Annotated in this window: 45 protein-coding genes (2 of these 45 cut by a window edge); 24 read left to right on the top strand and 21 right to left on the bottom strand. The window is 42.0% G+C overall.

From position 1 onward, the window contains the following. The 3 genes from CXF80_RS03460 to gloA form a co-directional block, all read right to left on the bottom strand. Positions 1-172 carry the 5' end (the start) of a DMT family transporter gene (locus CXF80_RS03460; protein WP_101031261.1) on the bottom strand. 689 nt of this gene lie to the left of the window's left edge, so the window shows 172 of its 861 coding nt (coding positions 1-172); its start codon is at positions 170-172; its stop codon lies off the left edge, out of view. A gap of 176 nt (positions 173-348) precedes the next feature. Next, positions 349-1,446 (bottom strand): alkene reductase, encoded by a 1,098-nt coding sequence (locus CXF80_RS03465; RefSeq protein ID WP_101031263.1) that lies wholly within the window; start codon positions 1,444-1,446, stop codon positions 349-351. 13 nt (positions 1,447-1,459) lie between these two features. Continuing rightward, positions 1,460-1,846 (bottom strand): lactoylglutathione lyase, encoded by a 387-nt coding sequence (gloA, locus tag CXF80_RS03470; RefSeq protein ID WP_101031265.1) that lies wholly within the window; start codon positions 1,844-1,846, stop codon positions 1,460-1,462. Between the two features lie 513 nt (positions 1,847-2,359). Between gloA and CXF80_RS03475 the strand changes: the two genes are divergently transcribed. The 4 genes from CXF80_RS03475 to CXF80_RS03490 all read left to right on the top strand — a co-directional run bounded on the left by CXF80_RS03475 (position 2,360) and on the right by CXF80_RS03490 (position 6,219). Next, positions 2,360-2,770 (top strand): cytochrome c3 family protein, encoded by a 411-nt coding sequence (locus CXF80_RS03475; RefSeq protein WP_101031267.1) that lies wholly within the window; start codon positions 2,360-2,362, stop codon positions 2,768-2,770. 20 nt (positions 2,771-2,790) lie between these two features. Beyond that, the gene (locus tag CXF80_RS03480; RefSeq protein WP_101031269.1) at positions 2,791-4,029 is read left to right on the top strand and encodes an NADH:flavin oxidoreductase; all 1,239 of its coding nucleotides are present in this window, start codon (positions 2,791-2,793) and stop codon (positions 4,027-4,029) included. A gap of 96 nt (positions 4,030-4,125) precedes the next feature. Then, positions 4,126-5,226: a hypothetical protein gene (locus CXF80_RS03485; RefSeq protein WP_101031271.1), complete on the top strand. Its 1,101-nt coding sequence runs from the start codon at positions 4,126-4,128 to the stop codon at positions 5,224-5,226. Between the two features lie 75 nt (positions 5,227-5,301). Further along, the gene (locus tag CXF80_RS03490; RefSeq protein WP_101031273.1) at positions 5,302-6,219 is read left to right on the top strand and encodes a LysR family transcriptional regulator; all 918 of its coding nucleotides are present in this window, start codon (positions 5,302-5,304) and stop codon (positions 6,217-6,219) included. Between the two features lie 441 nt (positions 6,220-6,660). Here CXF80_RS03490 and CXF80_RS03495 read toward each other — a convergent pair whose 3' ends face one another. Together CXF80_RS03495 and CXF80_RS03500 are read right to left on the bottom strand one after the other, a co-directional pair. After that, positions 6,661-7,368 (bottom strand): SDR family oxidoreductase, encoded by a 708-nt coding sequence (locus tag CXF80_RS03495; protein ID WP_101031275.1) that lies wholly within the window; start codon positions 7,366-7,368, stop codon positions 6,661-6,663. 344 nt (positions 7,369-7,712) lie between these two features. Then, a complete protein-coding gene (locus tag CXF80_RS03500) occupies positions 7,713-8,165 on the bottom strand; it encodes a DUF302 domain-containing protein (protein ID WP_101031277.1) in 453 nt (150 codons plus the stop codon). Positions 8,166-8,920: 755 nt separating this feature from the next. Here CXF80_RS03500 and CXF80_RS03505 point away from each other — a divergent pair. Then, positions 8,921-9,835: an LPD1 domain-containing protein gene (locus tag CXF80_RS03505; RefSeq protein WP_101034664.1), complete on the top strand. Its 915-nt coding sequence runs from the start codon at positions 8,921-8,923 to the stop codon at positions 9,833-9,835. A 292-nt stretch (positions 9,836-10,127) separates the two neighbouring features. Here CXF80_RS03505 and CXF80_RS03510 read toward each other — a convergent pair whose 3' ends face one another. The 5 genes from CXF80_RS03510 to CXF80_RS03530 form a co-directional block, all read right to left on the bottom strand. Then, a complete protein-coding gene (locus CXF80_RS03510; protein ID WP_101031279.1) occupies positions 10,128-11,732 on the bottom strand; it encodes an oleate hydratase in 1,605 nt (534 codons plus the stop codon). A gap of 867 nt (positions 11,733-12,599) precedes the next feature. Further along, positions 12,600-13,901 carry a Xaa-Pro dipeptidase gene (locus tag CXF80_RS03515; protein ID WP_232772032.1) on the bottom strand — a complete coding sequence of 434 codons (1,302 nt, stop codon included), beginning with the start codon at positions 13,899-13,901 and terminating at the stop codon, positions 12,600-12,602. 314 nt (positions 13,902-14,215) lie between these two features. Continuing rightward, a complete protein-coding gene (locus tag CXF80_RS03520) occupies positions 14,216-17,110 on the bottom strand; it encodes a DEAD/DEAH box helicase family protein (RefSeq protein ID WP_101031281.1) in 2,895 nt (964 codons plus the stop codon). Between the two features lie 10 nt (positions 17,111-17,120). Then, a complete protein-coding gene (locus CXF80_RS03525; protein ID WP_101031283.1) occupies positions 17,121-17,708 on the bottom strand; it encodes a class I SAM-dependent DNA methyltransferase in 588 nt (195 codons plus the stop codon). Positions 17,709-17,821: 113 nt separating this feature from the next. Then, the gene (locus CXF80_RS03530) at positions 17,822-18,424 is read right to left on the bottom strand and encodes a hypothetical protein (RefSeq protein ID WP_101031285.1); all 603 of its coding nucleotides are present in this window, start codon (positions 18,422-18,424) and stop codon (positions 17,822-17,824) included. Between the two features lie 1,100 nt (positions 18,425-19,524). Here CXF80_RS03530 and CXF80_RS20390 point away from each other — a divergent pair. Further along, positions 19,525-22,686 (top strand): PAS domain S-box protein, encoded by a 3,162-nt coding sequence (locus tag CXF80_RS20390; protein WP_101031287.1) that lies wholly within the window; start codon positions 19,525-19,527, stop codon positions 22,684-22,686. A 550-nt stretch (positions 22,687-23,236) separates the two neighbouring features. Here the strand turns inward: CXF80_RS20390 and CXF80_RS03540 are convergent. Next, the gene (locus tag CXF80_RS03540) at positions 23,237-24,940 is read right to left on the bottom strand and encodes a methyl-accepting chemotaxis protein (RefSeq protein ID WP_101031289.1); all 1,704 of its coding nucleotides are present in this window, start codon (positions 24,938-24,940) and stop codon (positions 23,237-23,239) included. An 823-nt stretch (positions 24,941-25,763) separates the two neighbouring features. Here CXF80_RS03540 and grcA point away from each other — a divergent pair. Continuing rightward, positions 25,764-26,138 (top strand): autonomous glycyl radical cofactor GrcA, encoded by a 375-nt coding sequence (gene grcA / locus CXF80_RS03545; RefSeq protein WP_101031291.1) that lies wholly within the window; start codon positions 25,764-25,766, stop codon positions 26,136-26,138. Between the two features lie 204 nt (positions 26,139-26,342). Here the strand turns inward: grcA and CXF80_RS03550 are convergent, their stop codons facing one another. Then, on the bottom strand, positions 26,343-26,888 hold the full coding sequence (locus CXF80_RS03550; protein ID WP_101031293.1) for a sugar O-acetyltransferase: 546 nt from the start codon (positions 26,886-26,888) through the stop codon (positions 26,343-26,345). A gap of 495 nt (positions 26,889-27,383) precedes the next feature. Further along, positions 27,384-29,210 (bottom strand): HD domain-containing phosphohydrolase, encoded by a 1,827-nt coding sequence (locus CXF80_RS03555; RefSeq protein ID WP_157822173.1) that lies wholly within the window; start codon positions 29,208-29,210, stop codon positions 27,384-27,386. A 435-nt stretch (positions 29,211-29,645) separates the two neighbouring features. On the opposite strand from CXF80_RS03555, the gene CXF80_RS03560 reads away from it, so the two are divergent. From CXF80_RS03560 to CXF80_RS03580, 5 genes are all read left to right on the top strand, one after another. Continuing rightward, positions 29,646-30,134 carry a hypothetical protein gene (locus CXF80_RS03560; protein ID WP_101031298.1) on the top strand — a complete coding sequence of 163 codons (489 nt, stop codon included), beginning with the start codon at positions 29,646-29,648 and terminating at the stop codon, positions 30,132-30,134. After that, positions 30,127-30,873 (top strand): EAL domain-containing protein, encoded by a 747-nt coding sequence (locus tag CXF80_RS03565; RefSeq protein ID WP_101031300.1) that lies wholly within the window; start codon positions 30,127-30,129, stop codon positions 30,871-30,873. Before CXF80_RS03560 ends, CXF80_RS03565 begins: the two co-directional genes overlap by 8 nt. A 27-nt stretch (positions 30,874-30,900) precedes the next feature. Further along, the gene (locus tag CXF80_RS03570; RefSeq protein ID WP_101031302.1) at positions 30,901-32,079 is read left to right on the top strand and encodes a methyl-accepting chemotaxis protein; all 1,179 of its coding nucleotides are present in this window, start codon (positions 30,901-30,903) and stop codon (positions 32,077-32,079) included. Positions 32,080-32,121: 42 nt separating this feature from the next. Further along, positions 32,122-32,565 (top strand): Rrf2 family transcriptional regulator, encoded by a 444-nt coding sequence (locus CXF80_RS03575; RefSeq protein WP_101031304.1) that lies wholly within the window; start codon positions 32,122-32,124, stop codon positions 32,563-32,565. A 61-nt stretch (positions 32,566-32,626) separates the two neighbouring features. Beyond that, on the top strand, positions 32,627-33,529 hold the full coding sequence (locus CXF80_RS03580) for a sensor domain-containing diguanylate cyclase (RefSeq protein WP_198554726.1): 903 nt from the start codon (positions 32,627-32,629) through the stop codon (positions 33,527-33,529). Positions 33,530-33,748: 219 nt separating this feature from the next. Here CXF80_RS03580 and CXF80_RS03585 read toward each other — a convergent pair whose 3' ends face one another. From CXF80_RS03585 to CXF80_RS03615, 7 genes are all read right to left on the bottom strand, one after another. Then, positions 33,749-34,066, bottom strand: coding sequence for an HPF/RaiA family ribosome-associated protein (locus tag CXF80_RS03585; protein ID WP_101031308.1), 318 nt, complete (start codon positions 34,064-34,066; stop codon positions 33,749-33,751). A gap of 550 nt (positions 34,067-34,616) precedes the next feature. Then, entirely contained in the window at positions 34,617-34,970 is a 354-nt protein-coding gene (locus CXF80_RS03590; protein ID WP_101031310.1) for a YkgJ family cysteine cluster protein, read from the bottom strand. A 151-nt stretch (positions 34,971-35,121) separates the two neighbouring features. Continuing rightward, the gene (locus CXF80_RS03595) at positions 35,122-37,362 is read right to left on the bottom strand and encodes a peptidase U32 family protein (RefSeq protein WP_101031312.1); all 2,241 of its coding nucleotides are present in this window, start codon (positions 37,360-37,362) and stop codon (positions 35,122-35,124) included. 214 nt (positions 37,363-37,576) lie between these two features. Then, entirely contained in the window at positions 37,577-39,178 is a 1,602-nt protein-coding gene (locus CXF80_RS03600) for an ABC-F family ATPase (RefSeq protein WP_101031314.1), read from the bottom strand. 352 nt (positions 39,179-39,530) lie between these two features. Continuing rightward, positions 39,531-40,934 (bottom strand): ethanolamine permease, encoded by a 1,404-nt coding sequence (gene eat / locus CXF80_RS03605; RefSeq protein ID WP_101031316.1) that lies wholly within the window; start codon positions 40,932-40,934, stop codon positions 39,531-39,533. A 130-nt stretch (positions 40,935-41,064) separates the two neighbouring features. After that, on the bottom strand, positions 41,065-41,958 hold the full coding sequence (gene eutC / locus CXF80_RS03610) for an ethanolamine ammonia-lyase subunit EutC (protein WP_101031318.1): 894 nt from the start codon (positions 41,956-41,958) through the stop codon (positions 41,065-41,067). After that, positions 41,958-43,361, bottom strand: coding sequence for an ethanolamine ammonia-lyase subunit EutB (locus tag CXF80_RS03615; RefSeq protein ID WP_101031320.1), 1,404 nt, complete (start codon positions 43,359-43,361; stop codon positions 41,958-41,960). Before CXF80_RS03615 ends, eutC begins: the two co-directional genes overlap by 1 nt. A 222-nt stretch (positions 43,362-43,583) precedes the next feature. On the opposite strand from CXF80_RS03615, the gene CXF80_RS03620 reads away from it, so the two are divergent. Both CXF80_RS03620 and CXF80_RS03625 read left to right on the top strand, forming a co-directional pair. Continuing rightward, positions 43,584-44,531, top strand: coding sequence for a helix-turn-helix domain-containing protein (locus tag CXF80_RS03620; protein ID WP_101031322.1), 948 nt, complete (start codon positions 43,584-43,586; stop codon positions 44,529-44,531). A 104-nt stretch (positions 44,532-44,635) separates the two neighbouring features. Then, positions 44,636-45,532, top strand: coding sequence for a dienelactone hydrolase family protein (locus CXF80_RS03625; protein ID WP_101034666.1), 897 nt, complete (start codon positions 44,636-44,638; stop codon positions 45,530-45,532). A gap of 144 nt (positions 45,533-45,676) precedes the next feature. Here CXF80_RS03625 and CXF80_RS03630 read toward each other — a convergent pair whose 3' ends face one another. Next, positions 45,677-46,591, bottom strand: coding sequence for a LysR family transcriptional regulator (locus tag CXF80_RS03630; RefSeq protein ID WP_101031324.1), 915 nt, complete (start codon positions 46,589-46,591; stop codon positions 45,677-45,679). 296 nt (positions 46,592-46,887) lie between these two features. Between CXF80_RS03630 and CXF80_RS03635 the strand changes: the two genes are divergently transcribed. From CXF80_RS03635 to CXF80_RS03680, 10 genes are all read left to right on the top strand, one after another. After that, complete coding sequence (locus tag CXF80_RS03635) at positions 46,888-47,622, top strand: histidine phosphatase family protein (RefSeq protein WP_101031326.1); 735 nt, start codon at positions 46,888-46,890, stop codon at positions 47,620-47,622. A gap of 103 nt (positions 47,623-47,725) precedes the next feature. Continuing rightward, the gene (locus tag CXF80_RS03640) at positions 47,726-48,496 is read left to right on the top strand and encodes an SDR family oxidoreductase (RefSeq protein WP_101031328.1); all 771 of its coding nucleotides are present in this window, start codon (positions 47,726-47,728) and stop codon (positions 48,494-48,496) included. A 120-nt stretch (positions 48,497-48,616) separates the two neighbouring features. After that, a complete protein-coding gene (locus CXF80_RS03645; protein ID WP_101031330.1) occupies positions 48,617-49,741 on the top strand; it encodes an NADH:flavin oxidoreductase in 1,125 nt (374 codons plus the stop codon). 88 nt (positions 49,742-49,829) lie between these two features. After that, the gene (locus CXF80_RS03650) at positions 49,830-51,041 is read left to right on the top strand and encodes an acyl-CoA dehydrogenase family protein (protein WP_101031332.1); all 1,212 of its coding nucleotides are present in this window, start codon (positions 49,830-49,832) and stop codon (positions 51,039-51,041) included. A 124-nt stretch (positions 51,042-51,165) separates the two neighbouring features. Next, a complete protein-coding gene (locus tag CXF80_RS03655) occupies positions 51,166-52,206 on the top strand; it encodes a phosphotransferase family protein (RefSeq protein ID WP_101031334.1) in 1,041 nt (346 codons plus the stop codon). A gap of 87 nt (positions 52,207-52,293) precedes the next feature. Then, on the top strand, positions 52,294-53,055 hold the full coding sequence (locus CXF80_RS03660) for an SDR family NAD(P)-dependent oxidoreductase (protein ID WP_101031336.1): 762 nt from the start codon (positions 52,294-52,296) through the stop codon (positions 53,053-53,055). Between the two features lie 92 nt (positions 53,056-53,147). Next, the gene (locus CXF80_RS03665) at positions 53,148-54,953 is read left to right on the top strand and encodes an acyl-CoA dehydrogenase (protein ID WP_101031338.1); all 1,806 of its coding nucleotides are present in this window, start codon (positions 53,148-53,150) and stop codon (positions 54,951-54,953) included. Positions 54,954-55,262: 309 nt separating this feature from the next. Continuing rightward, positions 55,263-55,724: a MaoC family dehydratase gene (locus tag CXF80_RS03670; protein WP_101031340.1), complete on the top strand. Its 462-nt coding sequence runs from the start codon at positions 55,263-55,265 to the stop codon at positions 55,722-55,724. 162 nt (positions 55,725-55,886) lie between these two features. After that, positions 55,887-56,819 carry an SDR family NAD(P)-dependent oxidoreductase gene (locus CXF80_RS03675; RefSeq protein WP_101031341.1) on the top strand — a complete coding sequence of 311 codons (933 nt, stop codon included), beginning with the start codon at positions 55,887-55,889 and terminating at the stop codon, positions 56,817-56,819. Positions 56,820-56,927: 108 nt separating this feature from the next. Then, positions 56,928-57,671, top strand: the 5' portion of a protein-coding gene (locus CXF80_RS03680; RefSeq protein ID WP_101031343.1) for an acetyl-CoA C-acyltransferase. The gene runs 438 nt beyond the window's last position; only the first 744 of its 1,182 coding nucleotides appear in the window; it begins with the start codon at positions 56,928-56,930; its stop codon lies off the right edge, out of view.

Raw genomic sequence — 57,671 nt, forward strand, 5'->3', positions numbered from 1 at the left:
TCTGCTGATAACAAAATGGCAATAAAATGAGACTCGCCATTAAGAAGCGAGCAGCAATAAACACCTCTCCAGGCATCTCTAAAATAACAAGTTTGGAGGATATCCATCCCACAGCAGCAAGCATAGTGGCCAGTAATAAGGATAGTTTGCCGCGCAATGCTTCTGTTTTCATTAAACGGTTAGTTCCAGCTGAGGGATGGGAAAAGGGTCAAGGCTCTTGGTCAGTCGCAATGATACGAGAAAACCAAAAGAGATGTCGTGAGTGATAGACTGCAAATAGGCATGAAGCGATACCAACCTAAGGTTAGAATCGCTCACCGGTTAACCTTAACTTGAGCTGAGGTTATATTAGCTTGGGCTGTATTCGGGGTAATCAGTATACCCGCGTTCACCACCACCAAATAATGTCTCTGGGTTGTGAGACGCTAATGGATAGTTATGCTTAATACGGTTTACCAGATCTGGATTGGAGACAAATGGTCGGCCAAAACCAATCATATCTGCTACACCAGCATCAATGGCCTGAGATCCATTTTCGCCGTTGTAACGTCCCGCATAAATAAGCACACCTTTATAAACGTCGCGAATCGTATCTTTAAATACTGTTGGCGTCTCTGGGGCATCATCCCAATCTACTTCAGCCACATGGATATAGACCACATTAAGGCTATTAAGTAATACAGCCGCGGCAATGTAGGTGTCTATCGGTGTTGCATCAACAGTACCATTTAGCGATGTGAATGGCGCAAGACGAACGCCAACACGATCAGCGCCAATGGCCTGCGTCATTGCGGCAACCACTTCGCCAAGAAAACGCAAACGGTTTTCAATACTGCCGCCATATTCATCGGTACGATTATTCGCTTCAGAATCGATAAACTGGTTAATCAAGTAACCGTTAGCGGCGTGCAGTTCTATGCCATCAAAACCGGCTTCAATCGCATTTAACGCTGCTTGACGATACTCGCCAATCACATGCTCAATGTCAGCTTTGCTCATTTCTCGTGGTATGACAACATCAACAAAACCGGGTTCGTTACCGTTATCAACAAACACTTTTACATTTTCTGCCTTTAGTGCGGAAGACGAAATAGGTTGTTGACCACCGATATTATCAGGGTGAGACACTCGACCAACATGCCAAAGCTGGGCGAAGATAGTGCCATTTTGTGCATGAACCGCTTTAGTGACCTTCTGCCATCCAGCAATTTGTTCTGCAGAATAAATACCTGGCGTCCATGCGTAGCCTTGGCCCATTACTGATATTTGGGTGCCTTCTGTAACAATAAGACCTGCTGATGCTCGTTGAGCATAATATTCAGCCATCATCTCATTGGGGACATTACCCGGTTGGGTTGAGCGCGAGCGCGTCATTGGCGGCATAACAATACGATTGTTTAAAGAGAGTTTACCGAGCTGTATTGGTTGAAATAGTGCATTGTTCATTCTGTATTCCTCTTTACTTGCTAATTTGGATAAGTTCAATTTGGTATCCATCAGGATCGACGATAAAGGCGATGTGGGTTGAGCCACCTTTTACCGGTCCTGGTTCACGGGTTACTTTGCCACCGCGTGCTTTAATGTCATTACAGGCACTATAAATATCCTCTACACCCAGCGCAATATGACCAAAAGCATTACCATGGTCATACTCATTGGTATCCCAGTTATAGGTTAATTCAATTGTGGTGCTGTCTGCTTGAGTGCCATAACCCACAAAAACTAAGGTGTAGCGGTAGTCTTTGTTTTCGGTTCTTTCTAGCACTTTCATACCCAGCACATTGATATAAAACTCAATTGATTTTTCTAGGTCAATGACCCTTAACATAGTGTGTAAAAATTTCATAAATCTCTCTTTAGACCGTCTATTTTGACCGTCACGTTAAAACGCATCACTGATCTCGAAAGGAACAGTATACGTTGTGCGTATTGATGATGAGTTATTGCCGATGGGAACAATATACGCTAAAACAATGAGAACATTAAATTATGATAGTTTATCATTTTAATAATATTTTGTTATTAATTGGCTTCGAACAATGAAATATCAAATGCTTTGCTACAAAAATTTCAAAAATAGTTTTGCCTCAAAAATGATATAAAAACAGAAAACCAACAATGTGATCACCCTCATAGTACAAGTGCAAACTGCCTTTAACATCACTAATAACCTCGAAAAAAACGCTCATTTTTGCGCATTTCCCCACGATAATACACAGTCCCATTAATTAGTTTTTATTAATTAAAACAGGATAGTAGCTTGTTTTTTATTTCTGCAAAAGAGTATTGCGCCAGTTGCGTTGAAGCATCAATGAAGCCGTGATGAAATATTTTGGTCAAATAAACATTGGGAAGCATTATGAAAACCAGATTAACCATTGCTGCGATATTACTTGCAGCTATTTCGATGCCCGTCTTATCGGAGACGGTAAAACAAGAAGTACCGCAAGCCATTCTACCTATGCACGAAACATCCAAGCCGATTACGTTTGATCACTTGCGTCACGCACAAGTGGAATGTACTCAATGCCATCACCAAAACGAACAACGCGCAATGAGCTTTACCTCCTACAAATGTGCAAGCTGTCACTCTACCGCGAAGAAAGACAAGTCTGAAGATAACGCTTACTTCAACATCATTCATGGTCGTAAAGCACTGCCAGGTGATCTTGGAACTCGCTGTATGTCTTGTCATATCAAAGAGCAAAAGACCAGAAGTAAAGACAAGCCTAGCTTAACTGGATGCACAAATTCCGGCTGCCATAAATAATAATTTGAATTGAGGTAATTATGAGTATCGACCGTCGTACATTAATAAAATTTATGGGCATTGCTGCTGCAAGCGCATCAACCACAGTCGCATTTGGTAGTAATGCAAGCAGTGCAGCTCCCGTGTCTACACGCAAACTATTTGAAGAAGTTAAACTAGGCACATTAACCCTAAAAAACAGACTTATCCGTTCTGCTACGTCTCAGTATCGCGCCACTGTCGATGGTGATCCTACTGAAGATTTGATGCGCGTCCATCGCGAACTCGCTCAAGGTGGAGTCAGTCTTATCATCACCGGTCTGACTTACATAATGAAGGACGATCAATATGGCCAAGCGGGTACGGGCTTATATGATGACTCTCAGATCGATTTATATCAAAAAGTGGTCAAAAATGCCCACGATCATGGCGCTAAAATAGCCGTACAGTTAGCAATGGTTGGCCCACAGAGTGACTATCGTATTGACCACCGCGTAGTCTATGGCGCATCTAAAGTGCCACACCCTATTTATGGCACAGTGCCAAATAAAGTCATGACTAAAGATGACATTAAATTTGCCATTCAATCATTTATCGATGCCGCTCTCAGAGCTAAAAAAGCGGGTTTCGATGCCATTGAATTGCACTTTGCTCACAATTATTTGGTTAGCCAATTCCTCTTCCCTTATTACAACGATCGAACCGATGAATACGGTGGCCCAATAGAAAATCGTGCTCGGTTTGCGTTTGAAATTTTAGAAGCCGTTCGTGGCGCTGTCGGTGCTGACTACCCAATTATTGCCAAGGTTCATGGCCGTGATTACTTGGGCAGTCAAGCGGGTGGTAATACTCAAGATGAAAACCTATTTGTCATTAAAGGCTTAGTTAAGCGTGGTATTACGGCATTGGATATCAGTGGCGGTAATAAAGTGCGCGGAATGGGGGAGTTTCATCCTGAGCTTCAGGACGAGAAAGACCAATCCTATTTTGCCGATGATGCTAAATATATCAGCGAACATGTTGATGTTCCAATGATGGTGACTGGGGGCAATCGCTCACCACATCTAATGGAAAAAATTCTCGCAGAAGTTAGCAATATTGAAGCATTTGGTTTTGGTCGAACCATGTTATCTGAGCCTAATCTAGCCAACAACTGGAAACAAGATCCAAACCACAAGCCACGCTGTTTGTCGTGTAACTGGTGTATCGCCAACTATGGCACTCAAAAATCGCAATGTGTTCTCAATGTATCGCGCGCCTATATCCCTGCCGGGCATTAACTATTTAACCAATTTATTGAGTTGGTTTACCTAATTGACCGCATAAAAACTAATAACTCAGTGCGGTCATCAACATTATTGATGGAAATATTAACGATGAACAAAACAAAAATATTTATCCTACTTGCTACCGCAACAATGTTAAGCAGCCCGGCTATCGCTGAAGATAATTATGATATTGGCGGCATGGTGCGCGCAAATTACGTCTATGTGGACTATGACGATGCATCTCAAGATAAACTCGGTGATATGAAATTTGAGGTTGCTGCAATTTCGTTTAACGGCGAAAAAGACGATTTTGGTGTCTCTATGGAATATCGCTTGAGAGCTGATTTTGATGCGATTAAACATGGTTTTGCTTACTACAGCCCTAATGAAAGCACCACGATTAGAGCGGGTATCGCCAAGGTTCCATTTGGTAATATAGGATATATTTCTAATAGTTATTGGCTAAGTTTACAGTATTACGTAGGCTTTGAGGATGACTACGACGCAGGTTTTTCTGTTCAGTACGATGGCGATGGTTACCGCACCGATATGGCTTTCTTCAAAGGAGCTGAAAACTCTGCATCATTAACCAATCGGTTTGCAGCCGATCTTTACACTGGTAATATTAATGGTACCGAGTACACCGCAGAGGAGTCAAATCAAGTTAACTTGCGTCAATCCTTCTTTGTTGACACTTTTGGTATAAAATCTACTATTGGTGCATCGGTTGAGTATGGTCAAATGTACGACAATGCTACCGGTAATAATGACAATCGTTATGCATATGCCGTTCATTATGACGGTACAATGGATGCGTGGAATGTGCAGGCTCAGTACCTGAAATACCAATTTGATACCGCCACATCGGATCAAAATGCCGTGGCAATGAGCGTATGCGGTGGTGCTTATGAGATTGCATCAGAAGCCTCTGCAGTCACCGTCAATGTATCCAGAAAGCTTACCTCTGCTTGGGGTGATTTAAAAATCTACAACGACTTTAACGTATTGATGCCTGAGCAAGACGACTTCGATAATAGCTATCAGAACGTTACCGGTATCAGTGTTGCAAACGGGCCACTCTTTGCCTGGTTCGATTTTATTGTGGGCAAGAACATGCTTTGGTCTTCACGTAGTAATCATGTTGGCTTGCAAGATGCCTTTGGCGATTGGGACAAAAAAGTAAACATCAATCTTGGCTACTACTTCTAAGATAACAGACATAGGCCAATCCATGCGATTGGCCTAATTACTTGATAGGGTAGACATACTCGATAGGTTACACCGATGACAAAAGAAAAGATGTTGAATGAGTACGTAACCTTAGACGAGCTGCGGATTTTATTGGCTGTCTATAATTCAGGTTCTATAAGTTGTGCCTCTGTTGATATTGGTGTCATGCCGTCAACAATCAGCCGCAGCCTGTCGAGATTAGAAATTAAGCTCGGTACATCATTAATAATGCGTAACACCAGAAAGATTGAATTTACTGCGGATGGACTGAAGTTACTCGCCCATGCCAAAGAGATCACCGCATCAGTGAACAACATTGAGGATGAATTTAGATCTAATGGTGCGACGCCATCGGGTACCTTACGGATTAATGGTGCATCACCGGTATTAGTTCACCTCATCAGCCCCATTCTAAAGAAGTATTTAACCCAATATCCACAGGTCAATATTGAGTTACAAAACAACGAAGAGATAATTGATATTATCGAGAAGAAAGTAGATATTGCGCTGCGCGTCGCGCCACTGACTGAAAATAGCTATCAAGTTACTCACATAGGCTCGAGTAAACGACGTTTATTGGCCAGCTCAGAGTATCTTCGTCAGTATGGCTTTCCTAACTCAATAGAAGATTTAAACAATCACATATTACTCGGTCTTGAAGGCCCCTCGATCCTTAACACATGGCCGATTGAAGATGGTAAAAGTCAGAACCTTCGGGTTTCTCCCCGTGTTGTAGCTTCTAGTGGTGAAGTGTTAAGAAAAATGACCCTGTCTGGCACCGGTATAGCGTGTATCACTGACTTTATGACCAAAGCAGATCGGAATAGCGGCAAGTTAATTGAGGTATTAAAAGATCAAACAATTGATGAAAAAAGAGAAATCAGTGCGGTGTGCTATCGCGGAACGAGCTCCTCTATCAAGGTGTTATCCTTTATTGAATTTTTGAAAAAGGAGTTACCCAGCCTGCTATAAGCCTTAATATTGATTTGCTGTCAAAGCATTACCAATGCAGCGCGTTACCAGTCAACATTAAGGGTTTGTTGAATTAAGCCGCTATGCGGCTGGGAAAGATAAACAACATCTTGATTGTGTTAATGTCAATATAATGAACTGTCGATTTAATTAATGTTACCAATCTATGCTGGTTAACATACAGACATCATAACAATATCAAGGATAAACAAGTTAAAACAATATCTTATCTATTTAAACCTTTAATGCAAGTCGCGGGCAAACATCAATGCGCATTATCTAATGTTTAGGTGTATATCGGTCAATTTGTTAGTTATTTGCGTAACATAAACATCATCAGCACCATATTTGCGCACTAACAGACGCCCAAATTTCGAACCAAGGTATAAACGCATTGCCCACAAAACAGTTAGTGATTTGCTGTACGGATTGACGGGCTGATTAGAACGGCAGTTGCTCACCGCTAACATCATAAAACTGACCGGTATTGTGAATAGATAAATTGTTAATCACGTTGATAATCCCAAGCGCGGAATCATTAACCTTTACCTGTGCAGAGCTGCCGCCCATATCAGTTTGCACCCAGCCAGGATGAACAGAGACCACCGCGACATTATCATCAACAAGTTCTGTCGATAAATTGATGGCTAGCATATTGGCTGCGGCTTTAGACATTCGGTAACCATACCAATCGACACCTTGAGGTTGTGATAACGATCCCTTAGAAGACGAGATAATCGCTATTTTGCACAAACGTGTTTTATTCAATAGAGTTAGTAAACAATGGGTTAAAAATAATGGCCCGAGCGCATTCACTTTAAAACACATTTCAGCGTCAGCATAATCGATAGCATGGATACTGTGATTATCTCGATCTAAAAAGCCTGCATTATTAACAATTAAATCGAGACTTATATTTTGCTGACGGAGCTTATTCGCTAAGCCATGGATGGTTTCAGGGCTCGTGATATCCATCGATTCAATGGATAATTTGTCAGAAAACTGAGCCTTTAACGAAATAAGATCCGTCTTTGTCGCGTCATCTCTACAGGTCGCTATGACGCTGCAACCGTTGGCAAGATATTGCTCTGTTAACGCTAGACCAATGCCTCTATTCGCACCGGTGATTAATACCACTTCACTATTCATTAAAAACCTCTAAATCGATTGTTTTATCTAATTTTCTGATAACTTCTTCTGATAAATATAGATGTAAAATATTGATAAATATTATCTTGTCGTTGTGCCATTGTGGATGTAAATCGAAATGTTTATTCTGTGCTGCGATAGATAGAGTAATACCAACAATGCGGCAGTATTACGATCAACCACAAAGGCTTAGTGATCATTGTCATGCTCTGCTTGTTCCTCGTATACTTGCTCTGAATTCATAAGCTGGTGGCTGTAAATGGGCGTTCAACATACTTGCGTGAACTACCTTGCTCAAACGACTTGTTCAAACGACTTAGCTCAAATGACCAGCTGCGAAGTAACTACTTGGACGTTGCAGCAATGCTTAATGTATTGAGAGCAGCCGATATTTTGTTAATAACCTTATCGCAGCCGGCAATATTATGACGCAGTTTAATGTACTTCGGGTTGTTATACGACAGCCAAACCTTGTTATCAGCATCCTCGCTAATCAATACCTTTTGTGGCAAGTCAATTGCGACAAGCTGGTTACACTGCATCAATTGGGTGCCGATGTTAGGATTTCCGAAAATTATCACTTCAGTTGGCCTCAGTGCTAAGTTCACTGCGGCGGCATTTTTTTGATGATCAATTCGGGAAAAAACCGTAAACCCTTTATCTTTTATGATTGTCTCAAACCTATCTGCCGTTTCTTTGGCCGAGTAATGGCTTTCAACAGTGATAAGGCTCTCTAACGCGTAAGCATGAGTCGAAGCGAATAAGACGGCAACGGCTAAGCAAATATTTCTAATCATAAAGTCACCTATTAGGTATGTTTGATGAATAGTGGCACTTCGGCATAAAACGCGGGCACAAGCAGCGTTATAAAAATAGTGATAAATTCTTAGCTAAGCATTTGTTCTACGCGAGCACGATTAATATGAGTTAAGTTATGAGCTAAGTTTCAGGCCACTTTATCAGCGCGGCCCTAATTTAACTGCAGTACCCAAAGTCATTATTTTGGACGAACCATCCATAACGTCCCTGCCAGGAATGGTTTCAGTCGTGGAATAAATCCGCCATGAAAAATTAAATTTAAACCATCGTACTGCGAACAGGCTTAAATAGGCATTCAATTAGTGATACTTAAGTGACCCCCCAATACTGTTGTTTACTCTTTAGGCTATCGCAATAAAGAGTCGTAATGTAGAGACGTAATGAAGAATCGTAATGTATACGATCCATCAAGTGCTGGTGGACGTAATATGCACCAATAAATTAACCTACTAATTATAGATTGGTTTTTATTTAAACAGTTGCACGCAACAATGCGTAAATATGCATTTAAATGAATGGAAGTTAAAAATCTGTGCCGGGTAAGACTTTTATTTTTGCATAAACAAGAATATTTATTCGATTATTATGTGAGGCTAAGCCTTTTGGTTAAGGCGAGTATAGTGCCGTCATTTGGACTGCTCTTTAGACCGCTTTTCGGCATGTTTACGCTATAGACATGGTATGCACATGTTGTAAACTCAGCATGCTTTTTTTGTTTTACTTCGAGGTATGTTTGGCTTCACATCATTCGTTATTAAATCATCAACGTCATTTTGAACGTATAGGGCCTGACTATCGTAATGGCGATTCGGTCAGTTTTCTCGACATCAAGCATACCTTTGGTTTGCAGCATATCCGTGTCGGTAAATGGGTTAACCGAGAAGAGTCTGCGCTTGCGGCAAATCTAATTTTTGACTCGCTAGCCGACTTAGCCAATATTCTAGGCGTGCCGCCTGAACTAATTGGCTTACGTGGCAGTTTACGCTTTGCCTTTGGTCATGGTGGACAAAAGGGGGTTCAGGCACATTATTCACCAGCATATCGTGAGCTAGCCTTAGCTAAAAATGCCGGAGCAGGGGCGTTAGCCCACGAATTTTGGCATGCGTTCGATCATTACATTGCCGACAAAATGTTTATTGATGACAGTCTGTTGAGCCCAGATGCCTACATGAGCGCTGCTAATCGATATGCTTGTGCCACCGATCATTGGCTTGCCGACAAATCGTTAATTGCTCATCCACTTAACCAGCAATTATCCAAATTATTCGAAATCACCTTTTTGAATGCCAGCAGCCAAGAGCCACACGGTTCTTTACTCGATGCTTCCTTACCAGATATATCCTCATCACATGCTTCCTCACCACATGAGTACGTGCGGCGCTCAATCGCATTAGATAAACTGCAACGCAGCCAATATTTCGCAAAACCCACTGAAATGATGGCGCGTGCATTCGAAGCTAGCATTGAAATGTATTCACAGGTCAATGCCAATATAGCCAATCCATACTTAGTTAATAGTACGATTAACTCGCCACTCGCAAAGTCAGGAGGCTATCCAGACGCTGATCACTGCCGTGAAATATATCGAGCCATGCTGGCATATTTTGAACCGTTAGGCTTAGCATTCGATAAACAACATCAGCTATAACCACAAGGCGTTGAATCATATCCATTGACTCGCATTAGCGCAATAACATCAGCGTTAATGCGAAGTACAACGGGTTAATGTATTCATTCAGGACAAAGCACAGCCCAATACGGGTAACACAAAATGCTGACGCCATTAGTTTACATTTTCTCATCGATTTCCAGCTAGCTGTTGTTCCCCCTAAAAGCGCCATACTTATGCTGTCGTATTGGTCTAAACAGATTTTGCGCCAATGTCTATGGGCGTATATACGATTTATGTTTATTAATGCCTATCCTTCAATCTCTGCTCATTATCGACAAATAGCCGTCATCGCTTTTATTAACACCAAGGGGTTATGAATAGAGTCATAAACGGGTAATACCTGCTTATCGGTCTCGAATAACCCATAAACAGCCATTTGTGCACTGCGCACCGAATACTCTACCGTAAAGACACAATCCTTTGGTACTTCGGCAAACTGACCCAGAAAGGCAAAATTAACCGCCCCCTGAGGCAGCACGTCGGGACGATCCCCTTTTGCACAAGGCATAAAGAGACTATCGATAAATGGCATGGCGACGGGAATACAGTTAATTTTTTGGGCTTCAACTACGGGGTTCATTAAATCCTTAATGCCTAAATGTCCCCATAATTCTTCAAGGATCTCCTGTCCACTACAGTCCGACATTTTTTTATCGACGTAATTGCCTTTTTTATCAGGATATAACCCATATCCCCAAAAAATTTTGACATCACCGGGCTGGTTAGGGAAATGCGGTTGGCGGGCAACAACAATCGACATCAGCCAGTTTGAATCTGTCATCGTCACCAGCCCACCGGTGCCAGCTAAGTTGCCGCTGAAGTTTTCCATATAATCATGAAACGTGCGGTCTTTAAGGGTAACCGTAAAGGAGTACCATTTTTGCAGATCAATATGATCACAAAACACCCCAGGATTGCCAAAGGCACTGTCTTTGTTGGCGATGCTTTCCCATAACATCCAAGAACCCGAAGTGGATTTATCTTTTAATACTGGTGCTTCTGTCCAAGAACCCTGATCAGTACTCTCGGTAATGGAACCGTTAGTAATGAACACATAATCATTAGCACTTAAGGGGATCTGTTGGGCGTTTTTGTCTTTATCTAGTGTATGTATTATGGTCGCTTTTTTGTGGTCTGGCGCAAGCTTAAAATCAATATCAACGACTTGGGACTGCAAATCAAAATTAACCCCTCTTTCTTGTAGGTATCGTTGTAGCGGTATCACGACAGAGTGATATTGATTGTACTGAGTTCGCATGATGCCCTCCAACGTTGGCATCCCATCCAATAAATGGATAAAGCGTTTCATGTAGCGTCTCATCGCGGCCACACTACTCCATTTTTGGAAAGCAAACATAGAGGTCCAGAGGTACCAATAGTTCGTCTCGAAGAAGGAGGCTTCAAACCAATCCTCAATCCGCACATTATTTAAGGTGGCTTCTGATACAAAGGTCAGTTTAAGTAAATCTGCCTGATGTTTTAAAGACAGTCCGAACGATGATAAATCCATCCGTTTGCCCTTTTTCAGCAACCGGGCCTGGGCATGAGAAACATATCGAGCATTAAACTCAAATGTCTCGTCGGTGACAGAAACCGTAGGATCATCATAAGAGGGAATATGTGATAACAAATCCCAGTAGCAGACAAAATGTTGTTCATGCATGCGGCCACCGCGAATAACAAAGCCGTTTTCAGGATCGCCGCAACCGTCCAGAGCACCACCTAAGGTCTCATTTTGCTCTAGAATATGGATATTGTTACCCGCAATAAAGGTATCGTTAATTAAATACACTGCACTGGCAAGAGATGCAATACCGCCTCCAACAAGGTAAATTTTTGAGTTTTGTGGATTGCTATTTTTTTCCTGTTGCATTGCTTAGTACTCCTTAAGATAATTTTCTTGAAGGGCCACCACTATCGAGCATCAGTCATGCCTGCAACAAGGAGTAACCCATTAGCCTGTCACTGTTTGATCACTTGTTAGCTTTACCTGCTAAGTGAACCGTATTAGGTGGATCTTTTTTTCCATTAAGGTTTCTAAACGCTAACCTTATGTGAGCGACAAGACGATAAAATACGATTAGGCAAAGCCATAAAACTTGCTGCTGGTGGCTCGTCTCACCCTATACCAACAATCTCTGCTGATAACATTTTTAAGATGCATTTTCAGATAGATGATGTCAGCTTGGCGCTGTATATAACCCACGACTCCCAATGCTCACCCCATAACGGCCAGAGTGGTCAATATCCAATAACAGCGCATGTACTAATAAGTATAAGAAGAATAAATGTCATTTTTCATAAATTTTAAAATTTAAAATAAAAATAAGCGCTTCCAATTACTTAACCTCGCCATTCACGCGTAATGCGTTAATGCCCTACAAATCATGTCCCGCTTGTCTCCGGCGTAAGGATAGCGATAAGTTTTTTTGCTGGTTTAAATCTGCCATAGTCCTCATTTTTGATTATCTAGCACTGAACTAAATGATCACTGTCATGAGATCGTGCAACTACACATCAAGTTTAGATAATAAAAAAGGCCTAGCTTAATAGCTAGGCCTTGGCGTTTTAGATTGGTAAAGGTATTGAAGCTTATTGCTAACGACCCATAATGAATAGCTTATATCTACCTTGAAGAATACCGTTAATGGCTTGCTTATAACCCATTACTCAACACAAATTATTCAAAACTCATTGCTCAAAATAATTGTTTATAAAGAATGGCCTGTTAGCTAATGGTTTACTGTTTTTTATAAACCACGCCGTCTTTCATCACAAAGGTGACGTTTTCCATTAAGCTGATGTTATCCAGCGGATTGCCGTCTACGGCGATAATGTCGGCCAAGAAACCCGCTTTGATCTGGCCTAAATTATCTTGTTTTAGCAGTGCGGCACTGTTTACCGTCGCGGCCTGCAGGGCTTGAATAGGCGTCATACCAAAGGTCACCATGCGAGAAAACTGTTTACCATTGTCTCCATGGGGATAAATAGCCGCATCTGAACCAAACACCATCTTGGCGCCGGCCTTAACGGCTTTTCTAAAGCTGTCACGCTGGGCTTGTGACACTTGCTTTTCTTTATTGATATTGGCTTCTGGTACGCCATTGGCTGCGCCAAAGGCGAGGGTGTATTCAGTGTTGTAAATATCGCAAGACAAATAAGTGCCCGCTTTCAATGCCATTTTAATGGCTTCATCATCCATAAAACTACAATGTTCAATGCTGTCGATACCCGCGCGTATCGCATCTTTAATGCCGCTAGTACCATGGGCATGGGCGGCGATAACAAGGCCACGCAAATGGGCTTCATCCACGGCAGATTTGAGTTCTTCATAAGTCATCTGCTGGGCGCCAACTTGGGTGCCTTTAGAAAATACCCCGCCAGTGGCACAGACTTTAATCGCATTGGCACCATATTTAATGTTTTCACGTACTTTAGTGCGCACTTCCCAAGGGCCGTCGGCAACACCTTGAGCTTTAGCGTGGGCTTCTGGTGCGGGGAAGTTATCATCGCAATGTCCGCCGGTAATGCCAATTGCATGTCCTACAGCCCAAATGCGTGGCCCAGGAATTTCGCCAGCATCTATTCCATCGCGAGTAGCAATGACGGAATAACCCGATGCGCCTAAGTCTCGCACTGTGGTAAAGCCTGCAAGTAAGGTTTTCTGGGCATTTTTAACCGCTTTAACGGTTTGTCTTGGCACTGAATAATTCATCGACTCTAAAAAGTTATCTTCAGCATCGCCAGATAAATGCACGTGCATATCCATCACCCCAGGCACCAGCGTTTTACCCTTGAGATCGACCAAGTTGTAATCGGCTTTATTGGTGATGTTTGCAGCGGTGGTAACCTTAATTATTTGATTGTCTGATACGATAATTGCAGCATCATTAACACTTTTACCTTTAGCAACGTCGATATAAGCATCGGCTAAGATCAGCGTGTCTTGGGCAATCGCTGGAGACATAAAAGTGGTACCTAAAATTAGGCTAAGGGCGATCTTAATCGCATTAATTTTATTATTTTTTAAAGGCGAGGCCATTTGTAAAAATCCTTTGTTGTTATTGTTAGGCGCGGACATTGTTTACGTTGCATCGTACTAGGAATAGCACTAGGCATAGCCAGCTCTTTCTCTGCTTAAACGTCTGTTTGCACATAGCTTAAAAAGCATACGAGCGATAAATACTCGATTTTACAAAGCATATTAACAACTTGTTAACGTTACACGTAATAATTTGTGTATCAATTTGTATTAGCAGATAGTAATGAAGGGCTGTTTTAGCGTAATTGCACGAGCAATAATGATGATGAATAATGAAGCCATGCTCGAGTTGCTTCATTATAGGTGTCCATCATTTAACCAAAGTCAGACTCGTCCAGTACCTGCTTTAAGCGCGCAAAAGTGTTCATGGTTTCATTGGCCGTCATTGGTGGATAATCAAGGTTATTGGCGTTTAGTTGATATTGGCCATCAGCCAACTTTGTCACTTTTCGCAGTAAATATTGATTGTCTCCTGCAGTATCTTGGATTTCGATTGCCATAATTTGTCCGGTAATCGAACCTGCATTGATGGGTGTAACCCGTTCTAATAACAGTAAATCACCATCACTAATTTGATTCTTACCGCCATTCATAGAGTTGCCACTGGCTGGCGCGATAAAGTAGATGGATGGATCTAATCTACTAAAGCTATCGTTTAATTGTCGCGTCTCAAAGTAGTCATCTGTTGCGGTTTTAAAGTGACCACAAGCGATTTTTAAATCCGGATAAAAGTTGAGTGATGGTTGCGCGTCTTTTGTAACATCTTTGGTAATAGCAACTACAGTATCCTGATTGTTATTAGTCGATTCTGCGGTATTCATTTTGGTTTTGGTTAAGCGCTGGCTATAACGTGCGAGCAGTAATTGGCTCAACTCACTCATACTACGAGTGATGGTTTCAATATCCTCAACAGCAATATCCACATTAGCGTGTAAACAATCATTTTGAACCACAAACCAAGATTGAATATCAGACTTATCCTGTTTACATAAAAACGTAATTGGATTGTCTAACCAATACTTACGCCACTGAGGAGACTGAGCATTAACTTGCTGTAAATCAGCTTTAACATCTTGGGTCCACAATTTAGGATAACGTTTAAATACTTGCCAACTTTTGACACACAGCGAGTCAATACTAGGCGGTGTGCTTAAGCCGTCTAGTTCGATGAAAGCCTCAAGTAAAATGGCTTTAAAGCACTTGCTCATTGTGGCTTTTTCAACCCCTCTACTCAGAAATATCAAATATGGCGTTAACGAAATTAATGTTTTGTCTTCACGTTCTTGGCTTAATACCAGTTCAAACCAACTATCATTTTGCTTGGTCATTTTACTCCAAACATAACCACTGTGATAAAACTCGGTGGCAGTAGGGCGGTGACCTAAATCATCTTTGAGTAATTGGTATTGTTGATCTGCTTTGGTGTAATCAAGTTTTAACTGTTGCCAAAAGTCGACCAATTCGGGATCGATATTGATTAAGCACTTAGAATCGATTTCAGGATTGTTAAGATGCTTAATCGCTTCATTGGCATTCGCTTTTTGTAATAACGCCATTGGACGATTTAAAAAGCTGATGTGATTACCGATGAAATCGATAACCGAGACAAAGGTTTTATTGGTTTCGGGTGATGTGCGTAATCCACGGCCTAACTGTTGTAAGAATAGAATTTTAGATTCAGTCGGACGTAAGATTAAGATAGTGTCTATTGCGGGTAAATCAGTACCTTCATTAAACAAATCGACTGAAAATATCACCTCTATTTCCCCCGAGTTTAATTGGCCAAGCGCTTCGCCGCGTCTAACTTCTGAGCCGCTATGCACCGACACGGCTTTAATACCACGGGTAGAAAACCATTGAGCCATAAAGTCGGCATGAGCTTTAGAGACGCAAAATGCCAAGGTGCGTTGCTGCTTGTGTGTTTGCCAATGACCAAACACGTGTTTAGCGCGCTTTTGTGTAGCAAACTGATTCATTAATTGTTGCGGATCAAACTTACCATTGCGCCATGGCAACTCTCGGTAATCGACCGTTTCGTCTTTAATACCTTGGTAATGAAAAGGTACCAAAATACCCGATTCAATTCCGTCGATTATGTTTTTTTCAAACACCAAATTATTATCACATAACGATAGAATATCAGCTTGATCGGTACGCTCTGGCGTGGCGGTTAAACCGAGTAAAAACTGCGGCGTAAAGTGGTTGAGTAATAACCGATAACTGACGGCGCCAGCATGATGAAACTCATCAACAATGACGTAGTCGAAGTGAGCTTGATCTAGTTTATTAAGATATTCCGGTTTGCCTAATGTTTGAATCGATGCAAATACAATGTCCACATCAATGACTTTGGTTGTCGCATTAAAATGACCGCTCACCATATTAGGCAACAAGGTTTTAAAAGTGCGCTCTGCTTGGAGTAATATTTCTTCGCGGTGGGCGACAAACAACACCTTTTTTGCGTTAAATTGCTGAACATCAAATGCAGCTAACCATGTTTTACCCATGCCCGTGGCTAATACAACCAGTCCCTTGGATTGCTTAGCTAAACGGGTATCCGCTAATGCGATTAAAGCTTCTGCTTGGGCCGAATTAGGTACTGGTTCTTCAGGCTCTGTTTCATGAACAATCGATAAAGGTGGTTTAAATAATTTACGCTTTTGGGCATAGTCGTTGATGAATGCATCGCTAAGATCGATTGCCTGCGAATGATTAAAAATCTGTAAAAACTGTTCACGGATATAGCTAAATTCTTTAGGATCTTGATCCGGTAATAAATCGTGGCGCAAGCACCATTCAAATGCGTGGGTAAATGCCGCTTTACTGATGTTATTTGATCCAATAAAGGCACACCCTATATCTGTCTGTCCTGTTTGTTGCTGGACGAAAATATAGGTTTTCATGTGAAAGCTTTGATGATTTTTGCAGACAAATATTTTGGTTTTAGCGCCGCGAGATTGCAAAATCATTAAATGGCGTAGGGCAACCGGATCGGTAATCAAAAGATAGTCAGAAGTGACAATTGAAATGCTGGCATTGCGCTCTAGCGCATCGGATAAAGCATCAAAAATTAAATCTAGACCCGATTGCTGAATGAACGAAACCGACATTTCAATACTGGTTGCGCGGTTGATTGCTTGTTGTAACTTGGGTAAAAAAGGGTCATCCAAGCCACCGCTGGTTAATACAGGTCCTTCTGCTAACTTCATTGTTGTATCTCTACTTTATTGCTTTGATTAAGATGGCATTGAGCCATTTTTCATTTTCACGATCAGGGCGCACATCTGCGGTCACCCAAGTCTGGTTAATGACTAAATTTGTTTGTTGTAACCATTGCTGCAACCGTGACTCATCAGCATCGGTAAAAAAACGGCCATTATGACTTCGCTCTTGATCGCCATATTTAAACGAGCAATAAAACACGCCACCATCTACCAGTGTATTGGCCAAAATAGCAAAGGTGTTGGGTAGGTCTGTGGCGGCAACATGCAGTAATGAAGCGCAAGCCCAAATGCCAGCAAAGCGTGGTTGCTGCTCAAGCTGCTCAAACTGACAAACACTGACAGACTGGCCAATGTATTTTGAGGCGGCTTTGGCTAATTGGGCACTGGCGTCAATAGCGGTCACATTATAGCCCAAACCAATAAATGCTTTACTGTCACGGCCAGAACCACATCCCGCATCTAATATGCAGCTGCCAGAGGAGAGATGATGTATAAAAGGTTGGTACAATTCACTCATATCTGCATTGACGGTTGATTCAAAAAAGTCTTGTGAATGTTGGTCGTAAAATTCGATGGTGGACATGAATAAGCCTATGATTAATATTGTTTAAGTTTATCTGCAATATTGCGTTTATGATTGTCTCAAGAGTTTACTTTTTGAATTTGGAAGCTTTGTTAGCACCCCCAAATAAGCACTTAATAATCGACTTGCTGAATCACCTTTATAGCCACTTCTCCACGGCCTTTTTTAGACGGTACTCGATGTCCGGTGTCGGCGTTGGTTTTCATTGTTTGAATAAACTGATTCATTTTCGGCCCAATGCTGATGTGCAAAGATCGATTTCTACCGTAGTAATACAGGCGATCAAACTTAAGATTTTCACAAATCCACAGTGCGACTTGCTGCATATCGACTTGTTTGCCGTCATTGATCTCGTTATGGCTGTCGAGCAAGGTGAAGTCGCATGCTGCGCCTAAACGGTCGCAGATAATTTTTTGATTTTGATTGAGTTCATGGGAGCAATGTTGATCAAGCTTTGGCGCAATATGAGGATTGCGATTTTTAGCAATTTTTCTGACCAGCTCTGGTGAGCAAAAACCATAAGTGAGCGCTATTGGCCCGAATTGATCGACGATGGGGTCAAGTATTTGGGTGGCGAGTAAACTGAGGGCGCGCCATGAGTCGGGTTGCAATGGCAGATTTTCAATTTGATGTTCGATAGCCGTTGAACCGCAGTTTATTAACGCTGCGTAGGTAAAATAGCGGCTCGCTTTGCCATTGATATTATAGGTAAACAATCATCATCCATTATCTGTGTTTATTTGGGGTAACAATACCGTGTATTGATTACGCTGACTAGATTGAACTGCTAATCGCGATGATAAACCTATGAAATTGTGATTGAGAATGAACATCATCAACAGTGTGCGGCTGCCATCGCTAAATGCTATAAGCCTGAAAAACGCTGAGTAGAGGCTTGTAACGGATTTATCGATGTGGTCAGTAAAAGAATGAGGTGTTCAAACTCATTTTTGAACATAAAAGGCTTAGCACTAAAGCGTTAGAGGACAACCTATGGGGTTGATGATAGTTGATGATAGTTGTTGCTAGCTATTAATAGTGGGTGTTGATAATCGATCCGGTCGCAATTGGGTTTTTTAGTTCAATTGTTGTGGGGATTTTAGATTATTTCACCTTAATGCAAGATGATAAACCGTTATTTGTTACGAGCTCTAAGGTGTATCGATGCACATGTGCTGCCCGCGGAGGATACGATTGTGATAATCATTTCTTTTATCAAAAATAAACTTTTTCAACATTATTCAATAAGTGATAAAAACTAAATAGCACGCATAATGTAAGCATCGCGATCATGCAATGTGATCAAACTCAATAAGACACCACAAGCAAAGTGTTATAGTAACACACTGAGTTTGTTGGCAATTATTCAATACGATGTTCAGTAAAAATGAATCGATAATTTTCAATGTATTGATGTTAAGCGAATATATGTTAAAGGATTTACGATTAGGCATAGCAATAAGCTTAAGTTTCTTATTGTTTTTGCCCTCCTAAATGCGGTTGCAGCAAATCAAACCAGAGCCTCTGCTAGTGAAATAGCACTTTTGTCAGAGCAGCTAAAAGAATTGGTTGATCAATTTACGATTTAACTATGTTTTATTGATAATGATGCGCGCCTCTGTGATGCGCTTTTTTATCTTTCTTAACCGTTCTTAGTCTGATTGTCTGCAAGTCAATTAGATTAGAGGAAATTGATATTTTTGACCTTATCACCCCGATATCATATTGGATATTGACCACCTTATGGTTGGTTATTGTCGGCATTTGTCTGCTAAAAAATAGACAATTATCAACCCTTGATGGAGCTGTTGGCGGAATGGTTGCCGTTCTCCTTATTATCCTTGGCATTGATGCCGTCAGGGCCATCATTGAAAGTGTCTATTTGGGGTTGTATTTTACCTCACTGTACGGGCTGATCCCAAAAGCTATCAACGAGCTGTTGTCGCAACCCTCTTGGCTCATTATTCCCCAATTAATCAATGTTGCTGCTGGCTTGCTGGTCATCTGGCTTCTCCTCAAGCGTTGGTTACCAAGCGAGCTGGGTGAACGCGAAGAAACCTTGCGCGCTCTTGAGAAAGCGAAAACAGCATCCGTTAATAACGAAAGGTTGTTTACCTCAATTTCTAATTGTGTAACCGACGGCTTTATTTTTGCGGACCCAGACCGCCGAATTATATCGATAAATCAGGGAATGGAACTTTTGTTAGGGTATCGCTCTGATGAGCTTGTTGGGAATACCACATCGATTATTTATGCCAGCAATGAAGAATATGAGCGACAAGGTCGAATGTATTTTAATCTCGCCGCTGGAGAGAAACTCAAACCTTATGAAGCCAACTACCGCCACAAGGACGGCGGGATCGTTGTTGGCGAAACCAGTCGAATTATGATTAAAGATGTTGATGGCCAAATTCAGGGCTATATGGGCTTCATTCGGGATGTCACCGACCGCAACAAGACCGCGATGAAATTACAGGCGAGTGAGGCGATACTGTCCCACCATGTTCAAAATACTCCGCTCGGGTACATTTCATGGGATCAACACTCAAAATGTATTGAGTTGAATAAATCAGCCGAAGCCATATTCGGCTACTCTGCCGATGAAGCTAGGGGGCGTTCGCTATTAGATTTATTGGTGCCTGAAAAAAATAGAAACGATATCAAAAATGTCTGTAAGTCATTGTCAGAAAACAATGATTATTCAATAAACATCAATGAAAACATGACAAAAAATGGTCGGAGCATTATCTGTGAATGGCACAATACACCAATTGTCGGTGACCGCGGTGACGTTATTGGGGTGATGTCATTAATCCAAGATGTTACCGAAAATAAGCGCACCCAAATAGCTTTGGAAGAGACCGAGAAGAAATTTAGGGAGCAAAGCCAACGTTATGCTGAAGTGATTTGGGGCGCCAACATCGGTACCTGGGAATGGAATGTACTAACGGGTAACATTATATTGAACGAACGTTGGGCCGAGATGTTGGGCTACTGCCTTAAAGAGCTTGAACCCATTAGCATCGAAACCTGGAAAAAACTACTACATCCCGATGATGCAAATGATACAAATCAATTGCTAACGCGTTGTTTCAGGAGTGAGACTGAATCTTTAGAATGTGAGTTTCGGATGCAGCACAAAAACGGTAGCTGGGTTTGGATCCTCGATCATGGACGGGTAGTTGAGTGGACAACCGACGGCAAGCCCATGCGAATGTCCGGCACACATCAAGACATCACTAAGAGTAAGCAATCAGAAGACGTACGCAAACTTGCTGCCAGCGTATTTACCTACGCCAGAGAAGGGATCACCATCACCGATACCAACGGTGTCATCATAAACGTTAATGATGCTTTTAGTGCTATCACCGGCTACTCACGCGGTGATGTGATAGGACTAAATCCGCGAATGCTTAAATCGGGACTTCATTTACCAGAGTTCTATAAAGAGATGTGGGCCACGTTGCAACAAAAAGGCTATTGGACGGGGGAGGTCTGGAACAAGCGTAAGAATGGCGAGGTTTATCCGCAGATACTTACCATAAGCTCGGTACTCGATGATATTGGCGTGGTACAAAACTACGTTGCCCTATTCACCGATATTACTGCGATTAAAGAGCATCAGGGACAATTAGAACGTATTGCTCACTATGATATGTTAACAAGCTTACCTAATCGTACATTATTGGCAGACCGTCTAACCCAATCCATGAAGCACAGCCAACGTCAACAGTCATTATTAGTGGTCGCCTTTGTTGATTTGGATAGATTCAAAAAAATTAATGATACCTACGGTCATATCGTTGGTGATGAATTATTAATTGTGGTCTCATCTCGCATGAAGGAAGCCCTACGTAATGAAGATACGCTGGCTCGCATAGGCGGGGATGAGTTTGTCGCTGTGATAGAAAATATACAAACAATGGCGGATTGTGAGCCTATCTTAGAACGACTATTGCTGGCTGCATCGGATCCTGTGGTGGTGGGGGGCGTTAGGTTGGAAGTATCTGCCAGTATTGGTGTCTCAATTTATCCACAAGATGGCGTCGATGCAGACCAACTCATGCGTCATGCCGATCAAGCCATGTATGTTGCAAAGCAACAGGGAAAGAACCGCTATCGCTTGTTTGATTCTGCACATAATACCGCGATGGTTAATCAACATGGAGAATTGGAAAGAATACGTAAGGCATTGGATGGGAATGAGTTTTTGCTTTATTACCAACCTAAGGTCAATATGAAAACAGGGGAAATGACTGGCGTTGAAGCGTTAATTCGTTGGCAATGCCCCGAGCGTGGTTTAATCGGCCCTAACGAGTTTTTGCCTGTCATTGAGGATCATGTTCTCAGTATCGCGCTAGGCGAATGGGTCATTGGTACCGCACTGAGTCAAATTAAGGCGTGGCAAACGCTGGGGTTGAATATTTCCGTCAGTGTCAACATTAGCGCAATTCAATTACAGAGTGATGATTTTGCCACTCGTTTGGCTGAGTTATTGGCCGCATTCCCCGAGGTTGATCCTCGCGCTTTAGAATTAGAAGTCCTTGAAACGAGTGCGATAGGTGATTTGTTGCAGGTTTCTGAGACCATGCTCGCCTGTATTAAGCTGGGGGTTAATTTTGCATTAGATGATTTTGGTACGGGTTACTCTTCATTGAGTCACCTCAGGCGTTTGCCCGCGAGTTTGATTAAGATAGACCAGACCTTTGTGTGTGATATGTTGAATGACTCCGATGACTTGTCGATTGTCGAGAGCGTGGTGGTATTGGGCAAGACATTTAAGCGTGACGTTATTGCCGAGGGAGTAGAAACCATCGCCCACGGTGTTGCGCTATTGCAATTAGGCTGTGAATTGGCGCAGGGGTATGGGATTGCGAGGCCGATGATGGCTAAAGATATTCCTCTGTGGGCAGCAAACTGGCAGCCAGATGTTGCGTGGCGACAGTTTTGTCAGCCTAAATTAGTCTCCGCAAATTAATGTGGATCAGTGCGAATTATGAGATAACAATCAGGATATTTTGGACTTGATACCGTGCATAAACAGCACTGTATCAAGTAAAACCACGAGTAAATACCCCTATATTATCTTGGCTTCTCGGCGTAGTTTGACATATTGTTGCCTGGGGCACTGACCACAACTTCCGATGACCAAAAAACACGATTAAACAGACAGTAGACAAGATAAAAAACTAAAGGGGGTTTACTCATTTAGGGGCGTGCGACGAGAACTAGCACCAACATAAACGTGTTTGAGTTAACGCTCGTAAAGTGTAGGTTTGCATTAGGGAACGCATGCCAATGTGATATGTACTAACACTTTCAGTCATAGCTGAAGAAATATCGTTATTGTGCCAATTTTGGAAAACGAGATACTTTTAGAATGTCAGATTAAGGGCGGAGAAGAAATTTTCCCTGCCCCCACTTGTTCTGACCCCACTTGTTCTTAGGGTCGTCAAGGGCAAACATCTAATGCCCACACAATAATGGACTTTGGCGGTGACAACGAATCGAACAGGTATAACGGGTCACTACACCTTAAATTTTTCAATTTCTGCCTGCATGGTTTCAGCTAACTTAGCTAATTCATGACTTGCTGCACTGCTTTGTTCAGCCCCAGAAGCGGTTTGATTGGAAATATCACTAATACTGCTAATATTGCGGTTTATCTCCTCTGTAACCGAGCTTTGCTCTTCCGCTGCGGTGGCTATTTGGGCATTCATGGCATTAATTTGGTCAACACTTTCAGTTATTTCTGTTAACGCCTCACCCACTTTTTGTGCTTCTATTGCTGCTTGTTGCGCATTTTCAGCCCCTTGCTCTAACCGATGAGTTGCATCTCGGCTACCTTGTTGCAAGTTTTGAATCGTTTTTTGTATCTCTTGTGTGGATTGTTGGGTGCGGCTGGCTAAGGTTCTAACTTCGTCAGCTACCACCGCGAACCCGCGACCTTGTTCCCCCGCACGAGCGGCTTCAATTGCCGCATTTAATGCTAATAAATTAGTCTGTTCAGAGATACTCTGGATCACATCAACAACACTTCCAATATCTTCTGCATGTAGCGCCAATGATTTCATCGCTGAAACAGATTCCTGCATTTCAATCGATAAGCTTTCAATCATGGCGATACTCTCTTTCACCACCTGTTGTCCTTTAGATGCCGCATTATTTGTATGTTCAGAGGCTTGAGAAGCCGAACTTGCACTCTGTGCAACCTCACGCACGGTTGCGGTAAATTGATGAATAGCGGTAGCAATACACTGAGTTTGTTGTTGCTGTTCGAGAATATTCTGCTTGGTTTGCATCGAAACGGCCGAGTTTTCTTCTGCTGAGCAAGCTAACAATGACGTTGATTGATGAGTTGATTTGACGATATTTTGAAAACTGCCAACTATCTGATTCACGTAATCAGCAATATGTGTGAATTCATCACTTCCAGTTAAGTTAATGCGTTGGGTAAGATCACCTGTGGATATTTTATTCGCGGTACTTTCTAAATTCAGCGACGCTAGATTAATGCGTCTAATAATCTTTACTGATAGAAAGGAGAGAAGAAGCATATTCAATATAACTATTATGATTACTTTAAACCGGAACGAACTAATATTTTCTTTTGCCTGATCAAAATTAGCTTTACCCTCTGCAATTTGTATATCTAGAAAACCTTGCGCCTCTTGAGTTACTAATTTGAAAGCAGGGTTAATATTCTTTAATAGAATTATATTGGCTTGCCTGTAATTGCCGACTTCTAATTCCGCTAATGCCAGATCAAAGCCCTTATCGGTGACGATATCAAGTTGACGAACCAATCTATTTATTTGTGTTTTTTCATCAGCAAGTAAATCGGATGATAGAATTTCATTATCAACAATATTATGCAGTAATTTTAATGATTTTTTGATTGCAGTAATGTGTTTGTCTATTGGGTGATCATGTAGTTTAGCAAACTCTGATGTAGGACTATGCTGCAAGGATAATAACAAAGCACTTCTTGCATTGCCCAACTCGTCTAACACTTTTCCGGCACGGATAGTATGTTGCATTCCCTGTGAATATAAATCTTCAATAGATAGAGTGGCTTGTTGCATACCGGAAATACCTTGGTATGCTAAAAATAATAGCGCGCTTAATGTGATTACAAGACTTAATTTTAAGCGAGCACTAACTGATTGTAATTTTTCTAAAAACCGGGACGATTTAACTTGGCTTGATGGGTTGTTAATTGATGATGACATTTTATATCCTTTATCTTGTCAGTGCGCGGTGTGCTTATGATAGAAAAAAGAAAGAATATTAATCATTATTACCGTTAAAGTCTGAGAGGCATTTAACATTTTACAGACATTAAATAACATAATAATCTTCCTTGTTTTGATTTGAGTTAATTATTCAACTTTATATCTGTCATTTATCATAGTGTAATGGCAAAGTTAATTTGGTTAATAAACTATTAATCAAGCAGTTAACAATCAATCTATTTCCGTTAGATATCATTATGTGGCTGACAATAATCTCGGTAATAATGGCTAAGCCAAAACCATATAGATCCATTAAAAATAGTATTATTCGCCCACTGCTACAGGTGATTTTCGTTTAGACAGCACCTAGAACTTTTCTGGCGGCGGATGGGTAAAATTATTTATGTCTCGGTTCCGTTTACTGTAATTATTTAATGATTATGGCTCAGAAGTACAATCGGTTGAGGCTCCCTTTAACAGAGAATAGCCTAATGGTTTTGTCTGTTCAGTATGCTGTTCTGGATATTTTTGCTCATTAACATTAACACATCGCTATTAATGTCATCGCTACCACCACCAGTCATCAGTCACGACTAATACCATATTTGAATATTCAAATTTATCGCTAACGACTTAATTTAAGTCTTAATTTAATTAATCAGCTTGAATCGTTTATCTCAGTATTATCGCTTAAACGTCAAACTAGCGTTTTCTACGGAATAATTATAATGATTAAACTTGATCTAGATCAAGTGTGCGATCGGAAATAACTGGTAGAAATGAACCTGAGTTTACAAAAAATCACTGTTGGAGATGTACTATGATTGGAATTCAAATCACACAAGCAGAACAAGCTAACCTAGTTAATTCTTTATGGCTATTAGATGAGGATAAGCAAGAAGCACGCTGTGTTGCTGCGCTCGATAAAGAGCGGCAGGACAAGACTTTTAGCATTGCCTCTCTTGGTAGCATCGAGTACCGCGAAGTGCCCGTGCAGAGAGAACCTGAACGTCAGGGCGGCCAGCATTTGAACGTGAACGTAATGAACCGTGAAATGTTGCTAGACGCAATCGAAAACCCTGAGAAGTACCCACAGTTAACTGTGCGTGTATCTGGCTATGCCGTGCGATTTAACGCACTGACTTCTGAGCAGCAACAAGATATTATTACACGAACTTTTACTGCGACCATGTAGTTTCAGTGACGGTAATCTTGACCATTAAAAAAATCGCTGCTGCGATTTTTTTCGTTTGGTGCTTAGCTTTACATTCTGATTAGCATCTTGTCACAACTATGGTCATTGTAGGCACAGCAGACGAGTTCCCACACTCATCTCGCCAAAGTCTACAAAAGGGGAGAATGTTAACGGCTATTACTTTACGCATGACCATCAATGATGCTATTTTTTTGCCATTAATGTTGCAGGATTTCCTGCTACACGGGCATAAGAGGGAACATCTTTTGTGACAACAGAACCCGCGCCCACTATCGCTCCTTCATTAATCGTCACCCCGGGTAATATAATTACACCGCCACCAATCCATACCTTATCTTTTATCGTTACAGGTTTAGCTATTTCATCTCCGGCAATACGTTTATCAGCATCAAGTGAGTGCGCGGCTGTGTAGACTTGTACTCGTGGACCAATCATTACATTATCACCTATACTGACTTGAGCATTATCTAAGATAATCGCACCACTATTAATGTAACTTTGTTGCCCTAAAGATAAATGGCATCCATAACTCATTTCAAGGGGAGGGGCTATGTGACTTGTTGTCGATACTGATGCGCCCAATTTTTTTAGTAATTCAGCTCTTTTTTGTGCATCGATTTCATTGTTAAATTCATGAAGTGTAAGGAATGCTAAAGCTCTTAAATCTGTTAACTTTTGGTCAAGACAATTATATGTTTGACCCTCTCTCATATTTTGTAATTCTGACATTGAGTAAATTGGCCTCTAATTTATAAGCAAAACGCCCATCGTCTTTAATGTTCACTGTCCCCATAAATTGACATAGCCCCATAAATTGACATAGCCCCATACCAAAGCGCAATCATCTCGCTAAATGATGCACCTAAACGTTGACATTAAATGTCCCTGTAGTGTGACTTGTAACGTAAGTTACACAGCGAACAAACCTTGGGGTATAACATGTTACTCCAATACGTTTGCTAAACGTTAACAGCGCTTTCCCTTGCATCACGATAAATGTTATCACCAGGGATCTTAAGCATTTTGGTTTCACCAAAATAAAAAGGGTCACAATAATGTGACCCTTTTTAGTGTGTCCAGATTATGTTAATCCGTTTCAAAGTGGCTGCCGAGTTGTACTTTATCTATTTCAGATATTCAGCCTGAACCCGTGTTAAAAGGGGACATGTGCCAAGTTCTAGGGGCGGCGGATTTATTCACAGTCGCGATTTTTGAAGGCCATTATTAAATGCCATTAGTTAACGCATCAAAGGTCATCCTTGCTTTGCCATTCATATTAATTGAGCTATGGCCATGCATATGTTTTTCTAAGGTATCAATTGAACTAAATATTGGGTTTGATATTTCAAATTGTTCAACGTCATATTCAATGCAGTTCAGAGCAACATGTTTTGTCAGCCGCCCTTTTAACGCTGAGATATCGAGCTGCTCTGCTGATAACACGATAAATTCATCACCATGAACCCTAAATAGCGGCGATGCTGGCAACATGTGTGTCAAGTCTGTAGCTAATTCAACTAACAAATGGTTACCATTTGCCCAACCGGCTTCCTGGTTGAACATAGAGAAATGTCGAAGATAAATGATGGTTGCATGTTGAATTTGTTCTGGTTTGATTTTCACATTTTGCTCACTGCTAGGGGACAGCAATATATTGAGAAATTCGCGATTAAACAGTCCAGTTAGTTGATCATTATAAAAGTAAGCCAGTCTTTGTTGCTCGGTAATATTCTGCTGGGCTTGTTGGGTTGTATATTCCAGTTGAACAGTGCGTAAAGCGCTAACCGCCACTTTGGCGTAGTGCGGATTAAATTGACGGCCTGCAAGTAGTGATATTTCATTAAGGCTTTCTTCAACAGTCTTGCGACCTTTATAGATGCGGTCAGTGGTCATTGCATCAAAGGCGTCGGCAATACATATAATTTGTGCAAGCTTTGGTATCTCTTCACCACTCAAGCCATCAGGGTAGCCTGAGCCGTCATATTTCTCATGGTGAGAGCGAACGATATTGGCAATATCAGTAAAGGTATTGATTTTATACAGTAGTTGGTACCCAGACGTGGCGTGTTGCTGAATAATCTCAAATTCAATTTTATTGAGTTTCCCCGGTTTGAGTAAAATGGAATCTGGCGTGGCAATTTTACCTATATCGTGCACCATTGCTGCTCTATGAAGCTGATCAATTTCCGAATCAGTTAGTCTTAATGCTTTGGCGATACAAACGGCATAATCGGCCACTCTGCGAGTGTGCCCCGCGGTGTAACTGTCTCGTCCTTCAATCATTTCTACCAATGAATATAAATATTGTTCAAAATCATTTTGTTTATCAAACCAATATTTTTTAGCTAGATTCTTATAATGGATCATCGCCGCGCAGCCGATGCCCCATAGTATTAATAAAAATAGACTTGTATAGGTCAACTGGTGAAGCATTTGATCGTAAAAAGGCTGGACGGGAATTGAAATTGAAATACCACCACGAACATCGCCAACGCTATACCCTTGGTGAGCATGACACTTTAAGCATGCTTGGGTCACGAGCATGGGTTCTAAAACGCGCATATAAGTGATGTTATCAATTTTGGCCAGTTCGCCGAAGTCATTCAATGATTTTTGCATTCCCGTTAAGGCTTTTGTTTCCCAGGGATCTGCTGCATTATTTGGATTGAGTGGATTGATACTGGTGATATGGCCTCTAATACCGTACTCATTAGCATAATCTTCAGCCACTTGGGTAAGAATATAAGCAGGGTTCATTAAGGTGAGTTGTTGACCATCATCAGTGATGACATCTCGATTGGCAATATGAGATAAGTAAATATTAGGGGTTGTGCGCTCGCTGACAGGGACATAAACGCCGCCATGTGAAGCTACCCACTTTCTAATTGCAACATCTTTTCTAATGCTTGCCTTAGCTTCGTTAAAAGCTAATTGCTCTGCAGATACTCTGGTTTGCCAATATAACGTTGTGATAAAACCAAGGATCAATAAGGTCCAGCCTACCAATGCTAAGTTCATCGTACGCTCGACGAATTTTGAATTCTTATTCAAAAATTTGTCTCCAGTCGTTTTTTGAATAAGAATTTATATTCGATGTTAAAACGTTAAGTAATAACGAGGGGCAAATTGTTCTCACTGAAATCACCTATTTTAGTCAGGTTAATTTTTTATCAAATACTAAAATATTATGTCATATATTAATTTTTTTTCGGTAATAAATTATCAAGATTGTTAACGCCATCTCACTAATTTTACTAATTTAGTCGTCAACGGTATTGTTATGTTTAAAACACTCACTCAAAGCTGTGTTGTTATTGTTATCGAATTAACATTGCATAAACAGGCATAAAAAATATAGATATATAGAGAGATAGAGATCCCCCTTTTGGAGAAATAAAGTTTGCTATCTCAACACGCTAAAGATAATATGCATAAAAAATGCATCTTATCTTTAGCATAAGCTAAAAATTAATCTGAGCCGTTTAAATGATCCCAACTTCAGCCATTAATTATCGGCATTTGCCACCACCACCGCAGCACCAGCAGGTGGCGACATGGTCCAAAGTTCTTATTGCCCAGCACGTTCAATTGAAAAGCGAAATTAACCACCTTACTGCTCTATTGTCTCAACCCACATTTTGCATCTTTCAATTCGATGCTAAGTTACGTCGACTCATTAAAGGGGTCAAAACCCATTTGCAATTAGAACATGAGTTTTTTACCCCCGTGTTATCGCAATTACATATCACCTCGAATCAAAAACATCGCCTGACAGAGGGCTATGAGGCACTGTTTGATACCTGTGAATCAACTGCGAAACTGGTCTACTCGTTGAAGTTCACCCTCAAAAACACCGCTATTAGTACAAGTCATATCAAAGAAATAGAATGTATGTTCAGTGATATACGTGCTCGTCTTGCCGATGAAGATATAGCCTATTCTATGATTGATACTTTGGAAGAACTGCATGCTTGAGTTTGTATACCATGATGAACCCGCCCGGCTTGAATGGTTCGTGCAGGACTTAGTCACTGCCGCGCAACATACTTTGTATGGTCAAGAGTTACTTTGTCGGGCCACGCTTGTCGATTCCCAAATCCCCATCGCGATGGAGCCGTTGATGGACTATCTCAATCACCATCACGATTTGCTTTTGGAGATGACCAATCAGCAGCTCGACGATTTGTTTATTAGTGGGCGGTTGACGCATCTGATTGACAATAGCATCTGGATCAATATCGCCGGAAAATTGATAGCTTGCGCCAGTTTGTTTGACCGTCTGTGGCGACAAACGCTAAGCAAATTAACCGCTAAGCAAAAACAATGTTTGGTATTAGAGATCTGTGAAGACACTATCAGCAGTGATGATCCGAGCGTTGCAAGGATTTCATTTTTACAAAACCAAGGTTTTAGGGTGGCGATGGATGATTTTGGTTCCGGTCACTCAAATCTTATCCAGTTGAGTCGGTCAAATTTCGACATTATTAAGCTGGATTTGAAGCTTATTCAGGATGTTCCGACAGACTTATGGGCCGCCAGTTTGTATCGCGAAGTGATAAGCCTTTGTTCGTCAAAAGGCAGTCTTATCGTGGCTGAAGGGATTGAAACTCAGGCGCAGTCTGACTTCGTTCGCTGGGCTGGCGTCGATATTATCCAAGGTTTTTTATATTCAAAACCCCGACCTATCAAAGTAAAACTCGCGAAAAACGGGTAATTTCAACAAGTATAAAGAGGAAAATAAATGCGCTCATTATTTTTAAGAATGCGATTGATCCATTGGGTGGGGGCGATGGCATTGTTTATCAACGCTCTATTTTTTACAGATGGGATTGGTTCTCAAGTGGTTCAATATTTGGTGATGATATTTCTGATTATCCATGACATCGATGAGAAGTATTGGGGCGTTGACGCCCTGAAAAACGTAACCACTTATATGAAAACCTTTGAGAAAAAAGATCTCTCAGTGCCTTGTGAGGTTGATAGTCGCTACAACAGTGAAATAGGCAATGTGCTCGATGTGGTGAATACCTTCCGAGTCAACGTGAATGATGCGCTGGTTGATATTCAGCAGCAAGCCAATACCTCAGATGATATTGCCGAACTACTAAAGCAAAAAGCCCAAAATATTTCGTCAAGAATTCAAGATCAAGATAACCGAGTGGATTACCTAACAGACAGAGTCGATATTTTAGATAGCACATCGGTTTCATTGCGGGATAAAGCTGAAGCAACTCGCCAACAAGTCGAGCGCACCCAATCAGGGTTGATTTCCTCTAATGAACATATGGGAACAATGGCCCAAGGTTTGAATTCATATATTGAAAATAATGACAAATTACACAACAAATTTAACTCACTTTCAGAGCAAACAAAGTCTATCGAAAATGTAGTGATGGTGATCAAAAATCTTGCAGATCAAACTAACTTACTTGCACTTAATGCTGCCATTGAAGCGGCGAGAGCCGGTGAGCATGGACGGGGTTTTGCTGTGGTTGCCGATGAGGTTCGCAATCTTGCGTTTTCTACCCAGAAGAGCCTTGATGAAATTAACCACATTATCGCGGGGATCTCCGATGCGGTCATTGATGCTGGTGATCAGATGAAATCACAGTCAAGTGCGATTACCCGCTTAGCGCAATACACCACTTCCAGTCAAGTCGAATTACAGCAAGCCTGTTCTAATATCGATGAGATCTTAGGGCTTATTGGTCAGGATAAAACTGAAAATAACATTGATATTCAATATATTAATCGGTTGGTCGCTGACGTAGCTGGCGAGATTGACGTGCTTAAAAAACTGTCTAGTTCTAACGCCCATGATTGTAATGATCTTGAGCAGCAAGGACACCGTTTAAGTGACGTGACGGCTCAAATTGTTGAACAACTCGGTGCGTTTAAAACGCGCGCAGCAGGGGCGTAGAATTTGCTCTAATGGATGTCTTGTTGATTTGAGGACGTGAAAATGAGAATGACTAGTTTTACCGACTATAGCTTACGTACGCTGATGTATTTGGCGAGCCTTCCAGAGGGGCAATTAAGTAGCGTTAAGGAGGTTTCTCAGTTATATGGTATTTCCCAAAATAACATGACCAAAGTGGTCCACAAACTTGCTCAACATGGTTATATCCAAACGCTTAGGGGCAAAGGGGGTGGCATTCGGCTAGCAATGTCGCCCGATACCATCAGGATCGGCACCATAGTAACGCTATTTGAAAAAACGATGGATGGTGTAGATTGCTTAAGTTCAGGATGCGTCCTGCAGCCTGCGTGCAAACTAAAGCTGGCGATTATCAAAGCGATGGATAATTTTATCTGCACGTTAAATGAATTTACCTTGGCAGATATGGTCGTCAATAAGCAGGAAATATCTTATCTGTTGCAGCTAGAAACAGCCGAAACAGAATAAACGTGGAAGCGAGTAAACTAACCTTAGTGTTAACTCGTTGGAACATTCCTAGGTGGAAAGTGTGCCGTTAAACGAAAGTACCTATAAAACGATTGTAAAACAATCAACGGATGCAGTGATTATTGCTGACGCAAATGGCAATATCCTTTCTTGGAATGACTGCGCGGAGCAGATCTTTGGTTACACAGAGCAAGAGGTCCTTGGTAAACATGTCCACGAGATTTTACCGACCAAAAAACTGAAGATACGCGCCGATGCATCCTTTGATAAATTCAAAAAAAATAATGATTTTGGGCCTCTTATTGGCAAAGGTATCCATGTTCAAGGGTTAACCAAAGCGGGCAAAGAGGTGCACGTTCATTTTAGTCCTAATGTCACCAAGATTGATGGCGAAACGATTATTTTTGCTTTTATTAGAGATATCTCTGACATCATCACACTGCAAGAGAAGCTGAGACTGCAGTCGACCACGGATGAACTCACCAGCATTCTTAATCGGCGTGCCTTTCTCGAGCAGTTCAAAACTGCCTTTGGTCTGGCGCAGCGTCATCACGAACACTTTTCATTGTTGCTGTTCGATATTGACTACTTTAAAAAAATTAATGATCAATATGGTCACCACGTTGGTGATCGGGTGATACAAGGATTTGCGCATCACATTCAACAAACTATTCGTGATGAGGATATTTTTGGTCGGGTGGGAGGTGAGGAGTTTTACCTTGCACTACCCAGGATCGCGCAATCAGACGCTGAGGTGGTGGCTGAGCGTATTCGAGAGAGTATTGAAGCTATGGTTATCATCACGGAACAATATAGCTTATCAGTGACTACCAGTATCGGTATTGCTAGCTTGCTGGCTGACGATAGCTGTGACTTGATCCAACAGCGCAGTGACGTGGCGCTTTATCGCGCCAAAAATAGTGGTCGTAATTGCGTGAGTGTCTTTGATAGAGATAAGTCGTAACCAGATTTTAGGGGGTAAACCCTATCTAAAGGCCCGTTAAGCGTTCCTATTTCTGGTTCGTTATCTTGAAGGTTCACTTCACTCACCGTTTGCAGAAGTATCTGCACCATTTGGTTGTATGCTGATTTGGTTGACCACATCAGCCACATGCGAGGTGGGGCTGGAGGCTGGAGGTCTCCGGCACCTAGACCTAAGCATGGATTTTCAACGGGCTCGCTGTTACTTCTTGCCGCGTTTACCCAACTCAGTCTCTAGCAAATGAACCATTTGTTCGGTCGCGCTTGTAACCGCTTCCCCAATCGTTTCCGCATGCTGGCTGGTTGCAATTGGACGTTCTCCGGCAAGCCTAACCTCCAGTAAACAGCGCTTGTCCTTACTTCCGGACTTGGCCGAGCTGTTCTCGTCGCTTAAATGTACTTCAATGCGCGTGATCTGATCACTAAAACGGTTTAGATCTGATCTTAAAATATCTTCGACACTTTGAGCAAGTGCATGTTGTCCGGATATGTTGTTATCTGTATTGATCTGGATTTGCATGACAATGTTTTCCTGTAATGTGAATTTACGCTAGGCCTAACATCTGTATAGCGCGCATGTGCGATTTTCAATCCGATGATGTCAATTCGCACAATGCTAAACACTTGACATTATAGAACGTTTTTATGACACGCAAGTATAAACCCAGGTAATTTAACCCTTATGTACCAAAAATAAGCATAAAATGAGAAAAACGGCCTAGATTACAAATAGACAAGATTTACCAATGCACACTTTACCGCTGTTAAATACAATAGAAGGGGGATGTCGGTCAGTTTCATCGAACGGTGGCAGAAGCCTTTAGCCATTGGTTTCGTTATAAAAAATTCAAAGCGATGCGTTAGGGCTAACCCAAAATACCCATTTGCAAGGGGCATTAAATGAGTTAGCTCGTAGGCGTGAATTCAAGCCATATTGATATCAAGAGATAGGCTAGCGGGGGATACGATATCGCCTGCAGCACTCAGCCAGCTTTAAGCTGGGGCTGTGTGGCTGCGATGTTGTTAACAAGCTAAACCCATCTCTTAATCCGAGCCGAGTAATGGCTCTTTTACACTAACACTTGGCGCGTATTGGCAATATAGTGATGGATCTGAGCCTCTGTTTTTGTGTCAATCATCACTTCTGGTCGACGGTGTTCTGGGCAAGGCATGCGTGGTGTGGTGCCAAATACTCGGCATATCAATGGTCGCTCCTCATACACCTCGCATCCATTAGGGCCCAAGTACACACAGTTCCACTCTTTTAATGCGGCTTCATGCTGGGCATTGGTTTTAAAGGGTAGGCGAGCCATTTCTTCTGAAGAGGTTGTGACTGGGCCGCAACAATCGTGACAACCAGGCTTGCATTCAAATGACGGAATGCGCTCGCGCAGTAGATCGACTATCTCTATGTTATTTTTCATTAATACCTAACTTTTGTGTATACATAGCATGGGGTTGAAATCATGAGCTGACACTCCTTTGCAGTAAGGTCAGCGCTCATCATTTGCTGTTATCAAAGATTAACGGACTGAGTATGTTAACCCTCAGCTCGATTAACATCTGCTAAGCGGGTTACAAACCTTGCTGATACTGGGCGTTAGTCGAGATGGTCACCAGTTGATTAAGCTCAACTTTAGCATCTACAACGCCTTTAAGGACGTTTTCAAAGTGACTGACCAGTTGTACTTTATCGATTTCAGCTTTTGAACCTGATCCAATGTTGGTGAGGTCGATAAAGAACTCATCAAATAAGTGGGATAAGTCTTCAACGGCTTCGATGTTTAAAAACTGTTCGTGGTTATAGATGCTCGGATAGCCGCCTTTTTGTTTGTCTACCGCAAATGAAATGCCTTTGACGTTAGTGATGGTGGTGGCTTTTTCACATTTAAGCATGCAGCCATCTTCAATGCTGGGCTTATTACAGCCTACGGTTTGTTGGAAAAAGCATTGTCTGCTGGTCATCATCAAAATGGGGTGATAAATGCTGTAAAGCAGTTTAAAGTTTTCTGGCCTGGCGATGTTTTTAATTTGATTGCGGTTAATTTCATTAGAAATAAACGCGCCAGCACAATTAAGCTGTTCTTGTAGCGTTAGCAAGGCATAAGAATTGGTGGTGTTTAAAAACGGCCCCGCAATCCATTCGATGTCCATTTCATAGGCTTTAAACGCGACGCCGGTGTTGTTTGTGACAATACGCTTAGGCTTTACTACTTCTAATACTCTAACTGCTTCAAGGTAATCTTTGCCAATAAGTACTGCTGGAAACCACGGAATAAGCCTTGGGTTACGCAAGAATATGTCGATGTACTTGTTGTCGTTTTTCTTAAAGCTTTCTGGCAACTTGAAATAAATATCGGCGTCAGTGACATCGCACAAGTTAACGTCTTTTTCGTCGCTGATCAGCAAAGACAGTGTCGGGATCTCGGTCACTTTTGGGTGTTTAGTCAACTTAGGTAAGGTTACTGCGCCAATGTATTCTCTTTGAGTTAGCTGCAATAACAGTTGGTTTTTAAGCTGAGTTAATTGGCTAAACGGCAGGTTTAAATCGGCGTCTAAGTCGTCAAAATTGAACATTTGTAACAAATAGCCGCTGCTTTTAAGGCTTTTAAAGCGTTTTTCGATAGCCGCTTCATCAATGCGAGACTCTGTTGCTTTAGTTAACGTGATCGCTGAGTTAATTACAAAATGTTGTTCTGGGGTGCTAACCGTTATCGACAACGGTTGATCCACTTGGCCGGAAAACGCCAGTGCTAGCGTTGGTTTGGCAATGCTTAAGTGATTAATTTTTTCAGCGACCAGTTCAACAATGGCGTTTTTATCTGACGACAATGTGTGTTGTGCGGCTTCAATTTGCACTACAGATATCGCGTTACTCTTATCGTTAGCATGCTTAAAGCTGTTATCGCGCGGGTTATCGATAAACATGTCTTTGGTGAGATTACCCTTTAAAAATGAGTTGGTAAAATCACGGTTAAACACTTTATGTAAGTTCGAGTCATCGGCTAATAATTTACCTGTATCGATAAATTTATCAATCTGCTTGCGCCAGCTATCGACCACGGTATGCACATATTGTGCACCTTTAATGCGGCCTTCAATTTTAAGTGAGTCAACACCAGCATCGACTAATTCTGGTAAATCAAAGTAGGCTGAGTTGTCTTTTAAGTTCAAAGGGAACTTGTTGCCAGTGGCGGTAATTTCATATTCATCACGACACGCTTGGCTGCAACGACCACGGTTACCTGAATTGCCGACACTGACTGAACTTGAATAACATTGGCCAGAAAAGGCAATACATAATGCGCCGTGAACAAAGACTTCAGTGAGAACATCGTGATCATGGGCCAAGGTGGTGAGACTTTTAATTTCGCCAAGGTTTAGCTCACGCGATAAGTTTACTCGAGTGGCGCCTATTTTAGCTAAAAAGCCAATTTGGCCTTCGTTATGGGTTGTTAGCTGAGTCGATGCATGAATTGCTAAGCTCGGAAAATGTTTGCTGAACAAATTAAACAAACCTAAGTCTTGTACAATAATGCCATCTATACCGGTATTAACCAGTTGATTGAGTAATTTAACCAATGTAGGAATTTCGTTTTCAAGAATAACGATATTCATAGTGAGAAACACTTCACACTGGTATTGGTGAGCAAGTGCGATAACACCAATTAAGTCATCGAAGGAGAGGTTGGCTGCACGGTTGCGGGCGTTAAAGGTATCTAAGCCACAATAAACGGCGTTTGCACCGGCAATAATCGCAGCTTTGATCGCATCGACATCTCCACCGGGTGCCAATAATTCGATTTTTCTATTCATGATATTTTCGCTATTTTAGGACGTTAATTATTAATTTAGACAGTAATTTTACGTGTATTTTTTGCTGATTGCTATTCATTAGCTTATCCGATTATATCAGTCATCACCAAGGTGAATTAAACGTAAAAGGCCTTCATTTATGCTTAACTACGCCACAAATGAAGGCCTTATATTACTAATCTAGTACCCATTACCTAATGCGCAAACGTTGATATTAACTTCTTGCTTCTGCTTCAGCTTGACTTGTAAGATACTCGTTAAAAGTGCCATGAAAGTTAATCAATTTTTTGTCTTTTACATCAATAATACGTGTTGCCAGTGATGACACGAATTCACGGTCATGGCTGACAAATATCAATGTGCCTTCAAATAATTTCAACGCTTGGTTTAGCGCTTCAATTGCTTCCATATCCATGTGGTTGGTTGGCTCATCCATTACCAGAACGTTAATATCCATCATCATTAACTTACCGAATAATAAGCGATTTTTTTCACCACCAGAACAGTTGCGTACTTTTTTGTTGGCATCATCATCAGTAAATAATAACCGACCTAACATGCCTCGAACCATTAAATCATTGTGCTTTGGTGTGCGCCACAATGACATCCAATCAAATAAAGTCATGTCATTATCGAAGTCGGCAGTGCTGTCCTGTGGGCAATAACCAATCGCAGCATTTTCAGACCATTTAATCCGGCCATGATTATGATCTAATTCATTAACCAAACAGCGTAGCAGGGTGGTTTTACCCACGCCGTTTTCACCAATAATCGCCAGTTTTGAACCGGCATCTAAAATAAGGTCGCCGTGTTCAAATAATACTTCATCAAAACCGTGGGACAGTTCCTCAAGCACTAATGCTTGGCGATGCAGTTTTTTGCATTCGGGAAAACGGATTGATGGGGTAATACGACTAGATGATTTAACATCATCTAATTTAATTTTATCCATCTTTTTAGCACGAGAGCTGGCTTGTTTCGCTTTGGATGCGTTGGCACCAAAGCGGTTAACGAAGTCTTGCAGTTCGGCCACTTCAGCCGTTTTCTTGGCGTTACCGGCTAAAAGTTGCTCACGGATTAAACCTGATTGAGCAATGAAATATTCGTAGTTACCTGGATAAACTCGTAATTCGCCGTAATCGATATCTGCCATATGGGTACAAACAGAGTTTAAAAAATGTCTGTCATGGGAGATGATGATCATGGTGCATTTACGTTTGTTTAACTCGGTTGCTAACCAACTAATGGTATGAATATCCAAGTTGTTGGTGGGTTCGTCGAGTAACAAGATGTCTGGGTTAGCGAATAAAGCCTGCGCTAATAGCACGCGCAATTTCCAACCAGGGGCAACCTGTTGCATTAAACCAAAATGAAATGATTCATCGATGCCGGCTTCTAATAAGATTTCACCTGCACGACTTTCGGCGCTGTAACCATCCATTTCGGCGAACTGGCTTTCTAAATCACCGACGCGCATACCATCTTCATCGGTCATTTCAGCTTTAGCATAAATGTTGTCACGTTCTTGCTTAACTTTCCAAAGCCCTACATCGCCCATGATCACCGCATCAACTACGCTATATTGCTCAAATGCGAATTGATCTTGACTAAGAGTACCGACTTTAAAGCCTGGCGTAATCGACACATTTCCTGATGTTGGGGTAAGCTCGCCACTCAAGATTTTCATGAACGTGGACTTGCCACAGCCATTTGCGCCGATTAAACCGTAACGGTTACCGTGACCAAATTGAGCCGAGATGTTTTCAAATAATGGCTCAGGGCCAAACTGCATGGTGATATTAGCGGTAGAAATCAAAGCAATGTTCCAACTGTGTACTAACTGAATATTTATCAACAAAAGGCAAGTAAACAGCCGTGTGAGAATAAGACAGACGTGAGTATATTAAGTAAATAGGCCGCGGATTATACAGGTTAGGGTTAATTTGTCGATTTATAATCTGCTAATATTATCCACTATAGTGTTAGTTACTCCGATTACCTTTACCTAGCGTTAAAAAGTGATGACGAACATGACTCTTTTGACGATTGAGGGATAACACTTGACCGCGGTCTGGCGCGCGTTTATAGCATGGTGCTGTATATAAAAAGCGATGTTAATTAGAGATTAACATCGCTTTTTCATTTATCTACCAAGTAACCGTGGCTAATTAACTTGCTATTGATAAGTCTGATTCTGCCGCAGCCAACAGGGCAAATTCTTCATCAGCACTTTTAGCAACTAAATGCTTGGCGCTATAGCCAAAGTAATAGGCTGCACCAATTGCAAATAACACCATAGTGAATAGAAACGCCCGTGGATCGAATGCGTATACGCCAGTGAGTGCAATTAACGACAACACTAAAGCAATGCCCGAAGTAAAAATACCGCCTGGGGTTTTGTATGGACGAGGCATATCGGGTTGCTTGAAGCGCAGTAAAATGTGGCTAAGCGCCATTAATGCATACGATACAGTGGCACCGACAACTGCCATGGCGAGCATTAAATCACCTTCGCCACTCAGTGAGGCAATAAAACCAAATATTGCGGGGACGATTAATGCGCGCGCAGGTACCTTGCGTGAAGTCGTAATGGATAATGAACGAGGTAAATATCCGGCACGTGATAACGCAAATACTAAGCGGCTATAACCATAAATAATTGAGAAAAATGAAGCAACTAGACCTGCCAAACCTAAAATATTTACTATGGTAGCCAAGCTGTGATTACCGGTAGCATTCAGTGCATCAACTAATGGTACCGCACTGGCACCCATGGCTGCAGCACCGCCAGCACCAGGGACTAGTACCACAACCAAGAGTGCAGTAAAGAGTAAAAATATCATTGCCCCAATAATGCCTTTTGGCACATCTTTGGCTGGATCTTTCGCTTCTTCTGCTGCTAATGGTACACCTTCAACGGCTAAAAATAACCACATTGCAAACGGCAATGCAGCCCAAACGCCGTACCATCCTAGAGGTAAAAACTCACTTGCACCTGCCGCTTCTGTCACTGCAACATCATATAAGCGTGATGCATCAAAGTTACCGATCAGCACGACTGCAGTCGCAATGATAGCCAATACCGCTAACCCACTGATCACCATCATTACTTTAAGTGCTTCACCGACACCGGCTAGATGAATACCCACAAAAACAATATAGAATAATGCATAGACCCAAGGACCATTAAACCCCAATAATTCTTGCACTGCAGAGCCAATAAAAATCACAATGGCAGCAGGCGCCAGCGCATATTCAATTAACACCGCAAGTCCGGTTAAATAACCGCCGGCGGGGCCCATGGCTTGACGAGCAAAACTATAACCGCCGCCGGCAGCAGGTATTGCCGCTGACATTTCAGCTAAAGACAGTACTAAGGCTAAATACATGATGGCCATTAAGACAGCTGCAATGGCAAATCCGCCCCAGCCAGCTTCGGCTATACCAAAGTTCCACCCGGCGAAGTCTCCAGATATAACGTACGACACTCCTAAACCGGCGAGTAAAACCCACCCTGCAGTGCCGCTTTTTAATTGCCTTTTGGCAAGATACTCTTTGTTGTTCTCAGACATGATTGTTTTCTCCGTTGGTAGTTAACCTCAGCACGGGTAGTAAACGGTTATCGAACAGGTAAAATATTCTGATTAGGTTTACTTATCCCATCTCTTAAACCGAGTTGAGGTTATTTAGTTTTAATATGTGTTATTCCGCGATTAAAAAGTTTTTGGTTTGTTGATGGTGTTCAATCACATCGTCTTGAGTGCGATCCTTTAAATTGACTCCCGTTAGCTTGATTTTTTGGGCTTGTGTTAATAGATAAACCGCACGTTTGGCTGCTTCGCTATAAAGCAAACCTGCAGGGCGGATGTTCGAAATACAATTTCGACTCGCATCGTTGAGTCCTGTTTTAGGTGCCCAAGTAAGATATAACCCAAGGCTGTCAGGTGAACTTAGCCCCGGCCGCTCGCCTATTAGCACCATCACAATTTGGGCATTTAGCAGCTGACCAATATCATCGCCTATGGCGACACGTCCTTGTTCAACCAAGGTTATTGGGGCTATTTTCCATGGTGTGTCTTGCTGGTTAAGCAGCGTTAATAACTCGGTTATAAATGGTTGGGCATTATTCTGTACCGCCAGTGATGACAAACCATCGACCACCACAATGGCGAGATCGTATTGGCTGTGGGTCGCTTGACCTTGGTTATCCATGTGGGTTAACAACGTTTTGCGACCACTGTCGGCGAGTTTTCTGCCAAGATCTGGGCGTTGTAAATAGGTAATGCGGTCTTTTGCCTGACTGCTGACCTTTATGGGCGTGGCAAGGTTAATCAGTGATGGGATACTGGCTAGTTGCTCAACCAGTGCATCAATGTCGAGCGGAAAGTTTACCGCGTCGCGTGCTTGCGCATGAGACAATTGAAACGCTAACAACTCAGATGTGGGTAGACTAATGCCCGCTCTGCCAAGGCCTATGCGGGCATCGGTAAAACGGCGAAGATCGCGCCATGGATTGGACACCACAGTGCCATTAGCGAGATGTGATAGGGCTGCACCGACGGCATTATTGGTCTGTTTTACACAAGGTGTGCTCATTAGCGGCCTCCTTGCAGTGCATACAATGGCTTAGAAAATGCGCTCGGTAGCGTGCTCGATAACACACAATCAGTGCTATTTTTCATGATGTTCATTTTTGTTAGCCACTGCTCAAACTCGGGGGCCGGACGGGAACCCAATACTCGGCGGACATATAAAGCATCATGAAATGATGTGGTTTGATAATTAAGCATGATGTCATCTGAGCCGGGGATCCCCATTACAAACGAACATCCTGCAACGCCTAACAAGGTGAGTAGATTGTCCATGTCGTTTTGGTCGGCTTCGGCATGGTTGGTGTAGCAAACATCACAGCCCATTGGCACACCGAGTAACTTGGCGCAGAAATGATCTTCAAGTCCTGCCCGGGTAATTTCTTTACCATCAAATAAATATTCAGGACCAATAAAGCCAACAACTGTGTTGACCAGTAATGGATTAAACTTGCGTGCGACGGCATAGGCTCTGGCTTCACAGGTTTGTTGATCTAATCCATGATGTGCATTGGCCGACAACGAGCTGCCTTGGCCCGTTTCAAAATACATCACGTTATTGCCAACGGAGCCTCTATTTAGGCTTAATGCCGCATCTTGGGCCTCTGCTAAGGTATTTAAATTAAAACCGAAACTGCTATTGGTGGCTTCTGTTCCACCTATAGATTGAAACACCAAATCGACCGGTGCACCTGCTTCAATACATTCAATGGTGTTGGTCACATGAGTTAGCACGCAGCTTTGGGTTGGTATTTGATATTTTTGGATCACGTCATCCATTAATTTCATCAGCTTAATGGCTTGTGCAACGTTGTCTGTAGCAGGGTTGATGCCAATAACGGCGTCGCCATTGCCATACAACAAACCGTCAAGTATCGAAGCTGCGATACCGTTAATATCGTCGGTAGGGTGGTTAGGTTGTAATCGGGTCGATAAGTGGCCGGGTAAGCCAATGGTATTTCTGAACGCGGTGGTAACATGGCATTTTTTAGCCACAAGAATAAGATCTTGATTGCGCATTATTTTACTGACAGCGGCAGCCATTTCTGGGGTTATGCCCATTTTTACTGCGGCTAATACCTGTGGTGTTGCGTAGTCACTTAACAGCCAATTACGAAAATCCCCTACGGTTAAATGGCTAATATAAGCAAATGCCTGAGTATCATGTTCGTCGAAAATTAACCGAGTCACTTCATCTGTTTCATAGGGAATAAGCGCTTCATTGAGGAAGGTTTTCAATGGCACATCTGCAAGTGTCATTTGAGCTACGGCCCGCTCGCGCGCTGATTGTGCAATGACTCCCGCTAAGCGATCGCCCGAACGTTGTGGCGTCGCTTTCGCCATTAACTCGGCCAGACTTTTAAATTGGTATGTTTGGCTACCTAAAATGTAGCGATACGATTGACTCATGAATTGACCTCATACATCACCGAAGTAAAAACCTTGGTACAGGTTTTGCTGTTTGCTAAGTGATAAATTAATTTCATATATCGTTAACAAAGCTTAATTTGTACCAAGTGACTATCAAGTTTTGGCAAAGTCATTTTTTACTAACTATATCAGCAAGGTAAAATATTTTTTATTGCAGATCTTGTGTGGGAATAGCGAATTCATTGCGAAAAGGGGCGACCGATGAAGCACCATATTAATCAGCGCGCACCACAAAAGAGCGTTGTGTACACTAATGACATCGATGAGCAAGCGCATAATTTAACCCAATGGCAGCAAGTATATGATCAGGTCAGTAATGGCAGTTTTTACGGTTGTATTGAAGGCCTTGATTATCCAGACGCGCATTTATTCAAAGAGTTTACTCAGCGGGCATTAAGGCAGCAGTGTCATATAGCCCCCAATTCTATTTGGTTGGGCATTCCGCGTAGTTCAGCACAAAGTAAAATAAATGGCTTACAAGTGGATACTCATCAGTTGATGTGTCGAAATAGTGATTGTGATTTTGAGCTCATCACCCCAGAGCAGTTTACGATTTATGGCGTGGTGATTAATCAACACACCTTATACACCATGGCGGATATACAAGGGCTGTCGTTGAAAAACATGTCGACGCGTGGGGCAGAACGAATTGCTTGTAACCCAATATTACTTAATCAAACTCGTTTGATGATTGAAAAAATTATGAATTACAGCGAACTAGGTTTACCCATTGAGTTACAGCAAGACATGTTAAGCACATTAACCCTTAACTTATTAAGCCAACAATCGTCAACACAAACCGTGGCGCCGAGTTATCAACATCGTCTGGCCGTGGTTGAAAAAGTCAAAGCCTTTATTGATGACCATCCGCAACAAGCGGTGACCATAACCCAGCTTTGTGAGCTCACTTTTGTCAGCCGCCGCACCTTACAGTACAGTTTTGAGAGTATTTTAGGCATTAATCCATTGCGTTTTCTACGCTTAACCCGTTTAAATAATGTGCGCCGAGAGCTGAAACAACCAGGGCAAGAGACTCCCATTGCGGTGATTGCGGCTAATTGGGGCTTTTGGCACCCAGGGCAATTCACCAAAGATTACACCCAACTATTTGGTGAAAATCCGTCGCATACCCTTAAACGTTGCGTATGAACCTAATCGGTTAGTGAGGCGTATAGCGCTTATTAAGGTGATGAATGGATCATCATCGACTAAGATACATTATTGACAAAACATTAACCGAAGAGGGAACTCACATGCAGCAAAAATCAAACAATGCCATTCCACAACAAGCCTTTGATTGGTATGACTCATATGCTCATGGCGGAATGGATCGTCGCACGTTTATCACTAAGTTGGGGTCACTTGTCGCACTGGGTTATTCGATGACGGTGCTAACATCTGCTTTACTGCCCAATTACGCTCAAGCTGAACAAATTTCATTTAACGATGCCGACATTAAAGCCACTTACGCCCAATTTGATTCACCATTAGGGCATGGCAAAGGCCAAGGCCAAGGGTATTTAGTCGAACCAACACATAAAAGCGGTTTATTGCCGGTTGTGTTAGTGATCCATGAAAACCGCGGCTTAAACCCATACATTAAAGATGTTGCCAGACGTTTAGCAAAAGCGGGCTTTATCGCTTTTGCGCCCGATGCTTTGTTTTCACTGGGTGGATACCCTGGTAACGATGATGAAGGGCGTCAGATGCAAAGCTCGTTAGACAGAAGTAAGATTGAGCAAGACTTTGTTGCCGCGGGACAATTTTTAAAGGCGCATAAACAAAGTAATGGCAAGCTCGGTGCGGTTGGGTTTTGCTTTGGCGGTTATATCGTAAATTTTTTAGCAGCGGTTGACGCTAACTTGATCCAAGCTGGGGTTCCTTTTTACGGCACGCCAGCGGCGAAAGCATTAAGACACAATATTAAGGCACCCTTGTTAATTCAACTTGCTGAGTTAGATGAAAGAGTCAACAACACTTGGCCTGAATATGAACAAGATTTAATAGCGTTTAATGTGCCGTATCAAATGCACATGTATAAAAATGCTAATCATGGATTTCATAATGATTCAACTGGCCGATATGATGAAGTTAACGCTGAGCTTGCGTGGCAACGGACGTTAGCTTTTTTTAATCAACACATCAGTTAATGCCTCATTGCAGATAAGGTCATAAAGGTCAAAAGACTATTATTGTTTTATTGACCTTGATGATAGGATTTGTTATCTGCATATAATAAATAACTTCTAATTATCAAGATTTTAGTGGTAAATGTGAACATTTATTATTGTCTATTATGTAATGGTAATTTTGGTGTTTGATGCTGCAATAATCATTTTGTTTCTAAGCCATTTATTCGCGGGTTCTTTGTCGACATTAACATGCCAATATAAATGGACCCCAATATCGGGTAATGCCACCGGCATTGGGTGAATGGCAATATCGAGCATCTGACTGTACATTGCGGCGGCTGTTTTCGGCAACGTCAGTAACATATCGTTATTTAAGATCACTCTACACGCAGATAGGGCATGCTGACAGCGTAATGATATTTTACGGTGTAAGCCTATGCGAGAGAGCTCAAAGTCTTCCAATCCCGGGCCGATCGATCTAGACGATACTAATATATGTTCGAGGTGCAAGTACGTTTTTAAATCGAGTTTTTCAGCAATAGCGGGGTGGTTCTTACGTGAAATAACAACCAGTTGGTCTACTTCTAATTGCGTATGTAAAATATTATTGCTGACAGGGATCAAGGTATCAATGGCCAAATCAATGTCACCACTGGCTAATTTATTTTCCAGTTCCGTTCGTCTTACCCTTTTATTACTGCGTAAATTTATTGCCGGTGATTCTAGCGATAAGCTTTGTTGCAGTATCGGTAAATAGTAGGGTTCTAAAGATCCATGTAATGACAGTGAAAAGCTTTTTCGTGAGGTTAATGGTTCAAATTGTCTTGATTGTACTAAGCAAACTTGCAATTGATGTAATGCTTCTCGAACATCATCAATGACGTTTTTAGCCACTGGGGTTGGCCTCATTTCATTGCCTTGTCTGATGAACAATGCATCGTCAAAATGGGTACGCAATTTTCCTAATGAATGGCTCACCGCAGGTTGCGATAAATTTAATACCGAAGCCGCTTTAGTGATATTTCCTTCGCAATATATTGCATCGAAAACCACAAACAAATTCAAATCAATTTTCATGCTCACTCCTGTGATCTCATGATGAATGTTGAGACAACCTCAATTCATTAGTACTATTAAAATTATAAATAGTAGGGTATTAGAACTATTCATTTGTTCAATTTAGATGTTGGCATTAGCATAGTCAAGTAGATTCGACATAGGGCAAAATTATGTTGAGAAGAGAGTTATATGCATTCAATACATGTGCGGATGTGGCTACTTAGCTTGTAAGTGTTAAATTTAAAACTCATTTAAACAGTGAGTTATCTTTATTTAGAATTGAATCATCATTTTTATTACGTTAGAGGCGCCATATGGCAGCAATTTATTTGATTCGACACGGGCAAGCCTCTTTTGGTAGTACTGATTACGATCAATTATCAGACAAAGGTAGCCAACAAGCGACCTTACTAGGTGAATATTGGCGTTCAAGAGTGGCCCCCAGCAAGTTTTATTGTGGTGATTTATTGCGTCACGGCCAAACATTAACCAACTTTGTCAATGGATATCAAGGGCCAACAACACCGATGGTTATCCACTCGGGTTTCAACGAATTTGATCATGTCGACATTTTGCAGAAATACAATGTTCAGTGGCAAAACTTCGCCCAAATGAGTCAAGAAATTAATCAACAAAACCAGCCAAACAAAGCGCTGCAAAAAGAGTTTTATCAAGCACTCCATCGCTGGATATCGGGCGACAAAGATGATGAATATAAAGAAAGTTGGCCACAGTTTCAGGCGCGCTGTATCCGAGCACTGCAAAATATCATTGAACAAGAACTCGCCAGAAAACGTGAGTTTAGTGCCGTAGTAAGTGGCACTAAAAAATCAAAAGACATTTTAGTGTTTACTTCAGGCGGTACGATTTCAGTCATCATTCAACACATATTGAAATTAACCGATCAACAAACATTAGCGATTAATCAACAGACCAGAAATACCAGTGTGACTAGACTGCTGTTTTCAGAAAACATGTTGAGTGTGGATTATTTCAATAACTATAGTCATTTAGAGCAGGCGGGCGATGATTGGATAACCTTTAAGTAATGTTGAATACAGATTAGGGTCATATCCAGTTGCGGTCTGAAAATATGCGACTTAACTAATTAACTAAGTACAACAATTAACCCAATAATAATAAGGAAATAACATGAACAATGGCAATCTATTTGATTTAACAGGGAAAGTCGCTTTAGTCACTGGGGCAAGTCGTGGTATTGGGGAAAGTGTTGCCAAAGTATTAGCTCAGTATGGTGCGCATGTGATTGTATCAAGTCGAAAAGTTGAAGCCTGCCAAGCTGTCGTTGATGAAATTGTAAAAGCAGGCGGCAGTGCACAGGCCATTGCGTGTCATATTGGCGAATTAGAACAAATTGATGCCATTTTTGATGCCATAACTGAACAACATGGCAAGCTGGATATTTTAGTCAATAACGCAGCCGCCAATCCGTATTTTGGTCATATTATCGATACCGATTTAATCGCCTTTCAAAAAACCGTCGACGTTAATATTCGTGGTTATTTCTTCATGTCGACCAGAGGCGCAAAATTAATGAAAGATAGTGGCGGCGGCTCAATCATTAATGTGGCTTCTGTTAATGGTGTTATCCCTGGCGATTTTCAAGGTATTTATTCCATCACTAAAGCTGCTGTGATTTCGATGACTCAAGCTTTTGCTAAAGAATGTGCCCAATTTAACATCCGTGTAAATGCATTATTGCCCGGTGGAACAGACACCAAGTTTGCATCAGCCTTAGTTGATAACCCGGCAATTCTTAAACAAATGATGTACCACGTGCCAATGAAACGTGTTGCACAACCTGATGAAATGGCCGGCACAGTATTATATTTAGCGTCAAATGCATCCAGCTATACCACGGGTACCGCCATTAATGTTGATGGTGGTTATTTGATTGGTTAATCGGTCAACGGATAAAGCTAACTAAAGCTAACTAAATCAATAGTTAATAAACAGAATAAAATAATAGCTAATCTAATAATAACAACAACAAAATAATGAATCAAAAGCTAGGGAAACATCATGAATAGCGATAAAAACACCAGTGTTAATAAATTATTTGAACCCTTTATCACTAAATCGTTGTCATTAAAAAATAAAACCGTAATGGCACCGATGACGCGGGCATTTTCGCCAAATTATATCCCCAATGATGAGGTTGCGGCCTATTACCGCCGACGCGCTGAAGGTGATGTTGGATTAATTATCACTGAAGGGACCTTTATTTCCCATAAAGGTGCTAATGGTTACGAGAATGTGCCTGCTATTTATGGTGACCAAGCCTTAGCAGGTTGGAAACATGTTGTTGATGAAGTGCATGCAGCCGGTGGCAAAATTGCCCCACAACTTTGGCATGTGGGTTCAGTGAGGAAAGTCGGCATCGGCCCAGACAAAGAAGTCCCAGCGTATAGCCCTTCAGGTTTGTACAAGCCTGGTGCTAAAAATGGTGTCGCGATGACGCAAGACGATATTAATGAGGTTGTCGCTTCATTTGCCCAAGCTGCACTTGATGCCAAAAACATTGGTTTTGACGCCATTGAAGTTCACGGCGCCCATGGTTATTTGGTCGATCAGTTTTTTTGGGAAGGGACAAATCAACGAGATGATCACTATGGTGGCTCGTTAGAGAATCGTACCCGCTTTGGGGTTGAAATTGTCAAAGCAATCCGCGCAGCCGTGGGTGACGACTTTACCATTATCTTCCGTTTTTCACAGTGGAAACAACAAGATTACAGCGCCAAGCTTTGTCAAACACCAGCAGAGTTATGTACTTTCTTAGGCTTATTAAGTGATGCTGGCGTTGACGTTTTTCACGCCAGCACGCGTCGTTTTTGGATAGCCGAATTTGAAGGTTCTGACCTTGGTCTTGCTGGTTGGACTAAAAAACTCACCAACAAGCCGGTGATCACTGTCGGTAATGTGGGCTTAGATGCTGATTTTATTGGAGAGGGTAATGCTGATTTATCAGGCACGTCGAATCCTACCGGTATTGACGAGTTATTAGTCCGTTTAAACAATGACGAATTTGATTTAGTGGGTATTGGCCGTGCGTTATTAGTTGATCCGCAGTGGGTTAATAAAATTAAGAACCATGCCATTAATGAGATCAAACCTTTTAATAAAAAGTCATTAATGTCTCTTAGTTAGAGTCAGTTGACTTAATGTCTTAAACACAAAGTGTCAGTCAAACTCCAGCACGAGTTAACGCCGTAATGACATCTTATAAGGATAGAAAATGAATTTTGAATACAGTGAAAAAGTTCAAGCGTTAATCAAACGAGTCAACGACTTTATGGATTTGCATGTATTTCCTGTAGAGGAAGAAATGCATAAACAAGTACAACTCGAGCCATGGTCAACGCCACCGTTAATGGAACAACTTAAAGCCAAAGCGAAAGCAGAAGGCTTATGGAATTTATTTTTACCGGTCGCGTACGGCAAATACAGTGCTGGTTTAACTAATTTAGAATATGCCCCCCTTGCTGAAATTATGGGTAAAGTTATGTGGGCGCCAGAAGTGTTTAACTGCGCGGCACCTGATACGGGCAATATGGAAGTATTAGCTAAATACGGTAACGAGGCGCAGAAAAAGCAATGGTTAGAGCCGTTGCTTGACGGCAAAATACGTTCAGCGTTTGCAATGACCGAACCTGACGTCGCCTCAAGTGATGCCACTAATATCGAATTACGCATTGAACGTGATGGTGATGAATATGTCATTAATGGTCGCAAATTTTACATTAGTGGTGCGTGTCGCAAACAATGCGAAATTATGATTGTGATGGGCAAAACGGATCCTGGAAACAGCAACCGTTATATACAGCAATCACAAGTGCTTGTGCCGATGAACGCCCCTGGTGTGACCTTGGTTAGACCGATGAAAGTGTTCGGTTATGACGATTCTCCAGAAGGGCACGGCGATGTCATTTTTGACAATGTGCGGGTACCTGTTGAAAACATTATTGCGGGTGAAGGTAAAGGCTTTGAAATTGCTCAAGGTCGTCTTGGGCCTGGGCGTATACATCACTGCATGCGTTCAGTCGGAGTCGCGCAACGTGCGCTAGATTTAATGTGCCAACGGGTTAGCCAGCGCATTGTGTTTGGTCAGCCGATGATCAAACAACAATCGGTACGTGAAGATATTGCTAAGTCGGCTTGCCAAATTGAACAAGCGCGTTTAATGACATTAAAAGCGGCGCAAAAAATGGACACCGAAGGTAATAAAGCCGCCAAAGAGTTAATTGCGATGATTAAAATTGTCGCCCCAAGTATGTCACTTGATGTGATAGACCGCGCCATTCAATGCCATGGCGCAGTGGGCGTGAGTCAAGATACCTTCTTAGCGCATGCATGGGCTGGGCAGCGTACTTTGCGTTTAGCCGATGGTCCTGATCAAGTGCATATGATGCAACTTGGGCGTGATTTAGTTAAAAAAATAGCTAACTAGTATTAAGGCCTGTTGATCTTTCAGGATCAGTTTTGCAGCAGGTTGGAACTTATTTCAACCTGCTGTTTATAATGTTGATCGCTCATACTGGCCACTTAAATTACACAAAAAAGAGTATTGCTAAATGGCACAAGAATCTCCCGTTAATAATGAACAGCTTACTGCTTATCTAGAAGCCCATGTTGGTGGCTTTAGAGGACCAATCACCCTTGAGAAATTTGCCGGTGGTCAATCAAACCCAACGTTTAAAGTCACCTCAGCATCGGGTGTGTATGTGCTTCGCCGCCAACCGTCGGGGAAATTATTAAAGTCAGCTCATGCTGTAGATCGTGAATATCGTGTATTAAATGCCTTAAAAGACAGCGACGTGCCGGTTGCAAAAGTATTTCACCTGTGTGAAGACAGCAGCATTATCGGTTCAATGTTTTATCTGATGCAATTTTGTGATGGCACAGTTTATTGGAGCGCATCATTAGCTGAGATTGACACCAATGAGCAACGCTCAGCCATGTATGACGCAATGAATAAAGTACTGGTTGCTTTGCACAGTGTTGATGTAGATGCGGTTGGATTATCCGATTACGGCAAAGCAGGTAACTACTTTGAGCGTCAACTCACGCGCTGGACATCACAATACCGTGTGACAGAACTGAAAAAAATTGCCGCGATGGATGAACTGAGTCAATGGCTTGAACAACATGTACCGGAAGATGATGGCCGTGTTTGTTTAGTCCATGGCGATTTTCGCTTAGACAATATGATGTTTGCTAAAGATAGCCCCGATATTATCGCCTTACTTGACTGGGAACTATCAACACTAGGTCATCCATTTGCTGATTTAGCGTATCAATGTATGCAACTGCGCATGCCAGCAGGAATGGGCAGTATTGACGGTTTACAAGATATTGACCGCGCCAGCTTAGGCATCCCAACAGAAGCGGAATATGTCGCTCTGTATTGCCAACGAATGGGAATAGGGCACATTGAAAACTGGGTGTTTTATTTGGCTTTTAGTTTCTTCCGTTTAGCGGCCATCGCCCAAGGAGTCGCTAAACGTGCCACCGAAGGCAACGCGTCTAATGAACATGCCAATAAAGTGGGCTCGTTTGTCGAACCACTGGCAAAAATGGCCTTAGAGGTCATTGCTAAAGAGATAAAAAGATAAAAAGAGTTAACCAATAAACTAACAAAACAAAACAAAAATCAACAAAACTCAACATAGAAAAGACCATCAATTACAGGAGTTACTCGCATGGATCCATTATTAGACTTTACCGGTAAGGTTGCCGTTATTACTGGCGCGGCTCAAGGTTTTGGTAAGTTACTGGCTGAAGAGTTAGCCAAACGTGGCGCTAAATTAGTGATTAGCGACATTAACGAAGCGGGTGTAAACAAGGTAGCGGACGATATTGCCTCTAGTGGTGCCGACGTGATCGCGATGAAATGTGATGTGTCTAAAGATGCGTCATGCAAAGCCATGGTTGAGACTGCGATTAAACATTTTGGTCGAGTTGATATTGGGGTTAACAATGCCGGTATTGCCCATGAGTTTAAGCCGTTTCATGAGATTGATGAATCTATTATGGACAGCCAGTTTGCTGTCAATGTGAAAGGTGTCCAATTTGGCATGCGTCATCAAATACAGCAAATGCTCAAACAAGGCCAGGGAGCCATTCTCAATGTTAGTTCGATGGCGGGTCTAGGTGGCGCAGCTCGAGGCAGCGCTTATTCTATGGCTAAACACGCTGTGATTGGCTTAACCAAAACCGGCGCTGTGGAGTACGGTCGCGACAATATTCGTATTAATGCAATTTGCCCATTTTTTACTCTTACCCCTATGGTCACCAATTTTGCTGACGAAGAAAAACAAAAGAAAATGGCCCGTGGAGCTCCAATGAACCGCCTAGGTGAACCTAAAGAAATCGTTGCTGTGATGCTGATGATGTTGTCACCTGCAAATACCTATATGACGGGCCAATGTATTGCGGTAGATGGTGGCGTGTCAGCGTTTTAACCTTGCCTGCGGGCATCATACTGCCATCAAAGTAACCTGCTCAGTGATTTGCTCAGTTACTTAGTTATAAAACAAGATAAGAAGAGAATATTATGCCTGCAACGTTAATGAATCAACGTGATCTTGAATTTATGCTTTACGAACTGTTTGATAGTGAAGCATTAACCAGCAGAGAGCGTTATCAAGATCATGACCGCCAAACCTTTAATGAAGTGGTTAATACCGCTAAAACGATTGCAGAAAAATATTTTCTTCCGATCCGTCGCAAATTGGATATTGAACAACCCACTTTTGATGGTAAAAAAGTGCATATCATCCCTGAGCTTAAAACAGCCATCGACGCGGTAAACGAGTCTGGGATTGGTGCTGCAACTGCAGATTATGATTTAGGAGGCATGCAACTGCCACCTATTATTGCCAGTGCCGCGGGTTCGTATCTTAGCGTCGCCGGTGGCGTAGGCATGGGCTATAACATGTTGACCACGGCTAATGCCAATTTACTCCAAGCCCACGGCAGTGCTGAGCTGATTGAAACCTGGGTGAAACCGATGCGAGAAGGTCGGTTTATGGGCACCATGGCCATGACTGAACCTGGCAGTGGTTCCGCTTTAGGCGATTTAACTACAAAAGCGGTAAAAGCTGAGAATGGCACCTATCGCATTAGCGGCAGTAAAATCTATATTTCAGGCGGCGATCATGATTTAAGCGAGAACATTGTCCATTTAGTCCTTGCCAGAATTCAGGGTGCTCCCAAAGGTGTTAAAGGGATTTCGTTATTTGTTGTGCCTAAGTTTTTGCTTAATGATGATGGGTCGCTGGGCGATGACAATGAAGTGGCGCTGGCAGGCTTGTTTCATAAAATGGGTGGCCGAGCACAAACGTCTACAGCACTGAGTTTTGGTGAGAAAAATGGAGCAATTGGCTATTTAGTCGGTGAAGAACACTGTGGTTTAAAATACATGTTCCACATGATGAACGAAGCCCGCATTATGGTCGGCACCAGTGGCGCAGTGCTCGCGGTTGCCGGATATCAATATTCAGTGGACTACGCTAAAAACCGTCCTCAAGGTCGATTACCATCGTGTAAAGATCCACAATCTCCTATGGTAAACATCATTGAACATGCGGATGTAAAACGTATGCTATTAGCCCAAAAATCCTATGCAGAAGGGGCAATGGCTCTAGTGCTGTACGGTACTCAATTAAGTGATGATTCACATACCTCAGCCACAGCCGAGCAACGCCAATATGCACATACATTGTTGGACTTTTTAACGCCCATCATTAAAACATGGCCATCAGAATATGGCCCCAAAGCGAACTCCCTTGCGATTCAAGTCATGGGCGGCCATGGTTATATAAACGAGCATCCGGTTGAAATGTTCTATCGTGATAATCGCTTAAACCCTATTCATGAAGGCACTACCGGGATCCAATCATTAGATTTGATCACTCGTAAAGTGCCGATGAATAACATGCAAGGCTATAAGGCTACGTTAGCTGAAATGGTTAAAACGATTGAATACGCAAAACAATACCCAAGCTTAAACGAGTTTTCTTCACAATTAAGCCAAGCGCTTGATACGTTAAGTGTGACAACGCAAGCGGTGTTAAGCGCGATGTCGACTAAAAATATTGATTTAGCCTTAGCAAATTCAGTCAAATACTTAGAGTTATTTGGTCACGTGATTATTGCTTGGTTATGGCTTAAGCAAAGTATTGTTGCGACTAAAGCGATAGCCGAACAACCGCACCAAGCCGATATGCATTTTTATCAAGGCAAATTGCAGGCTTGTCAGTATTTTTATCGATTTGAATTGCCTGAAATTAGCGTATGGTCAAATTTACTGATCAATACTGACAGCACCAGCTTTGATATGCAGCCTGACTGGTTTTAATTTAGGTTTTAATTTGATGTCTAATTAATGCGATACGACTGCAGATTTATGCCATTAATGCGCAGTGGCGTTTTATAAAATCGAGTTTACAAAAAACATTACCGCGCCATGGGTAATGTTTTTTTGTTTGTGACTTCCTCATTTTATTTTGTCACGTTTGCATCCTCTACATCACCAAGCTATTCATCCTGTGAATAGCTTGGTATTAAAACTATTCATTTGTTTAATTTACCTACCCCAACTAGCATGAGATATCGCTTAAATTTTATTCATGGATTGTACCGCGAAAGTACAAAAGGAAAGGGAATAATGCCGACAGTAATTAATCGAAATGACATTGCCAACTATATTGGCTATCAAGCTGAGCCAACAGGTTGGCACCAAATTACCCAAGAGCAAATTAATCAATTTGCTGACTGCACTCTGGATCATCAATTTATTCACGTAGATGTTGAGAAAGCCAAAGCAACCCCTTTTGGTTCAACCATCGCCCACGGTTTTTTATCGTTATCTATGCTGTCGCATTTTGCTGAAAATTTTAGCGTCATTATCGATGGCTTCTATATGGGGCTAAATGCCGGTTTCGATAAAGTACGATTTTTGCAACCTGTTACCGTCAATAGCCGCATTAGAGCGCATGCTAAAACCCTTTCAATAGCAGAAAAAAAACCAGGGCAATTTAGACTATCGACCGAAGTGACCATTGAAATAGAAGGCTGCGATACACCGGCATTGGTTGCCGAGTGGATATCGGTGCAAATGGTTAAATAGTGATGCTTTAGAAGTGATGCTTTAGAAGTGATGCTTTAGAAGTGATGCTTTAGAAGTGATGCTTTAGAAGTGATGCTTTAAAAATGATGCTTCTAAAATGATGGTTAAGTAAAAGTCTGACGCATAAAATAAACAATAATAATAAACAGTTAAGGTAAAAAAATGACAATTAGTTTTGCAGGAAAAGTGGCTATTGTAACGGGTGCCGGTAACGGTTTAGGCCGCTCACATGCATTGGAATTGGCCAGACGCGGTGCCAAAGTAGTGGTTAACGACTTAGGCGGTGCTCGTGATGGCAGCGGCGCATCTTCAGCGGCGTCACAAGAAGTGGTGCAGTTAATTGAAGAGATGGGCGGCGAAGCGATTAGCCATGGTGCTAACGTAGCCAATTTTGACGAAGTACAAGACATGGTGCAACAAACCATGGATAAATGGGGTCGAGTCGACATTCTGATTAACAACGCCGGTATTTTGCGGGATAAGTCTTTTTCAAAAATGACTTTAGATGACTTTAAATTGGTCATGGACGTGCATGTTATGGGGTCTGTTAACTGCACCAAAGCGGTGTGGGAAATCATGAAACAACAAAACTACGGCCGTATCGTGATGACAACGTCATCGAGTGGCATGTACGGTAACTTTGGTCAGGCAAATTACGGAGCCGCTAAAATGGCCGTCATTGGGCTCATGAATACCTTAGTGCTTGAAGGTGCAAAAAATAATATCAACATCAATGCGCTTGCGCCAACGGCTGGTACACGGATGACTGAAGATTTAATGCCAGAAGAAATAGTTAAGGCGTTTTCCCCCGAAGCGGTAACGGCAGGCATGCTGACCTTGTGCGATGAAGACGCGCCAAATCGGTTTATTTTATGTGCCGGAGCCGGTGGCTATTCAAGTGCCTCTATCTTTGAAACAGAAGGCTGTTTTATTCCTAAAACATCGCAAAACCCAGAAACCGTGCGTCAAAACTGGGCGTTACTCACGGCTCAAGAGAATCAACAATCGTTACTGTCGGGTGCCAAGCAAGGTGAGAAGTTTGTAATGAAGGCAATGGCGTTCATGAAGTCTCAACAGCAGTCTCAACAGCAATAGCCTAGTGCGGCAATCATTACGCGAGTCATGACTTGAATAATCATGGCAAATAACAGCACCAAGTCCGATGGAACGATAAACAACAACTATAAAAAGACAGGAATTATCATGAGAGAAGCCGTCATTGTATCAGCCGCCCGAACACCTATAGGTAAAGCCTATCGCGGTGCATTTAACGATTTATCCGCCCCGACGTTAGCGGCCGTTGCGGTAAACGCCGCAATAGAGAGAGCGGGTATTGACCCTCATGACATTGAAGATTGTATTTTTGGTGCTGCGTTAACTCAAGGCAACCAAGGAATGAACTTTGGTCGTCAAGTGGCCATGGCGGCACAATTACCGGTATCTGTGCCGGGCATGACTGTCGATCGTCAATGTTCTTCAGGGTTAATGTCTATTGCTATCGCAGCCAACCATATCGTTGTTGATGGTGCCCAAATTGTTGTCGCCGGTGGTTGTGACTCAATCAGCTTAGTACAAAACGATAAAATGAATATGCATCGTGCGGTTGATCCCAGCATAAAAGCTTACCAACCAGCCATTTATATGCCGATGCTTGATACTGCCGAAGTGGTTGCTGATCGATATGGTATTTCTCGTGAAGCACAAGATGCCTACGCTTTAACATCTCAACTACGCACCGCAGCGGCGCAAACTGAAGGCCGATTTGATGATGAAATTGTGCCTGTTACTTGCACTAAGCTGGTAATGGACAAAGCCAGCGGTGAAATGAGTAAGCAACAAGTCACCTTAACCAAGGATGAAGGTAATCGCCCGTCTACCGATCTACAAGGTTTGGCAAGCTTAAAAGCGGTCAAAGAATCCGGCTCGATTACCGGCGGTAATGCGTCG

It is taken from the genome of Shewanella sp. Actino-trap-3 (genome assembly GCF_002836275.1).
GTDB lineage: Bacteria > Pseudomonadota > Gammaproteobacteria > Enterobacterales > Shewanellaceae > Shewanella > Shewanella psychromarinicola.

Bases quoted from the DNA above. Each gene is read 5' to 3' on its own strand.
- CXF80_RS03465 (WP_101031263.1), bottom strand. From the start codon at position 1,446: ATGAACAATGCACTATTTCAACCAATACAGCTCGGTAAACTCTCTTTA.
- gloA (WP_101031265.1), bottom strand. From the start codon at position 1,846: ATGAAATTTTTACACACTATGTTAAGGGTCATTGACCTAGAAAAATCA.
- CXF80_RS03475 (WP_101031267.1), top strand. From the start codon at position 2,360: ATGAAAACCAGATTAACCATTGCTGCGATATTACTTGCAGCTATTTCG.
- CXF80_RS03480 (WP_101031269.1), top strand. From the start codon at position 2,791: ATGAGTATCGACCGTCGTACATTAATAAAATTTATGGGCATTGCTGCT.
- CXF80_RS03485 (WP_101031271.1), top strand. From the start codon at position 4,126: ATGAACAAAACAAAAATATTTATCCTACTTGCTACCGCAACAATGTTA.
- CXF80_RS03490 (WP_101031273.1), top strand. From the start codon at position 5,302: ATGACAAAAGAAAAGATGTTGAATGAGTACGTAACCTTAGACGAGCTG.
- CXF80_RS03495 (WP_101031275.1), bottom strand. From the start codon at position 7,368: ATGAATAGTGAAGTGGTATTAATCACCGGTGCGAATAGAGGCATTGGT.
- CXF80_RS03500 (WP_101031277.1), bottom strand. From the start codon at position 8,165: ATGATTAGAAATATTTGCTTAGCCGTTGCCGTCTTATTCGCTTCGACT.
- CXF80_RS03510 (WP_101031279.1), bottom strand. From the start codon at position 11,732: ATGCAACAGGAAAAAAATAGCAATCCACAAAACTCAAAAATTTACCTT.
- CXF80_RS03515 (WP_232772032.1), bottom strand. From the start codon at position 13,901: ATGGCCTCGCCTTTAAAAAATAATAAAATTAATGCGATTAAGATCGCC.
- CXF80_RS03520 (WP_101031281.1), bottom strand. From the start codon at position 17,110: ATGAAGTTAGCAGAAGGACCTGTATTAACCAGCGGTGGCTTGGATGAC.
- CXF80_RS03525 (WP_101031283.1), bottom strand. From the start codon at position 17,708: ATGTCCACCATCGAATTTTACGACCAACATTCACAAGACTTTTTTGAA.
- CXF80_RS20390 (WP_101031287.1), top strand. From the start codon at position 19,525: ATGGTTGCCGTTCTCCTTATTATCCTTGGCATTGATGCCGTCAGGGCC.
- CXF80_RS03540 (WP_101031289.1), bottom strand. From the start codon at position 24,940: ATGTCATCATCAATTAACAACCCATCAAGCCAAGTTAAATCGTCCCGG.
- grcA (WP_101031291.1), top strand. From the start codon at position 25,764: ATGATTGGAATTCAAATCACACAAGCAGAACAAGCTAACCTAGTTAAT.
- CXF80_RS03550 (WP_101031293.1), bottom strand. From the start codon at position 26,888: ATGTCAGAATTACAAAATATGAGAGAGGGTCAAACATATAATTGTCTT.
- CXF80_RS03560 (WP_101031298.1), top strand. From the start codon at position 29,646: ATGATCCCAACTTCAGCCATTAATTATCGGCATTTGCCACCACCACCG.
- CXF80_RS03565 (WP_101031300.1), top strand. From the start codon at position 30,127: ATGCTTGAGTTTGTATACCATGATGAACCCGCCCGGCTTGAATGGTTC.
- CXF80_RS03570 (WP_101031302.1), top strand. From the start codon at position 30,901: ATGCGCTCATTATTTTTAAGAATGCGATTGATCCATTGGGTGGGGGCG.
- CXF80_RS03575 (WP_101031304.1), top strand. From the start codon at position 32,122: ATGAGAATGACTAGTTTTACCGACTATAGCTTACGTACGCTGATGTAT.
- CXF80_RS03585 (WP_101031308.1), bottom strand. From the start codon at position 34,066: ATGCAAATCCAGATCAATACAGATAACAACATATCCGGACAACATGCA.
- CXF80_RS03590 (WP_101031310.1), bottom strand. From the start codon at position 34,970: ATGAAAAATAACATAGAGATAGTCGATCTACTGCGCGAGCGCATTCCG.
- CXF80_RS03595 (WP_101031312.1), bottom strand. From the start codon at position 37,362: ATGAATAGAAAAATCGAATTATTGGCACCCGGTGGAGATGTCGATGCG.
- eat (WP_101031316.1), bottom strand. From the start codon at position 40,934: ATGTCTGAGAACAACAAAGAGTATCTTGCCAAAAGGCAATTAAAAAGC.
- eutC (WP_101031318.1), bottom strand. From the start codon at position 41,958: ATGAGCACACCTTGTGTAAAACAGACCAATAATGCCGTCGGTGCAGCC.
- CXF80_RS03615 (WP_101031320.1), bottom strand. From the start codon at position 43,361: ATGAGTCAATCGTATCGCTACATTTTAGGTAGCCAAACATACCAATTT.
- CXF80_RS03620 (WP_101031322.1), top strand. From the start codon at position 43,584: ATGAAGCACCATATTAATCAGCGCGCACCACAAAAGAGCGTTGTGTAC.
- CXF80_RS03625 (WP_101034666.1), top strand. From the start codon at position 44,636: ATGCAGCAAAAATCAAACAATGCCATTCCACAACAAGCCTTTGATTGG.
- CXF80_RS03630 (WP_101031324.1), bottom strand. From the start codon at position 46,591: ATGAAAATTGATTTGAATTTGTTTGTGGTTTTCGATGCAATATATTGC.
- CXF80_RS03635 (WP_101031326.1), top strand. From the start codon at position 46,888: ATGGCAGCAATTTATTTGATTCGACACGGGCAAGCCTCTTTTGGTAGT.
- CXF80_RS03640 (WP_101031328.1), top strand. From the start codon at position 47,726: ATGAACAATGGCAATCTATTTGATTTAACAGGGAAAGTCGCTTTAGTC.
- CXF80_RS03645 (WP_101031330.1), top strand. From the start codon at position 48,617: ATGAATAGCGATAAAAACACCAGTGTTAATAAATTATTTGAACCCTTT.
- CXF80_RS03650 (WP_101031332.1), top strand. From the start codon at position 49,830: ATGAATTTTGAATACAGTGAAAAAGTTCAAGCGTTAATCAAACGAGTC.
- CXF80_RS03655 (WP_101031334.1), top strand. From the start codon at position 51,166: ATGGCACAAGAATCTCCCGTTAATAATGAACAGCTTACTGCTTATCTA.
- CXF80_RS03660 (WP_101031336.1), top strand. From the start codon at position 52,294: ATGGATCCATTATTAGACTTTACCGGTAAGGTTGCCGTTATTACTGGC.
- CXF80_RS03665 (WP_101031338.1), top strand. From the start codon at position 53,148: ATGCCTGCAACGTTAATGAATCAACGTGATCTTGAATTTATGCTTTAC.
- CXF80_RS03670 (WP_101031340.1), top strand. From the start codon at position 55,263: ATGCCGACAGTAATTAATCGAAATGACATTGCCAACTATATTGGCTAT.
- CXF80_RS03675 (WP_101031341.1), top strand. From the start codon at position 55,887: ATGACAATTAGTTTTGCAGGAAAAGTGGCTATTGTAACGGGTGCCGGT.